The organism is Streptomyces sp. NPDC045431 (assembly GCF_040646655.1).
GTDB lineage: Bacteria > Actinomycetota > Actinomycetes > Streptomycetales > Streptomycetaceae > Streptomyces.
In genome coordinates this window covers 54,547-108,788 of sequence record NZ_JBEZAQ010000003.1, presented here as the reverse complement: position 1 = coordinate 108,788, position 54,242 = coordinate 54,547, and the positions used below count along the sequence as shown (strand labels likewise).

Genomic DNA, 54,242 nt, shown 5'->3' with positions numbered 1-54,242 from the left:
CCCCCGGCCCACGCCCGCAGCGCGGCGCCCTCGCCCGCGCTCTCCTCGTCCAGCAGCTGCAGCTTCAGCGCCGCCCGCGCCCCGGCCGCCGTGACCACCGGCACCACCAGCGCGACCAGCCCGTGCATCACCGGCCCCGCCTGCCGCAGCCCCCATTCCCCCAGGAACCGCTCCACCAGCCCCGGCAGCGCGGCGACGAACGCCCGCCCCTCCGCGCCGTTGAACTCCTCCTGCGTACGCGCCAACTCGGCAGGTACCTCGATCACCGCGCCACGCCCCCATCCAGTAACGTCCACACCCACCCGACAGCAGCACCCAAGGAACCACATGGACACCGTCAACGGCGGCATATCGTTCTGGTACGCACAGGAGGGCACGCCGGCCCCCCGGGAACCACTCCCCGGCGACACCACGGCAGACGTCTGCATCGTCGGCGGCGGCTACACCGGCCTGTGGACCGCGTACTACCTCAAGAAGGCCGTCCCCTTCCTCAACATCACCGTCCTGGAAGGCAGGTTCTGCGGCTACGGCGCCTCCGGCCGCAACGGCGGCTGGCTCTACAACGGCATCGCCGGCCGCGCCCGCTACGCCAAGCGCCACGGCCACGAGGCGGCGGTACGCCTCCAGCGGGCGATGAACGACACCGTCGCGGAGGTCGTCAAGGTCGCCGGCGACGAGGGCATCGACGCCGACATCCACCAGGGCGGCGTCCTCGAAGTCGCCCACACCCCCGCCCAGCTGGCCCGCCTGAAGGACTTCCACTCCGTCGAGGTGGCCTTCGGCGAAACCGACCGCGAGCTCTACGGCGCCCGCGACACCGCCGCCCGCATCCGCGTCACCGGCGCGGTCGGCTCCAGCTGGACGCCGCACGGCGCCCGCATCCACCCGGTGAAACTGGTCAAGGGCCTGGCCGCCGCCGTCGAAGCCCTCGGCGTCACGATCCACGAATCGACACCCGTCACCGAGATCAAGCCGAAGCACGCCGTCACCCCGTACGGCACGGTCCGCGCGCCCTACGTCCTGCGCTGCACCGAGGGCTTCACCGCGAACCTCAAGGGCCACAAGCGCACCTGGCTCCCCATGAACTCCTCCATGATCGCCACAGAGCCGCTACCCCCCGAGCTGTGGGACGAACTCGGCTGGAGCAACCGCGAAACCCTCGGCGACATGGCCCACGCCTACATGTACGCCCAGCGCACCGCCGACGACCGCATCGCCCTCGGCGGCCGCGGCATCCCGTACCGCTACGGCTCACGCACCGACAACGACGGCCGCACCCAGCCCGCCACCATCGAGGCCCTGCGCGACATCCTGATCCGCTTCTTCCCCGCCCTCGCCGGCACCCGCATCGCCCACGCCTGGTCCGGCGTCCTCGGCGTCCCCCGCGACTGGTGCGCCACCGTCACCCTCGACCGCTCCACCGGCCTCGGCTGGGCCGGCGGCTACGTCGGCTCGGGCGTCGCCACCGCCAACCTCGCCGCCCGCACCCTGCGCGACCTGATCCAGCAGGACTCCGGCCAGTCCGGCCCCACGGACCTCACCACCCTCCCCTGGGTCAACCACAAGGTCCGCCCCTGGGAACCGGAACCCCTGCGCTGGCTCGGTGTCCACACCCTCTACGCCGCCTACCGCACCGCGGACCACCAGGAGTCCACCACCCACACCCCCACAACCCCCCGCCTCGCCACCTTGGCGGACCGCCTCTCGGGCAGGCACTGACGGGCAGGCACGGCCTACTCCACACCTCGTTCTACGGGTCGTTCTACGGGCGCCATTTCGCGGTGGAAAGCAAGGTCTCCACATACGCCGGGCATATCGCGTGGCCGGTTGTAATCGGCAGCTCTGTGGAACCGAGCGCTACAGCTCGCACAAGAAAGTGTCCCGGACCTGAGCGGTCCGGGACACGGTTTCTTGGAGCCCCCTGTCGGATTCGAACCGACGACCTACGCATTACAAGTTGTCCGATCTTGGTCCGGGGGTGTCCATATTCGTCCGCGCAGCTCCTATACGCCCTGATCAGCGCAGGGGCCAAAGGCTGGTGGACCTCCACGGACAGTGGCGGACGGGGCGCCATATGAGACCGGAACTGAGACCGCGACAGCGACGATCGATCCCAGCATCACATAGCCGTGATCGGGTTCTGCTCCTCCTGTCGAGAACCGCTCGCGAGGACGTCGAGCGCGTTTTGAACGCCGTGGCCTTCGCCACCCACCGCCGTGCGATAGGCGTAGGAGATCACAGTTAGGTCCTCATCCCTGATTTCCCAGGGCGAGGTGCAGTGGAGTACCCCGCCGGAAGCAACAGGCTCCGTCCCGGTGCGGTCGAGAGCGATGGAGTGGACGACCACCAGCGCGTTGGCCGGGTAGTACCGTCTCTGCTTCTCCACCTCGGCGCGGGTCAGGATAACGTCGCGTCCAGCCGAGGTTGTCCCCTTGACCTCAACGTGCAGGCGCTCCTCACCCCGCTTCAGCAGCAGGTCGAAGGCCTCGCGATCTCCAACGTCCTTGACTGACCATCCCTGCGCCTCGAAGTACGCAGTCGCCATGGCCACGCTGTGCCGTTCGATCGCGCGTCGCTCTTGAGGGGTGAGGCGGAAACCCTGACCGGACCGCGCTGGACGCGCAGCCCTGCAGTGGCGTCGCCCTGCCACGAGGGCCGCGCTTTGTTCAGCCTCCAGCACTTCGGGAGCCGGGTCACCCGGGATGTGTGGAGCCAAGCGCTCGGCCTCGTAGACCGTTTGCAGAAGGCCAAGCATGTACAGCAGATCGGTGATGAGGATGTGCTGTGAGGGCAGAGCTTCACGGGAGTACTCGATGGCGACAACATTCCCCGGCCCATAGCCACGACCGAGCGGGGTGCGCGCATCCAGCCGTATGTCTTCATGGAGATCCGTCCGGCCCGCTACCTGCCGGGCAAGAAAGGGACGAGCCCACCCCACTCGGGCCCTCAGGTCCTCGACCTTGCGCGCCTTGAACTCGCCCCCGTTCCATACGGTCGTCCCCTGGTTGAGAGACAGATAGACGCGATCACCAGCAGCGCTGAAGAGGTACACCACGTACCAGCCGGTCGTGGCGCTCGGCGACTGCTCGCGGCCGAAGACGCGAACCCACGGGATCTCGGTCTTGAGCCCCGTACCGTCCCGGCCCTCAACGCCCAGCTCGTCCAGGGTTACGCCCAGCGCGTCGGCCAGTTCGGAGGAACGCTCCCTGAGCAGAGCGGGGAGATCCTGCCGAATGTAGATCCCCCGTCTCCGCATTTCATCCGTGTTGGAGGCCGTCCATGCGCCCTGCAGATCAAGAACCTTGCCTAGAAGATCGTCCACGCCCGCAGCGTAGACCGCCGCACTGACATGGCCGCGAACGGTTTCAAGAGCGTTACGCATGACGGCCGAGCAGCGCTGCGACCTGCATCGGGTCGGCCGAGCCCCCACCGCTGTGCGCGCTGGCCCGCACATGGCCCATAGCCGCTCCCCGTCGCTCCGCTGAGCGGCCGTTGGCGGGATCCAGCCTGGGCTAGTTAGACCGTCTTTGCGGTCACTCGGTGGGCCGATCCTTTCGACGTCCGTCGTTGCGGCGACTGCCTGCCAGGAGACCGGCCCACGTCGAGTACAGGCTGCTTGCGGCTACCAGGACGCTGATCCCTGAGTCGATGTGGCCCCCCACGTACGTGAACCCGGCGCTCAAAGAGGCCACCACTCCAAGGGCGACTAGGTGCATTCGCTGCAAGTGCGGACGCATGGCGTTGTACCTTTCTGCTCACCGCAAGGTCGCGGAACGCCAGACTGGTGGAGTTCGCAGGTGTTGCGACAGGCGCAACGGTGTTGCCGATGAAGCGGCAACACCTTCAATGGGTTCGGAGGTTGGCATGGGGGAGCTGCTACCCCTACCAGAGGGTCTATCTGAGGAGGAACGGCGACTGTCTGAAGCTCTACGAACTCTTTTTTCGGGACTGCAGGTATCCGTGCGGCGTTACGCGGCACGTCGGCATCGAGATCCAGGATCGATTTCTCGATTTCTTAGCGGGGCCAGAATTCCTCCTTGGGAGTTCGTGGTAGACCTACTGACCGACGTATCGGAACAGATGGGGAAAACGCCTACGCCAGATGCAATCAGCACACTTAGGAACGTCCACCGTGCAGCCCTGCATGCCAGCAGTGCACCTAGGCATAAAGTGCAGGCACTGCAAGACCAATTAGCCGAGGCTGATCGCAACTCTCGGGCGACTGCGATGCAACAGCAAGTCTTGCTCCAAGCGCTCAGCGATCGACGCCATCAGATCGCAGACTTGCAAATACAGCTTAATCAGACCGAGGTCGCGAGAATGCATGAGGCGGCCGAGGCGGACAGGCAACTGGCGCTTAGGGAGGAGGATTTGGCCCAACTACGCGCAGAGAAGGAAGCTCTTCAAGCTGCGGTATTACAGCTTGAAGAGCAACTTGTCCAAGCACAGAAGCGATACATCCAGGCCGAGGAGAGATGCGCCGCTATTGAGCAGCAGCTAGAGGCGGTGGAGAGGTCGAAGCCCGCCCACATGCTGGAAATTGATAATTACAAACAGGCATCTTTGCCGAAAAAGGCAACAATCTTGATTGTTGATTCTGATGAAAGCAGAGCCAACCGAGTTCGCGACGTAATCCGGGCACTAGACCAGAATGTCATTCTATGTTCGACGGGAGAAAGATCTTTGGTTGCCCTTAGGAGGGCGCGGGATGTTGCGGTCGTGTTGGTTGAAAGCTCTCTGGGAGGTGGGGGCAGCCTGGATGCGTACGATCTGGCCGCGCGCATCAAAAGTAGCGAGTCGAATAACATTCCGGTCATTTTTCTAGGGGCTCCCCGGGAAGCCCACGCAGCGTTTCGCGCCTATGCGTCGGGTGCAGCGGACTCCGTAACCACGCCGGTGGATCCTTGGGTGCTGCGAGCGAAAGTAGCGATCTTTGTCGAGCTGTACTGGAAGACGGTGCTGACGCGCGAAGCTGTCGCTCTGATTGAGTCCATAAATCGGAGCGATGAGGATTGAATAATCCATGCCTGGGGTCGCGGCCTAAGCATTAGGGATGCTGCATCTTGCTCCCCACGCCGCATCTAGCGGCTCAGGCGGCCCAGTCGGCCGCCATCGCCTCCCTGACTCCGCCGCCTCCACCCGAGAACCGCTCAGGTGGAGGATCGGTCACCGACAAGGCGGCTGGTGAACCCAGCAGAGCACAGCCGCTCGTACGCCGCCGTGACGGCCGCCGGGACCTTTTGCCGGATCGTGAATCCTTGGTCGGGGTAGACCAGAAGCCGTTGGTGGGCGCCAACAAGCATGTCGATCACGAGGTGAGCGTCTCCTATGGCCTTTACGTACTCGTTCAACGTCATCGGCGTGGACGCGCTCACGACATCCACCTCGGGCCACAGCTTGCGGGCCGTGGCGTACGCCCGGCGCTCCTCGTATGGCTTACTGACCAGCAGTACCGAAGTCACGTACACCCCCCGCTCTTCGAGCAGGGAGCGGGAGAACCGGATGTTCTCGCCCGTGTTGCGGGCGTTCGGCTCCACGAGCACAGCCGCGTCGGGGACGCCCAGCTCCAAGGCGCGCTCACGGTAGTGCACAGCCTCACCGCGCGGCATGCGGTCGCGTGTCGTACGGCTCGTGGAGCCTGTGAAGACGATTAGCGGCATCATGCCCCGCCGGTACAGGTTCACCGCGGTGTCCGCCACGCCAAGGTCGTGGCTGCCGAGGCCGATACCGACCGAGCACGGGCGCGGCTCGTGGTGCATCTGCTGGTAGTCCCACAGCCGTTGGGCGTCAGACCACGCTTGTGCCGAGATCACTGGCCCTCCTGCTCCTTTGCCGAATCGGGCACCTTGAAGTCGTACGCCCACGCGAAGCGAGTTGCGGCGTGAATGCCGATGGCGAACTCAACCACGGCCCCATCGGCGGTGTAGGTGGTGCGGTGCAGCTCCACGACCCACTCGCCGGGTGCCAGCTGGAGGAGCGCGGCCTCTTCGGGCTTGGGCACGCGCGCGAACAGCTCTTCCCGCATGTGGTCGATCTCGTAGCCCGCGTCGTAGAGCACGCGGAAACCGCCACCGCGGCCGGCCGGGCCCGGGGTGGGGTCAACAAGTCGCGTGCCTTCGACATGCTCCGGTCGGTAGTAGCTCGTCAGGGTGTGCGTCGGCTGCTCGCCCTCCTTCACGAGGCGTGCGCGCGCATACACCTCGGCACCCTCGGGCAGGCCATGCGCGGCGGCAACCACGGCTGGCGCCGGTACGCGACTGACGGTCTGCGTCTGCTCGCCCCTCCGGTACGCCCGGCCGGAAGCGACGCGGTCGGCAATGAACGCCACTTCGTCGCCGTCCCGCCACTTGGCCTTGTCGTACCGCGCAATGCCGAGCCGCTTCAGCGGAGCCTGCTGTCGTACGACGGTGCCATGACCACGAGATGAAGTGACCAGGCCTTCAGCCTCCAGCGCCTTGTAGGCGGCGTGGACGGTGGATTTGGAGCCCTCGCCGGCCTCCACCAGGTCTCGGATGTGCGGAAGCTGCTGGCCAGGGGCGTACTGACCGCTCCTGATCTGCTCGGCCAGCTTGTCTGCCAGTTCCCGCCACTTGGGTGCCACGTGGAACTCCTCTCGACGAGTCCAGTCAAACACAGTCCCAGGACTGTTGACAGTCCTGGGACTGTGTGCCAACGTCTTCTCAAGCGCTCCGCAGTCCTAGGACAGCGAGCGTGGGAGGGCCTTCTTTGGGCTGCTCCCGAGGCCCGGAGAGCTCCGTGTATGCGGGTCGGCTCTAAGGAAGCGCCGGTTCCTTGACAACTGAATGGGGATAACGCCGCCTCTCCTCGGCCAAGTAGGCGGCCACGCGGACTCCGCGTGACGTACAGCGCGACCCCGACCACTCCGCAGCGCTGGTGCGCTGCGGCCGGTTGCCTCCTCTGCCCGTCCGGGGCCCTTCGCGGGGTGCCGTACGGGCGGGGCTGAGGGGAGCCGGATTGCTGGTTCCAACGGCGCGCGCCCCCGGTGCGGGAACACCGGGGGCGCTGTTCGGGCCGTTCGCCCTTGGAGAGGAGCACGACCCAATGGACCACATCGTCACTGTTCAGGACGCTGTTACCGCGTTCGCCGACTTCATGGAGCCGACGAACGCGGAGCTGAACGCGATCGAGCGGGAGATGCCCGTGATCCTCGCGGACGTCGACCTGCTCGACTCGTACATCGTCACCCTCGACCGCACGCCGACCGAGCTGGACGAGCGGCGTATCCGCCGGGCCCGCCGCCGCGCGCTGGCCGCCCGGGTCGCGCTGGTCAACCGCACGGCCGGTACGAGCCTTTACGGCGGTGCCGCGTGAGTGCCACCGACCGGAACCTGATCGCCGCGCACGCCGAGGTCAAGGCGGAGATCGCGCGGACCGACACCAAGACGGCGCTGCTGCTGGCGTTCGTCGGCGCGGTGCTCGCCGGTACCTGGACCGTCGCGCGGGACCTGCCGCTGAACTGGCCCGCCATCGTCACGGGCGGGATCGGTCTGGGGCTGCTGGTGGCGGCGGCCGGGCTGCTGCTGCGCTCGGTCCGCCCGAACCTGGGCGGCCGACACGGTTTCCCCCTGTGGGCCACGCTGACCGCCGAGGAGATCAGCGCCGCCGTCGCGGGCGACCTGGCCGCCGACATCGCCGGCCTGTCCCGGCTGGCGGTCGCCAAGTTCACCTGCCTGCGCCGCGCGGTCGACCTCACCATGACCGGCGGCGCCCTGCTCATCCTCGCCGCCCTGCTCACCGCCGGAGGTGCGGTATGACCGCTCGGAGCACCGCCTGGCCCGAGGGCGTCATCGCCCGCTACATCACCATCGCCGGGTCGTCCCTGGCCCGTGAAGACCTCGCCGTCGACGTCGAGATCCTGACCACCGTCGACTACGGCGACCCGTACTCCACCCGCAGCACCTGCCGCGGCTGCGCGGAATGGGACGACTGGGACTACGACCGATACCGCAACTACCGCGAGCCGTCGTCTCGGGCGCGTGCCTCCCAGGACGAGGCCCGCGCGTGGGCGCAGGCCCACGCGGAGAAGTGCCGCGCCCTGCCAAGGCCGGAGGGTGCGCGATGACCGGCGCGAAGCTGACCCGCGTACAGATCGGGGTGCTGACGGCCGCGTTCGTGCCGATGCTGGCCACGGGCGTGTTCGGAGGGATCGGCACCTACAGCAACATCGGACACGCCTACGGCAAGGGCACCGCGCTCGGCGCACTCGCCGCCGGTGAGGGCGCCACCGCCGTACTGGCTCTGGTCCTGCTGGGGCTGACCATGCTGGGGCAGTCCTCCCCGCGCATCGTGCGGGTCGGGCTGTGGGCGCTGCCGGCCGCCGCCGCCGTCATGGGCGCGATGGCCGCCCCCGACCCGGGCCGCACCGTCATCTACGCCCTGACCCCGATGGGCATGTCCGTCTCGGCCGAGGGCATGGCGTTCCTGGCCCGGCGGATCGTGGTGCACACCGACGGCCACGACGCGGAGAACGAACGCCGCACCGCCGATCTGGTGCAAGCGCTCGCCTACCACCGCGCCCGCGCCACCCAGCACCCCAGCGACCGGGTCAGGAAGCGATCGGATCGGGCGTCGTGGCGGCTGGCCCGCAAGGTCGGTGTCGGTGATGTGGCCCTCGGATCGAGGCTGCTGGAAGTGCAGCGCGCCCGCGTCACCGCTGGTGCGGATGCCGCCCTCGCCTCGATGTTCGGCGGCACAGTCCCCTCCACCGCCCTCGATGCCACCCCGGAAGCGAATGCGGAGGAATCCACCCGGTTCAGCATGAAACGGTCTATGGCTGACCTGCCGGAATCGACCCCGGACCCCGTGGTCACCCTGACACGGCTGACCGTGCCCGATCCGGTCGCAGTCGACCTGGGTAAGTCGGCCCCGGACCTCAAGCCGCTCACCCCGGCCGGTCCCGCTCCGGTGGCCTCGATCGAGCGGCGCGCGGTGGCGGCGGAGTCGACCCGCCCGCGTCGCGCCACCGGCCGCCTCCCGGCGGTGGCGAAGTCGCCCCGACCGAAGCGCACACCGGAGCAGCTTCTCGCCGAAGCGCGGGCGGCGACGGCGGACTGGCCGGACGCGAAGGTGACCGGCGAAGGCATCCGCCGCGCCATCCACACGTCACCGGCGAACGCCCGGACGCTGCGGGACACCCTGCTCGCCGAACGCGCCGCCGCATCGGCTGAGGCGGCGTGATGGGGGCGCTGCCGGTGTTCCGGTGGCGCCTGGCCCCGGACGGCTACGCCACCCGCCGCCAACTTCGCGCACGCGGTCTGCGGCCCGGCGGCCAGGACGTCGCCGCGCAGCTCGAACGCCCCCGTCGCCGCCGGGGCCCGCTGGTCGCCTACCTCTACCGGGTCGATCTGGCCAAGCCGGTCCGGCCCATGACCCCGGCCCGGTGGGCGGCCCTGGCCAAGGCCAACGCCGCCCGCCGCATCTGCCCTCAGTGCCAGCGCGATGCCGGGTACGTCATCCCGCCCTCGCTCGGCATGTGCAGCCCGTGCGCCTACCGCGGCACCTCCCTCGCCGCCTGACCCTGCCCAAGGAGGCAGTCAGTCATGACCAACCTTCCCGAACCGCTCCGGGTAGTGCAGCTCCCGGACGGCACCTACACCTACGCCGACCAGCTGCCCGCCATACAGTCCACCGCCGTGCCGCAGGTGGTGCACCAGCACATCCACCAGGCCCCGTCCGACCGCACGGTGCAGCGCATCGCGCTCGGCTCCGGGATCGGTGCCGGCGCGGTCGCGGCCGGGGTCTACTTCGGCCCGCTGCTCGTCGGCGCGCTGACCGCCATCGCCGCCAACCTCGCCATCCTCGCGTTCCTCGCCGTCGCCATGGCCTGGGGTGTCGTGAGCGTGGTCCGGTCGGTCGGCGGTGCGGAGGGCAAGGCCGCCGCCAACACCCTCACCCGTGCTCGCCGGAAGGGGAAGTGATGTTCAACGCCGGAGACAAGGTGCTGATCGTCGCGTGCGAGGACGACCCCCGCGCGGTCGGCAAGACCGGCCGGGTGCTGGACGAGGTCCCGCCCGGCCCGCTCACGGACGGCCGCTGGACCGTCGACCGAATCAGTTTCTGGATCGCCCCGGTCCTGGTCCACAGCCACGAGATCCGCAAGGTCAGCGACTGACGGTTGCCTGTCCGCCCCGGCTCGTTCCGGGGCGGGTGGGGAGCCGGACAGACCGGCCCCAGGAAGGCATCCGCCATGGGCAAGCACGAGTCGGAACCCAAGCTCAGCACCGCCGAAAAGGCCAAGGTCGCCTACTACGTGGCCCGCATGTGCAAGCGCGGTCTGGCGGGCGAGACCGTCCACCAGACCGACCTGGAGCGCAAGGTCGAGCGCGTCATCGACGGCGCCCGTCAGCGCGAGGAACGCGCCGCGAAGAAGTAGCTACGCCCCGGGGGCGGCCGTCCCGGCCAAGGAACCAGGCCGCCCCCGGGCCCAACCCGTCCAGCACCAGGCCAGACAGGAGAGTCCCAGCATGACGCACAACGTCGTCCCGCTGTTCAAAGACCCGCCCCCGGCGACCCCGGAGACCGTTGCGGAGACCACCCCGGTCCCGTCGGCGGACGCCGTACGGCCGGTGCGGGTGCGGAAGCGCACCGGCCGGGCGATGGCGGACGCGGTGACCCACGAACGCACCCGGGCTGTGGGCCGGTTCGCCGTCCGGCACACCTCCTACGTCCTCGGCGGTACGCGCATCACGGCCCGCCGGGCGTGGGACGGCCGCACGGGTGCCCGCTACGAGCGGATGCTCCGCGCGGCTGAAGCTGCGGGGAACTACGAGGCGGCGGGCGAGTGGGAGGAGCGGCTGCACCGTTTCCGCGCCGACCGGCACAAGCGCCGCATGGACCTGCTCACCGCCCCCGAGCGCCTGGTGAAAGGCGCTGCCGTGGGAACCGCGGGCGGGATAGGGCTGCTGATCGCGATCGGGGTCGCGCTGGCCATCGCCAACGAGGACGTCACCGACGTCGTCACCCCGCTCATGGCCCTGGTCGAGCTCATCCGGCTGCTCGTGGTGATCGTTCAGGTGGTGTGGGGCCCGCTGGTCGCCCTCGGCCCGTGGCTCGCCCTCGCGGGCCTGTGGGCGGTGGGGCGTCACCGTGGCGCCGCCCCGAGCTGGTCCCTCCCCGCCGGGAAGCGTACGGATGACGCGGGGGCGCCGATCACGCCGTCGATCGTGGTCACCGCCCTGCGCGATCTCGGGATCGCACCTCTGCGCAACGCCATCAAGGAGATGGGCGACGCCGGCGCCGCGATGCTCGGCCCCATCCGGATCGCCGGATGCGGCGTGGAAGTCGACGTCACCCTCCCCTCCGGGGTGTCGACCGACCAGGTGCAGGGGCGGCGGCGCAAGCTCGCGGAGAACCTCAACCGGCACGAGCACGAGGTGTTCATCACCATCCCGACCGCCGCCCGCACCGTCCGGCTGTGGATCGCGGACTCCGGCGCGCTGGACGAGCCGATCGGCCCCTCCCCGCTCGTCACCGACCAGACACTGACCGCCGACTACACCAAGGGACGGGCCCCCTGGGGCCAGGACCTGCGCGGGGATGCCGCCGCGATGAGCCTGTATCAGCGGCATCTGCTCATCACGGGCCTGTCCAACCAGGGCAAGACCGCCGCGCTGCGGGCGCTCGCCCTGTGGGCCTGCCTGGACCGCCGGGTGGAATTCCGTATCGCCGACCTCAAGGGCGCCGGCGACTGGGCCATGTTCGACGGCCTTGCCACCGTGCTGATTCAGGGCCCGGCCGATGAGCAGGTGATCGAGGCCACCGAGATGGTCGAGAGCCTGGTCGAAGAGATGAACCGCCGGATCGAGATCCGCCGCCGCGACCCGGGCGCGGTCTTCAACCCCCTGATCGGCATCGTGGACGAAGCACAGGTGGCGTTCATGTGCCCGGTCAAGGACGAGGAGGGACGCCCCTACGGCGGCTCCAAGGCCGTCTCCCGCTACTTCATGGGCGTCCGCAAGGTCCACAACCAGGGCCGCGTGGTCGACGTGCTGCTGTGGGAGGGCACGCAGGACCCCACCGACCAGAACCTTCCCAAACTCGTGCGCGAGGGCGCCCACACGCGCGCCTCCCTCGCCCTGGGCACCGAATCCCAGGCCCGCATGGCGCTGGGCGACAAGGCCGTCGACGGCGGCGCCGCCCCGCACCTGCTGCGCCAGGGCCTGGACAAGGGAACGCTGGTCGTCGCATCCGACGGGATCGAGATCCCCGCCGGGCAGGCGTCCATCACGGTCCGGACGCACTACATCGACGACGAGCAGGCCACCGCCATCACCGACCGGGCCAAGGCCCTGCGCGACGGCGTCACCACCCTGCACGCCATCGAGCACAACGAGGATCACGACCCGCTCGCTGACATCGCCTCCGTCATCGGCGACGCGCCCCGCGTGCGGACCAAGGACGTGCTGGCACGGCTCGCCGCGCTCAACACGGCCGCCTACGGCGACTGGTCGTTCATCGACCTCAAGCGCGTTCTGGACCACGCAGGCGCCGAGCCCTACAAGTCCGACGGCGTCATGGTCGTCTCCCGCGACCGCGTCGCCCGCGCCCTCGCCAACCGCGACACGGACGGTTCCGCTTCCGCCACCCAGTAGAGGGAGTCGCACCCCTCCCGGGCCAGGGAGGCAGGGAGAACTCCCTCACCCACTCCCTGACCCGCATCCCTGGGCCTGACCAGCGCAAACACCCCTTCAGGGAGGCAGGGAGGCACCCCGCAACGAGGGCCGAAACGGCCCGGAAAGACGCCTCCGGGGTGCCTGCTCCCGCCTCCCTCCGGACGAGCGAGGAGAGCCGTGATCCGCCTCCGCATCCAACACACGCACTGGCCCCGCCGGGCCCTGATCCTCACCGACACCCCGCGCCCCGACTGCTGGGCGTGCGGTGGGGAGGGCGGCCACCACCGCGACTACGGCGACTACGAGACCGGTGAGTACGCGGGCACCGAGTGGGAGCCCTGCCCCTGCTGGCAGGAAGACCGCCGGTGGGTCCTGCTGCCCCTCCCGCGCCTCCCCCAGCCCTGGCGCCGTCGCCGCCCCGCCCCCGACCCGTGGGGCCCCAGCGGCTACAGCAACGAACCGCCGTTCTAGCAACGCCGAAGGCGGCCCCCTCACGCCAATGACCGGGGCCGCCCTCGTGATCCAGCACAGTCGAGAGAACTGGAGACACCCAGCATGACCCATGCCACCCCGATCCGGCGAGACGCCGACCGGCCGCTACTACTCGACCTGTTCTGCTGCGCTGGCGGCGCCGCCATGGGCTACCAGCGGGCCGGGTTCGATGTCGTCGGCGTTGACATCCGCCCCCGCCCCAACTACCCCTTCACCTTCGTCCAGGCCGACGCCCTGAAGTACCTGGCCGCCCTGATCGCGTCCGGGGAGATCACCCGGTACGCGTTCGTCCACTCCTCGCCGCCGTGCCAGGCCGGCTGCGCCCTCACCGTGGGGACCAACCGGGCCATGGGTTGGGGCGGCACGCACGTCGACCTCGTGCCGCCGACACGTGAGCTGTTGGAGGCGTCCGCCCTGCCGTACGTCATCGAGCAGCCCAACGGCCGGGCGGAGATCCGCAAGGACCTCACCCTGTGCGGCGAACAGTTCGGCCTCGGGGTGATCCGGCACCGCAACTTCGAGCTGGGCCGCTGGACGGCCGCCCAGCCCGCACACAAGCCGCACAGGGGCAGGGTGCGCGGGTGGCGGCACGGCGAGTTCTTCGACGGCCCGTACGTCGCTGCCTACGGCAACGGCGGCGGCAAACCGTCCGTTCCGGAGCTTCAGACGGCCATGGGCATCACGTGGACCGACGTCCGCGAGGAACTGACCGAAGCCATCCCCCCGGCCTACAGCCAGTGGATCGGCGCCCGGTTCCTCACCCAGGCCCGGCTGGAGGCAGCGGCATGACCCCCGTATCCGACACCCTCACGCCCGCGCTTACGTTGGCCGCGGGCGGCCTGCCGGTTCTTCCGTTGCGCGCCGACAAGCGTCCGTTCGGCAACTGCCCGGACTGCCGTGACAACGCGTGCGGCGGGCGGCCGAACATGAAGACCCCCGGACCGTGCCAGTGCCCGCGTCCGTGCCACGGATGGGCCGCCGCCACCACCGACCCCGCCGTGTTGTCCTCCGCCTCCTGGGCGGCTGCCTGGCGCCGTGCCGGGGCCGTCGCCTACCACCCCGGCGCCGCCGCGGTCACCGTGGTGGACCTGGACGACGCGGACGCGATCACGTGGGCCCGCGAAACTCTGCCCCCGACCCGTACCGTCGCCACGACGCGTGGAGAGCACTGGCTCTACCGGGGAACGATGCAGTCGGCCAACGGTGTGCGGGCGGGCGTGGACATCAAGTCGTCCATGTCCTACGCCCGCTGGCTCGGCCCCGGCACCGGCGTCATGGCGGCCCTGCCGCCGGTCGTCCGCGCCCTGGTCGAGAAGAAGCCGTCCACGGTCCGGCCGGGGGCATCCACCGTGACCGTGCCCGCGCCCGGCGGGGGCAGGCAGTGCCGTCACCGATCCCCCGCGTATCTGGAGCGGGGAATCGCCATGGCCGAGCAGCGCATCACCGACGCCACCAGCGCGATCCACAACACCGTGTACCGCACGTTCCTCGCGGTGCTGTCCACGCACGGCCGGTGCGGCTGCCTCGCTGACGCCCACATCGAGCGGCTGTTCGCCGCCGCGCAGGCCAAGGGGGAATCCCCGCGGCACTGTACGGACGCGTGGGCCAACGCCACCACGGCTTTGGGGATGTGACCGTGTCCGAGGACGAGAAGAACCCGGCCCGCGAGGTCATCACCGACTACGCACAGCAGCACTTCCGGTACTTCCGCACGGTCGACGGCACCGTCTACGCCCAGCGCAACGGCCACCCCGTCGCCCGCCCGATCCGCTCCCAGGGCACGACCGGCAGCCACCGTCAAGAACTCATGGTCGGCCTGTTCCGCGACGGCCTGGGCGTCTTCAACGGAACCGCCTTGAAGGAGGCACTCGACTTGATCGAAGCACTCGCGCTCACCGAGGACGTCCAGCCCGTCCACATCCGCGTCGCCCCCGGCTTCGACGGCGCTACCTGGCTCGACCTGGGCCGCGACGACGGGCTGTCCGTCCGCATCCACCCCACCGGCTGGGACATCCTCACCCCCGACCCGCGCGAGGTCTGCTGGCGCCGCACCCAGCTCACCGGCGAACTCCCGCTACCGGTCAAGGACACCGACGGCAAAGGCATCGACCTACTGATGCGGCTGTGCAACTTCTCCGACGCCCGCGCCGAGTCCCTGGCCCTGGCCTGGCTGATCGGCTGCCTCGGCCCCGACGTCCCCGTCCCCGCCCCGTTCCTCACCGGCCCCCAGGGCGCGGGCAAGTCCACCGCCGGGAAGATGCTCGTGCGGATCATCGAGGGCATGAGCGGCGACCTGCGCCGCGCGCCGAAGGACGAGGAGAACCTCATCACGGCCGTCGCGGCCGGATGGGTCACCGGCCTGGACAACCTCTCCCACCTCGGCCCGGACCTGTCCGACCTGATGTGCTGCATCGTCACCGGCGCCGAGAACATCAAGCGGGCCCTGTTCACCGACGGCGACGTCGTCCGCTCCCGCTACCGCCGTCCCATGCTGCTGACCGGCATCGACGTCGGCGTCATCCGCCCCGACCTCGCCGAGCGCCTCCTCCCCCTCCGTCTGGAACGCCCACGGGTGCGGCGGACCGAGGCGGAGCTGTGGGCGGAGTTCGCACGCGACTTGCCCACCATCCTCGGGTCCGTGCTCGACCTGGCCGTCGAGGTCCGTGCGACCCAGGCCGACATCCCCACCGACCTGCGGATGGCCGACTTCGCCCACCTGTGCGCGCAGCTGGACGCCGCCAAGAACTTCGGGGCCTTGGACGCCTACCGGGCCAGCCTGGACGACCTCAACGACGACGTCATCGAGGGCGACCTCCTCGCCCAGACCGTCCTCAAGCGCGCCGCCGACATCGAGCCCGGCACCGAGGTCCGGATGACGTCCGCCGAGTGGCTGCACGGCCTGACCCAGCTCTACACCGGCGAGGGAGAGTTCCGGCCCCTGCCCAAGGGCTGGCCCACCACCGGCAAAGTCCTCTCCGACCGCCTCAAGCGCCTCCAGCCCGTCCTCGCCGCCCGCGGCGTCCTCATCGACTGGGGCCGCACCCGCTCCGCCCGCTACATCGAAATGGCCCGCCCCAAGCCCCCACAGGGCGAGCCGCAGCAGATGTTCTAGATCTCGCGCCACACGGCGTCCGCACAAGCAAGAGGAGCACCCCGCCCGGCGCCGCCCGGTGCTCCTCTTGCTCTTCGGCGGCTCGCCGCCGCTCAAAGGCGTGCCGCTCTGCGGCTCCTTCTTCACGCCCGAACGCGCGCACAACAACAGGCACAGAGCCCTCTTTTTCCTAAGTAGGAAGACGCTGCGTCACCCGCGTCACCACGAGCCCCAAAACGGCCCTGGCCTGCAGCAACGGGGGTGACGCAGAACCCGAATCTCTGCGTCACCCTTCGTCACCTGCGTCACCCCATGACGGACGGCTCCGTCACCCGTGACACAGCCCCCACCGCCCTGCGTCACCCAAACCCGCAGGTCAAAGGCCCAAATGACGCTGATGACGCCGTGACGCAGAAATCCCCACCTCGGACAGGTGCCGCTCGCCCAGACGTCACCCTCCAACGCCACAACTCCCGGACACGAGCCCCGGAACTCCGCCATGAAGGAGCACCCAGTGACTACCGCGATGGAGCCCACCGTCAGTCGCGCGTTGTTCACCGTCAAGGACGCCGCCGACTACCTCTCCCTCGGCCGCTCGACCCTCTACGAGCTGATGGCCGCCGGCGTCCTGCCGTACGTGAAGGTCGGCCGCGCCCGGCGCGTCCGGCGGACCGACCTGGACGCGTTCGCCGCCGGACTCCCGCAGCAGACCGTCTGACCCCCGAACCACCCGAGGCGGCCCCCGGCCTTCACCGGGGCCGCCTCGCTCATGAGAGGAAGCGATGAGCCCCCGCAAGCCGAACATGGAGTCATCCATCTACCTGGGCACCGACGGCCGGTGGCACGGCCGCGTGACCATGGGCGTGAAGTCCGACGGAAGCCCAGACCGCCGCCACCGGACGGGCAGGACGGAAGCCGAGGTGACCCGTAAGGTTCGCGCGCTGGAGAAGCTGCGCGACGAGCAGCGGGCGCCGAAGGCGGGCCGGGTGCCGACCGTACAGCAGTGGATGGAGACGTACCTGACGACGATCGCGAGCCTGAAGCTCAAGCCGCGGTCGCTGGACGACTACTGGTCCAAGACCCGCAACGACATCATCCCGGGCATCGGTCAGCATCGGCTGAACAAGCTGGAGCCGGAGCATCTGGAGGCCATGTACGCGGCGATGCTGGAAGAGGGGCACGCGCCCTCCCACGTGCTGAAAGTGCACCGCATCCTGTCCCGGGCGCTGAAGATCGCCCATCGGCGGCGGATGATCGTGGAAAACGTGGCAACGCTAGTCGACCCGCCGACGCTGGAGGAGACGGAGGCGAATCCGTTCACACAGGAAGAAGCGCGCGCGTTTCTGGAGGCAGCGTCAAGACGCCCCACCTTCGTGCGCTGGCTCGTCGGTGTCGGGATGGGATTCCGGCAGGGCGAGGCGCTCGGCTTCCGGTGGCCGTACGTCGACCTGGACGCGGGGCTCTTCCACCCCCGCTGGCAGCTCCAACGGCTCACTTGGAAGCACGGCTGCGCCGACCCGCGTGCGTGTGGTGAGCGGCTGCACCGATTCGAGCCGTGCCCGCCGGACTGCACCGTCCACAAGGCGTACAAGCGTGGCTGCCCCAAGCCGTGCGCGCAGGGGTGCACCAAGCACGCCAGTGCCTGCCCGGAGCGGAAAGGCGGTGGCCTGGTCTTCACGCGCCCCAAGACGAAGAAGAGCCAGAACCCGGTCCCGATCCCACCACCGTTCATCCCGCCCCTGCGGGAGCTCCGGGCCCTGCAGCAGGAGATGCGGGTGGCCGCTGGTGACCTTTGGCAGGAGCACGACGTCGTGTTCGCGCGCCCGGATGGCCGACCACTCGACCCGCGGCAGGACTACGAGGAGTTCAAGGAACTGCTCGAAGAGGCGGGGATCGATGATCGGAGGCTCTACGACGGGAGCCGCCACACGGCCGGCACGATCCTGAACGAACTCGGCGTGGACATCGTGACCATCATGGAGATCCTCCGGCATACCCAGATCAGCCAGACGAGACGGTACGTCAAGGGACGCTCCGAGCTGTCGCGAGCCGCCATGCGGCAGATGGGTAGCGTCTTCCTGCCCCAGCCCCAGCAGCCCATTCCGGCCCCTACTGAGACCACAACTGAGACCACGGACACCCGCGCAGCCCGTGCGCGCCGCCGACGGCGTATCCGCTGAACGAGAAAACCCGACGTAGGAACGTTCCTAGGTCGGGTTTTCAGTGGAGCCCCCTGTCGGATTCGAACCGACGACCTACGCATTACAAGTGCGTTGCTCTAAACCGGACTGAGCTAAGGAGGCAACGCTCACGCGCGAGTGAGCGCGAGGCCTCCCCACTGTACACAGCGCCGGATGCCGAAGCCACGAGGTTCCTCCCCTCGCAACCTCCCGCCCACCTGTTCGTTGAGCGAACTGAAGTGCAGTGCAGAAGACCGGATCCTGGGGGTGGGGCGGTGACCGAGGGGGCACCTGATCGCGTGCGGATCACCGGCGCGGAGGCCAAGCGCGTCAAGCGCGAGACGCTGGGCATCGGCGACCGGCGCAAGCACCGGACACGCGCCGCCGCTCCGATGCGCAGCCGCGCGAAAGAGGCCGATACGCAGCAGCGTGTCTACCGCTTCCGCTTCTATCCGACCCCCGAGCAGGCTCAGCAGCTTGAGCGAACCTTCGGCGCGTGCCGGTGGGTCTACAACCAAGGCCTCACACTCCGCTCGGAGGCGTGGGAGAAGTACCGGGTGTCCGTGGGCTTCGCCGAGACGGGTTCCAGCGGTTCTTCCGGAAGACGGAGAAGTATCCGACGTTCAAGCGAAAGCGGGTGTCACGGGACTCGGCGACGTACGTCCGCACCGGCTTCCGGTGGGTGGAGGATCCGGAGCGCCCGGGAACCGGCCTGGTCACACTGGCCAAGCAGACGACTCCGCTGGATGTCCGGTGGTCGCGCTCCCTGCCCGTCGGGGTGGTGCCGGTGAAGCTGACGGTGACGCAGGACAGGGCAGGACGGTACTTCGTCGCCCTGCTGGTGGAGGAGCGGATCACTCCCCGGCTGCGTGAGCCTCAATGCAGTACGGACCGATGGGCCGTCGGCCGTCATGCCTGTGGAGCCCACGTAAGACCGTCCGGGCGTGGCCCTCGAGGGTCATGGCCGGGCGGCAAGGGGTGAGGAAGCAGGAAGGGGTGTCCGCGAGGGCGCCTACGCACCGCGTGCGACGGGGCGCGGCCACAAGAGAGGTGCTCTGCCACCACCCGCACGAGACCAAAGTCGCCCGCCTCCACCTACTGACAGACGCCATCCGGCCAGGTACCGTCACCCGGAGTTCACCCACGTGGACTAGACCCATCACTTCCTTCCACTCGGATCGTCCGGCACGTTCCTGCCGGTGAAGGGATCACATCACCATGGCTTCCGTCACGTTCGACAAAGCGACCCGGATCTACCCCGGGGGCACCAAGCCCGCCGTCGACCAGCTCGAGATCGAGATCGCCGACGGCGAGTTCCTCGTCCTCGTCGGCCCGTCCGGCTGTGGCAAGTCCACCTCCCTGCGCATGCTCGCCGGCCTGGAGGACGTCAACGGCGGCGCGATCCGCATCGGGGACCGCGACGTCACGCACCTGCCGCCGAAGGACCGGGACATCGCCATGGTGTTCCAGAACTACGCGCTGTACCCGCACATGACCGTCGCCGACAACATGGGCTTCGCGCTCAAGATCGCCGGCGTGAACAAGGCGGAGATCCGCAAGAAGGTCGAGGAGGCGGCGAAGATCCTCGACCTCACCGAGTACCTGGACCGCAAGCCGAAGGCGCTCTCCGGCGGTCAGCGGCAGCGCGTCGCGATGGGGCGGGCCATCGTGCGGGAGCCGCAGGTGTTCCTCATGGACGAGCCGCTGTCGAACCTCGACGCCAAGCTCCGTGTCTCCACGCGTACACAGATCGCGAGCCTGCAGCGCCGCCTCGGCATCACCACCGTGTACGTCACCCACGACCAGGTCGAGGCGCTGACGATGGGCGACCGCGTCGCGGTGCTCAAGGACGGGCTGCTGCAGCAGGTCGACACGCCGCGCAACATGTACGACCGGCCGGCGAACCTCTTCGTCGCCGGGTTCATCGGCTCCCCCGCCATGAACCTGGTCGAGGTCCCGATCACCGACGGCGGCGTGAAGTTCGGCAACAGCGTCGTCCCCGTGTCGCGCGAGGCGCTGGCCGCCGCGACCGACAAGGGCGACAAGACCGTGACGGTCGGTGTCCGCCCGGAGCACTTCGACGTCGCGGGCGCCGAGAGCGACCAGGGCGTGGCGGTCCTGGTCAACGTCGTCGAGGAGCTCGGCGCCGACGGGTACGTGTACGGCTCCGCCCGCGTCGGCGGCGAGGACGACAAGGACCTGGTGGTCCGCGTCGGCGGCCGCTCCATCCCGGAGAAGGGCTCCGTGCTGCACGTCGTGCCGCGCCCGGAGGAGATCCACGTCTTCTCGACCTCCACGGGCGAGCGCCTCAGCGGCTGACGCCCTCATCACCCCGGCACGGCCCCGCACTTCGGTGCGGGGCCGTTCCCGTAGGTCCGTCCGTCCGCCCGGATGTCGACAAATACCCCGGCACATGGGTCATTTCGGACCCCGTTCGTCAACACCCGATTCGAAAAGGCGCGTCGAACCATCCCCCGTGGGGGTGACTAAATGTCTCCAAATCATCACTGGCCGCTACGCTCACGTCCGTGACCCACACAGCACGCCGAATCGGCCGCACTCTCGCCCTCGTCCTGCCCGTCGTCCTGGTGCTCTCCGGAACTCTCGCGGTCACCAGTGTCCCGTGGGCCGGCAGCCGCTCCGAGTCGCAGTTGCTCACCGCGTCGTCGGAGAACGTCTCCGTACGGGCCAAGTCCCGTGCACCGCAGGATATTCTCCGCGACCGCCTCCTCGCACAGCTTCAGGAGGAGAACCCCGGTGTCGCGCTGACCAGCCTGCAGCGCGAGGTGGAGGAGCGGCCGTCGCTCGCCAAGCACTGCATGTCGATCGCCCGCGCCCTCGGCCGCGCCGCCGTCCTCCACTACGGGCCCGTGCGCGCCCAGTCGTACTCCCGCCCCGTGTGCGACACGTCGTACGCCTCCGGCGTCGCGAACGAGAGCTGAGCCACCCTGTCGAGGTATGCACACCTCTCCGACGCAGGCCGTGATCCTGGCGGGCGGCCAGGGTTCGCGTCTGCGCCCGTACACCGACGACCGCCCCAAGCCGATGGTCGAGATCCCGGGAACCGGGACCCCGATCATCGGCCATCAGCTTTCCTGGCTCGCCGCTGAGGGCGTCACGGACGCCGTCGTCTCCTGCGGCCACCTCGCGGACGTCCTCCAACGCTGGCTGGAGACCGCCGAACTGCCGCTGCGCGTCACCACCGTCGTCGAGTCCGAGCCGCTCGGCCGGGGCGGCGGCCTGAAGTACGCGGCCGCGCGCCTGCCGCGCCCCGACCAGCCCTGGTACGCCACGAACGGCGACATCTGGACGCGCTTCTCGCTGCGCGAGATGGCCGCCTTCCACGCCGAGCGGGACGCCCTCGCCACTCTCGCGCTGGCCCGGCCCCGCATCCCCTGGGGCGCCGTCGAGACCGACACCTTCGGGAACGTCACCGACTTCGTCGAGGCGCCGCCGTCGCCGTACCTCATCAACGCCGGCGTGTACGTCCTCTCCCCCGCCTTCACACCGCTGCTGCCGGACGTGGGCGACCACGAGCGCACCACCTTCCCCCGCCTCGCCCGCGAGCGGCGCCTGGCGGGCTTCCCGCTGCCGCAGGGCGCCTACTGGCGGGCCATCGACACGGCGAAGGACCTGGAACGGGCGGCGGAGGAGCTCGCCGCGTACCAGTTCTGAGCTTGTCGTCGAACCCCGCGGCCTACCGGTCACGCGATGCTGATCTGGATCGATTGATCCAGGTGTCGCCCCTCTCTTCCCGCACGGAGCCGTGGAGGGCGTTGGCCAGAGCCTGGGCGTGCTCCGGGGAGATACCGAGGGCGAGCGGTACCCGTCGAGGGCTGTACGGGGACGAGCACACGGCGATCGGACTGTCGTCGGTCACGGTCCACCGGGGCCCGCCGGTCGGGTCCTGCTCGCCCACCAGGGTCGCGGCCAGCTCGTCGGCCGCGTCCGTACGTATCCCACAGCACGCGAGCGCTTGCGCCACGGTGTCACGCGCGTCGACGGGCATGTCGGCATCGCCGAGCATCGGCAGGAGCAGCAGGAGGCGCTGGGACGGATCGGACAGACCTTCGTCGCCGTCCTGCGCGCTCGCGGCGAGAGTGATGAGTTCGGCCCAGGACAGGCCCGGGCCGGCCTCGTCGGCGCCGCACTGCCCGAGGTGACCGAGTCGCCCCCATGCGGGGTGGCGGACGAAGAAGTCGACGTTGTTCTCGTCCTCGAAGGAGGCGTAGACGACGTAGGCCGTATGCCCACCGGCGAAGCGGACCCGCACGACGGGCCAGGGCTGCTCGGGGTCGCCGAGGCGATCCACCATCGCTTCGTAAGCCGATGCGTCCACCCCGTACCGCTCTGGCTCCCCACCCGGGTCACCCATCGTCAACAGGAGATGGGCGAGCCAGAAGGCGGGGTCTCGCACGAGATCCTCGCCCTCGACCAGGTCGCAGTCCTCGACGTACTCCGGGATGTGCACGGCGGCGCTCATAGCGGGAGGGTACGGAAGACCGGGGCCGAGCCTTCGGCCGGGTGGTGTCGCCGAGGGGCCGTCACCGTGGGGAACACGGTGACGGTCCCTCTCGCTCGTGTGTCGTGCGGTCAGCCGAGCAGGCCGCCGATCGGGTTCCGGTTGCCGCCGCTGGAACCGCCGTCCTCGGAGCCGCCCGAGCCGCTGTCGTCGGAGCCACCGCCGCCACCGCCCGAGGTGCCGGTGGAGCCGCTGGAGGACGGGCCCGAGCTGCTGCTGGCCGGCGGCTCCGGGTCCACGGGCCGGGACTGCTGCGGGGGCCGCTGGCCGGTGCCCTGCGTGGCGGTCGGCCGCTGCTCCTGCGCGCGCTCGCTCTCCCGGACGGTCCCGGCCGGGGTCGACTCGTCGGCGGTCGGCGACGTGGAGGTGGACGCGGACGGCTTGGGCGGCCGGTGGGAGGACTCGCCACGCGAGGACGGGGACTGCGAGCCGGGCTCCTGCGGCAGGGGCCGGCCGGGCAGGTGGTTCGTCGGGTCGTCGTTCGGCCCGGGCACGGTGACCATCTCGGTGGAGCGTACGGCTCCGCCGAGCACCGACCCGATGAGCAGCGTCAGGCCCACCACGACGGTCGCGACGAGCGCCCCGCGCCGCAGGACGCGGCGGCGCAGGTCCCACAGGGCGGAACGGGGGCCGAGCGTGCGCCAGGCCTCGCCGGCGAGGCGGCCGTCGATGGAGTAGACGGGGGCGCCCGCGATGATCAGCGGGGACCAGGCGGCGAGGTAGACGATGTCGGGCGCGTCGTACGCGGGGACGGTGCGCCAGCTGACGGTGAGGATGAGCGCGGCGGAGAGCAGCGCGCCGAAGACGGCCGCCACCCGCTGCCAGAGGCCGAGGACAGTGAGCACGCCGACGATGACCTGAGCGAAGGCGACGGTGAGTCCGGCGCCTACGGGGTGGGCGAGGGCGAAGTCCCGCAGCGGTTCGGCGGCGGGCCAGGGGTGGAGGGAGGTGAGCCACTTGACCATGGAGCCGCGCTCGCCGCCGTCGAAGTAGACGGGGTCGCAGAGCTTGCCCATGCCGGCGTAGATGGAGATGAAGCCGAGGAAGACGCGCAGGGGCAGCAGGACGACGCCGAGGTTCATGCGGCGGCCGGGGTAGTAGGCGTGCCGCTGGGCGGCGGCGTCGGCGTAGGCCGCGCGGCGGTCGCCGCTGCCGCGCGTGGGGGTGTCGTCCGCGGCGTAGTCGTCCTGGTCGGTGGTGTCGGCGTGGGCGGCGGGGCCGTGCCGGTCGCGCCCCCCGTAGGCGCTCCCCTCGTAGCCGCTGTCCCCGTAACCGCTCTCCTCATAGGCGCTTTCGGCGCGCCGCATGGGCGGCAGGAGGGGCGTCGGCATGGTGTCGTCGGAGAGGGTGACGCGAGGGATGACCTGGGTGGCGCCGGCGTCGCGCGACGGGTCGAGGGTGTCCACGGCGGCGGAGTCCCGTACGGCCTGCAGGAGGCCGGTCGCTCCGGGGTCGCCGGGTGACGACTTCCCGCTCCATACGACGGTCGCCCGCCGCCGTCCTCCCGCTCCCGCCGCGCCCGCGCTCACGGCGGGTACACGGGTGGTGGTTTCGGCGTACCGAGGCTTCTTGACCGGGGCGAGCTGCACCCGGAAGCTGGCGTGGTTCACGATGACCTGCGCGGGATCGCAATCCACCTTGACCATGCTCAACGCAGGCTGATCGTCGAACCCGGGCCGGGGCGTTCTGGTGTCCACACTCATCTAACCGAGTGACGCGGGGTTAGGACACTGCCTTGACGGCGGGGAAATGTCCGAGACCCGTCAAGATCATGACGGGTCTCGGATGGGTGTCCGCGTCAGGCGCGGCGGCGCGCCGCCTCGTACAGGACGACACCGGCCGCGACACCGGCGTTGAGCGACTCGGCGCCGCCCGGCATCGGGATGCGGACGAGGAAGTCGCAGGTCTCGCCGACCAGGCGGGAGAGGCCCTTGCCCTCGCTGCCCACGACGATGACGACCGGGCCGCCGAGGGCGTCCAGCTCGTGCACCTCGGTGTCACCGTCGGCGTCCAGGCCGACGACGGTGATGCCGGCCTTCTGGTACGCCTCCAGGGCGCGGGTCAGGTTGGTGGCGCGGGCGACCGGGGTGCGGGCGGCGGTGCCGGCCGCGGTCTTCCAGGCGCCTGCGGTCATGCCGGCCGCGCGGCGCTCGGGCACGACGACGCCGTGGCCGCCGAAGGCGGAGACGGAGCGGACGACGGCGCCGAGGTTGCGCGGGTCGGTGACGCCGTCGAGGGCGACGATCAGCGGGTCCTCGCCGTCGTCGAAGGCGGCCGCGGCGAGGTCCTCGGGGTGGGCGTACTCGTACGGCGGGACCTGGAGGACGAGGCCCTGGTGGTTGAGGCCGTTCGTCATGCGGTCGAGCTCGGCGCGCGGGGCCTCCATGAGGTTGATGCCGCCGCGGTCGGCCGCGAGCTTCAGCGCGTCGCGCACCCGCTCGTCGTTGTCGATGAACTGCTGGACGTACAGCGTCGTCGCGGGTACGCCGTCGCGCAGCGCCTCGAAGACGGGGTTGCGGCCGACGACCATCTCGGAGAGGCCCTTGCCGCCGCGGCGGGCGACCTGGCGGCGGTGCGCCTGCTTGGCCTTGGCGTTGGCGACGCGGTTCTTCACATGTCCCTTGCGGGCGGACGCGGGCGGCGTCGGGCCCTTGCCTTCCAGGCCCCGGCGCCGCTGGCCACCGCTGCCGACCGTCGCGCCCTTCTTGTTGGACGTGCGGCGGTTCCTGCGCTGGCTGTTCCCGGCCATGACTTACCTGCTCTGGTCGATGCGTGTCGTACGTACGTCTATATGAAGCGTCTATATGAAGTGTGCCAGCGCGGGGGCTACCGCGCGCCGAGCGTCCAACGCGGGCCGTCGGGGCTGTCCTCGATGACCAGGCCGGACTGGCCGAGCTGGTCGCGGATCGCGTCCGCCGTCGCCCAGTCCTTGCGGGCCCGCGCCGACTGGCGCTGGTCCAGGACCATGCGGACGAGGCTGTCGACGACGCCGTGGAGGTCCTCGCCCCGGTCGGCCTCGCCCGCCCAGTGCGGGTCGAGCGGGTCCAGGCCGAGGACGCCGAGCATGGCGCGGACCTCGGCGAGGCGGGCCACTGCGGCGTCCTTGTCGTCGGCGGCGAGCGCGCTGTTGCCCTGGCGCACGGTGGTGTGAATGATCGCGAGCGCCTGCGGGACGCCCAGGTCGTCGTCCATCGCCTCGGCGAAGGCGGGCGGCACCTCGGCGGCCGGCTCGACGGCCTTGCCGGCCTTCTCGACGACCCGCTGGATGAAGCCCTCGATGCGCGCGAAGGCGGACTCGGCCTCGCGCAGCGCCTCTTCGCTGTACTCGATCGTCGACCGGTAGTGCGGGGTGCCCAGGTAGTAGCGCAAGACGATGGGCCGCCACTGCCGGACCATCTCGGAGACGAGCACGGAGTTGCCCAGTGACTTGGACATCTTCTCGCCGCTCATGGTCACCCAGGCGTTGTGCACCCAGTACTGGGCGAAGTCGTCGCCGTACGCCTTGGCCTGCGCGATCTCGTTCTCGTGGTGCGGGAAGACCAGGTCGAGGCCGCCGCCGTGGATGTCGAAGGCGGTCCCCAGGTACTTGTGCGCCATCGCCGAGCACTCCAGGTGCCAGCCGGGGCGGCCGCGGCCCCACGGCGTCTCCCAGTCGGGCTCGCCCGGCTTGGTCGCCTTCCACATGGCGAAGTCGCGCGGGTCGCGCTTGCCGGTGATGCCCTCCTCGGCGGGCTGGCGCAGATCGTCGATGTCCTGGTTCGACAGCGACAGGTACTCCGGGAAAGAGCGCACGTCGAAGTAGACGCTGCCGTCCGCCACGTACGCGTGACCGCGCTCGATGAGGCCGCGCATCATCTCGACCATCTCGGTCACGTGCCCGGTGGCGCGCGGCTCGTAGGTGGGCGGGAGGCAACCGAGGGCCTCGTAGCCGTCGTTGAACGCGCGCTCGTTCTCGTACCCGATGGCCCACCAGGGGCGGCCCTGGTCCGCGGACTTGGCGATGATCTTGTCGTCGATGTCCGTGACGTTGCGGACGAACGTCACGTCGTAGCCGCGGTAGGCGAACCAGCGGCGCATGATGTCGAAGTTCAGTCCGGACCGGATGTGCCCGATGTGCGGGGCGGCCTGCACCGTGGCGCCGCACAGGTAGATCGAGACACAGCCCGGCCTGAGCGGGGTGAAGTCACGGATCTGCCGGGCGCTGGTGTCGTACAGGCGAATAGTCACCACTCCAGAGTAGTGGGCCGGTGCCAGTGCCCCGTGCCTCAGGTGGTACGGACGAGCAGAGCCGTCGCGATGGCGGCGAGGCCCTCGGCGCGGCCGGTGAGGCCGAGGCCGTCCGTCGTCGTGCCGGACACGGACACCGGGGCGCCGGCCGCCGCGCTGAGCGCCTTCTGCGCCTCGTCGCGCCGCTTGCCGATCTTCGGGCGTACGCCGATGACCTGGACGGCGATGTTGCCGATCTCGAAGCCCTCGGCGCGGACGATCCGGGCGGCCTCGGCGAGCAGGGTGACACCGGAGGCGCCGGACCACTCGGGGCGGGAGGTGCCGAAGTGAGCGCCGAGGTCGCCGACACCGGCGGCGGAGAAGAGCGCGTCACAGGCGGCGTGGGCGGCGACGTCGCCGTCGGAGTGGCCGGCGAGGCCGTAGCCGTCGGAGTCCTCCCAGAGGAGGCCCGCGCACCACAGCTCGCGGCCCTTCTCGAAGGCGTGGACGTCGGTGCCGATGCCGATGGTCGGCAGGCTAGAAGCCATCGTTGGCCCTCCTGCGGGCGAGGACCGCCTCCGCGAGGAGGAGGTCGAGGGGGCGGGTCACCTTGAACGCCTCCTCGTGGCCGGGGACGGCCACGACCGGCTCGCCGAGCTGCTCGACCATGCCGGCGTCGTCGGTGACGCTGCCGGTGACGGTCGTGTGCGCGCGCACGAGGGTGTCGCGGTCGAAGCCCTGCGGGGTCTGTACGGCGCGGAGCGTGGCCCGGTCGGGCGTGGCGACGACCGGCTCGGGTTCGCCCTTCTCGGCGTCCTGGCGCGGCTCGACCTGCTTGACGGTGTCGGCGAGCGGCAGTGCGGGCACGACGGCGACGGCCCCGTCCCGTACGGCCTCGATGACCGCGTCGACGGTGTCGACGGGCACCAGCGGGCGGGCCGCGTCGTGGACGAGGACGGTGGTGATGCCGTCGGGCAGGGCGTCCAGGCCGAGGCGGACGGACTCCTGGCGCGTCTCGCCGCCGGGCACGACGAGGTAGTCGGTGCGCTCGGGGAGCGCGTGCGCGTCGAGGAGGTTCTTGACCTCGGCGGCGCCCTCGGGCGGGGCGACCACGACGACGAGCGAGACCGCTCGGGAGGCCGCCATGGCGCGTACCGCGTGGATGAGGATGGGGGTGCCGTTCAGCGCGCGGAGCGCTTTGGGGGCGCCCGGGCCGAGCCGTACGCCCCGGCCCGCTGCGGGGATCACCGCGGCGGTGCGGGCCGCGCGTGCGGGGGGTGCTTCGTCAGACATGGGTTGCACTCCGGCAGGTTTGTTGACTCGGCCGATTTGGGTATGGCCTTGGAGGCACGCCCGGACCGGAGGACGGTCGGGGTAGTGTCGGCGCGGCGCCTTGACCGGACCCTTGCCCCTTCCGTGACGACGGTCGAGCGGGCCGCACCGGCCGGGGTGCGGACATGCCGCAGCGCCCGGCGACGTGCTGTTGATCCGTACGTTCCGTACGAGTGGATCACAGCATGTCAGCGGGCACTGCGGTAACGCTTCGCGTCAGAACCGCTTGCGCGTCAAGACGTGCGCGTCAAGACGTGCGTGTCAGGACGCGAGGACCTCGTCGAGCAGGGCCTCGGCCTTGTCCTCGTTGGTGTTCTCGGCGAGCGCGAGCTCGCTCACCAGGATCTGGCGCGCCTTCGCGAGCATGCGCTTCTCTCCGGCGGAGAGACCGCGCTCACGCTCACGGCGCCACAGGTCACGCACCACTTCGGCGACCTTGATGACATCGCCGGAGGCGAGCTTCTCGAGATTTGCCTTGTAGCGACGGGACCAGTTCGTCGGCTCCTCGGCGTACGGTGCGCGCAGCACCTCGAAGACCCGGTCCAGCCCGTCCTGACCGACCACATCGCGCACGCCGACGAACTCCGCATTGTCCGCTGGCACACGAACCGTCAAGTCGCCCTGGGCGACCTTGAGCACCAAGTAGGTCTTGTCCACGCCTTTGATCTGGCGAGTTTCGATGGCCTCGATCAGCGCGGCCCCGTGATGGGGATAGACCACGGTGTCGCCAACCTTGAACGTCATGTGACAGGTACCCCTTCCGTGGCTATCCAGGGTAACACGAGAACAGCTTCTTCTGAATGGCGTTTTCGCAGGTCAGGGCATATCTCGGGGCTTGACAACACCGACGGGAACGTGCTGCGGAGGGCTTGCGGAAGGGGGTATTCGCAGGTCGGAGCGGCTGCACGGGCAGGCGGAAACGGGCCCGATACACGCATCCGGCTGCGGCGCGGCGAGGATGAACGTCCTGTTTTGTCGGGTTCGAAGCGGTGAAGATCACGTACTCCGTTCGGATGTCGGTCACCCGCTCGGACGATGGCGGCCATGATTCCCGAATTGGCGCGCGAGTGATCACCGAGGCTTTTCGGTTAACGAATGCGGAATTGATCAAGGAGGGTTATGTGAACGCCGTACGAGTGGGGTGAGGGGGTGGGGTGAGAGGGCCGGGTGAGAGGGCCGGGTGGCGGAGGCCGACACGGACCGGGGACGGACGGGGGATGGACCGGGAACGGGTCGGGGGCGGGTCGGGTGCGGGAGCGGGGAGAGGGGTCGGTAACCTGAGCCCGCTGAGTGATCCTTAGCTCAGGCTTACCCGTCCGTCTTCGGTCGCCGTCATCCGTCCGTCCGTACGTCCTAGGAGTTGCCGCCGCCGTGAGCCGCAGCCTTCGACGCGGCGCCCTCGCCGCCACCGCCATCGTGTTCTCGATCGCCTCGCTCTCCGCCTGCGGCGCCGGCAATGACGCCCAGACGCTCCAGATCAGGCCGGACAACGCCGCCACCACCGTGGGCGACATCAAGGTGCAGAACGCCACGGTGCTCACGCAGGCGGGAGGGGGGAAGGACGGCGCCGCCGTCGTCTCCGCCACCGTCTTCAACGGCGGCGACAAGCCCGAGACGCTGGAGGGCATCCAGCTGCCGGGCTCCGACGCCACGGTGAAGCTCTCGCCCGCCGAGGGCTCGGGCGCCGTCACCGTCCCGGCGAACGGCTCGATCGTCATCGGCGGCCAGGGCAACGCCTCCGCGGTCATCGAGAACGTCGGGGACGCCGCCACCAACGGCGAGGCCCGCGAGGTCGTCTTCAAGCTCAGCGAGACCGGTGACGTGAAGCTGGACGCGTTCGTCGTGCCGGCGACCGGCTACTACGCGGACTTCGGCCCGTCGCAGGCCCCGAAGTCCCCGGAGTCCCCGGAGGCGACGAAGTCGCCCGAGGCCACGCCGACCGGTTCGCCCACCGGTTCGCCGACCGGCTCCCCCACGGGTTCGCCCGCGCAGGGCGAGACGCAGGGCCAGGCCAGCCCCGGCGCCCCGGCGGGCGGCGAGCAGTCGCACGCGGCCGACCACTGAGGTACCACTGACGTACCGCTGACGTAGCAGCGCGCGAGGGGCGCCCCACCGGACCTTTCCGGTGGGGCGCCCCTCGTACGCGTACGCCGGGCGGGCGGGCCTACGGCTCGAACTTGTAGCCCAGCCCCCGGACCGTGACCAGGTAGCGCGGCGCGCCCGGGTCCGGCTCGATCTTGGCGCGGAGCCGCTTGACGTGGACGTCGAGGGTCTTGGTGTCACCGACGTAGTCCGCGCCCCACACCCGGTCGATCAGCTGCATGCGCGTGAGGACGCGGCCCGCGTTGCGCAGCAGCATCTCCAGCAGGTCGAACTCCTTCAGCGGCAGGTCGACCTTGGCGCCGGAGACCGTGACGACGTGGCGGTCCACGTCCATCCGTACCGGCCCCGCCTCCAGGGCGGCCGGGGCGACCTCCTCCGGCTCGCCGCGGCGGCGGAGCACCGCGCGGATGCGGGCGACCAGCTCCCGGGAGGAGAAGGGCTTGGTGACGTAGTCGTCCGCCCCTATCTCCAGGCCCACGACCTTGTCGATCTCGCTGTCCTTGGCCGTGACCATGATGACGGGCACGTTCGAGCGGCCGCGCAGCTGGCGGCAGACCTCCGTGCCCGGCAGGCCGGGCAGCATGAGGTCGAGCAGGACGAGGTCGGCGCCGTTGCGCTCGAACTCGTCGAGCCCCTCGGGCCCGGTCGTCGCGACGGCGACTTCGAAGCCCTCCTTGCGGAGCATGTAGGACAGGGCGTCGCTGAAGGATTCCTCATCCTCGACGACAAGGACTCGGGTCACGGAAGGACCTCCGGGGCGGTGAGCGGTTCTGAGGTGGTCGCTGAGTCGTGATGCGGACGGCCGTGGGGCCGCCCGTTCTGCCGTACGGCGCCGGCCTCGGGGAGGCGCAGCGTGAAGGTGGAGCCCTGTCCTTCGGTGCTCCAGACCGTGACCTCCCCGCCGTGCGAGGCGGCCACGTGCTTGACGATCGCCAGGCCCAGGCCCGTACCACCGGTGGCACGGGAGCGGGCGGGGTCGACGCGGTAGAAGCGCTCGAAGATGCGCTCCTTGTCCTTGTCGGGGATGCCGATGCCCTGGTCCGTGACGGCGATCTCTATCAGATCGCCCCCGGGGGCGGCGACGCGGCGGGCGGCGATGCCGACGCGTGTGTGGGCCGGGGAGTAGTTGACGGCGTTCTCGACGAGGTTGCCGAGGGCGGCGGCGAGCTGGCCGCGGTGGCCCCAGACGAAGAGGTCCTGGGTGCCGCCGGCGGCCATGGTGATCTGCTTGGTGGTGGCCGTGTGCCGGGAGCGGTCGACGGCCTCGGCGACGAGCTCGTCCACCCGGACGGGCTCGGCGTCCTCCAGCGGGTCGTCGTTCTGCACCCGGGAGAGGTCGATGAGCTCCTGGACGAGGTTGGTGAGGCGGGTCGCCTCGATCTGCATGCGCCCGGCGAAGCGCATGACCGCCTCGGGGTCGTCGGAGGCGTCCATGACGGCCTCCGAGAGCAGGGAGAGCGCCCCGACGGGGGTCTTGAGCTCGTGGCTGACGTTGGCGACGAAGTCGCGGCGTACGGCCTCGATGCGGCGGGCCTCGGTGAGGTCCTCGACCAGGAGCAGGACCAGCCGGGAGCCGAGGGGCGCGACGCGGGCGGAGACGGCGAGGGCCTCGCCGCGGCCGGTGCCGCGCCGGGGCAGGTCCAGCTCGACCTGGCGTATCTCGCCGTCGCGGCGGGTGTCGCGCGCCATGTGGAGCATCGGCTCGACGGCCAGCTTGCCGCCGCGGACCAGGCCGAGCGCGTACGCCGCGGAGCTGGCCTTGACGACGGAGTCGCTCTCGTCGAGCACGACCGCGGAGGAGCGGAGCACCGACAGCACGGTGTCCACGCCGGGCGGGAGCACCGCGTCGGTGTGCAGGGAGGTACGGGTGGGCCTGGCCTGGTCGCGCTCGCTCCAGCGGAACGCCAGCATGGCGATCACGCCGGTGCACGCCCCGGCGATCGCGGCCAATGCGGCAACCGCCGCGTTCACGTCCATGCGTCCAGGTTATGCGGGTGCTCGGACATGCTCCCAGCCATCCGTGTGGGTGCTCGAACAGTCGTCGCTCAGAGTTCACCGAGGGGAAAGTGACGGTTCACTTGGGAGGGAGGCCCCGGTCTTTTTCGGCTCGGACCGTGGGAGCGTAGGGGCCCGAGCCCACCCCGGACCCCTGAGGTTCGCACTGAGAGAGGGACATCCATGCGGGACGCGTACCACGAGGAACTGGACTCGATCGGCGAGGGCCTGGTCGAAATGGCCCGGCTGGTCGGGTCGGCGATCGGGCGCGCCACGACGGCGATGCTCGACGCGGACCTGAAGCTGGCGGAGGCCGTGATCGCGGCCGACCAGAAGGTCGACGACCTCCAGCACGACCTGGAGGCGCGGGCCATAGCCCTGCTGGCGCGCCAGCAGCCCGTCGCGACGGACCTGCGCATCGTGGTGACCTCGCTGCGGATGAGCGCGGACCTGGAGCGCTCCGGCGACCTCGCCCAGCACGTCGCCAAGCTGGCCCGCCTGCGCTTCCCGAACCGCGCGGTGCCGCGGGACCTGCACGCCACCATCCTGGAGATGGGCCAGCTGGCGCAGCGCCTGATGGCGAAGGCGGCGGAGGTCATCATCACCAAGGACGTCGACCTGGCGCTCCAACTGGAGCACGACGACGACGAGATGGACCGCCTGCACCGCACGCTCTTCCAGCACCTGATGGACGACCGCTGGAAGCACGGCATCGAGACGGCGGTCGACGTGACGCTGCTGGGCCGCTACTACGAGCGCTTCGCCGACCACGCGGTGTCGGTGGCCAAGCGCGTGGTGTACCTGGTGACGGGCGAGCACGCGGACGAGCTCCAGCAGGCGGAGGCCCCGGTCGAGGGGGCCTGACGGTCGCCTCCCCGTCGGGGACGGGCCTCTGTGCGCCGTTGATGCGCCCTGGCGGGTGGGCATGCAATGGGGAGAGGTGACGTACGCCTTCGAACGTACGCCTTTGAGGAGGGACCCCATGGCAGATTCCCCCGTGAGCGGCACCCAGCAGGAAGCAGCACCGGTCGAAGTGGTCCACCTGCCCGTCCTCGGCGCCTGCGGCTGCGGCTCGGGCTGCGGCTGCGGCTGCCAGTCGGGCGCGCCGTGCCAGTGCGGCGGCTGCTGCGGCTGAGCGGCCGGGCGTAGGCGCGGGCCCCGTCCGGGCGACCGGGCGGGGCTCAGCGCTGCCGGCCGTCGTCCTCGACCTCCAGCGTGTGGCGGGCGAGGCCGATGAAGGCGAGGTGCGCGTCCCGCAGTTCGACGAACGCGGCGTCGTAGGCGTGCCTGCGCTCGGGGCTGTCGTCGCCGATGAGCGCCTTGAGCAGCGGCTGCAGGCGGCGGCTCAGCTGCCGTACGTGCTCCGCGGCCTCGGAGACCTCGGCGGGGCCGTCGAGGCGCACCTCGTGGTTGGCCCGGTTCATGGCCGCGATGGCGGGCGCAGTGCGCTCGTACATCCGCGTCAGCAGGCGGTCCTTCGTCTCGCGGTCGCTCGCGGCGTGACGTCGTCGATCTGCCAGGTGATCTCGAAGAAGGCGTGCGCGCAGCCCATCATCTCCCGGTAGGTGGCGCGGCGCCGCTCCCGCTGTTCGCGCAGTGCCTCCGCCACCGCGACCGTCCGGGCCTGCCCCAGCGCGGCGCGCGAGGTCGCCCGCGCGGTGATGTAGCCGGCCGCGAGCGCGGTCAGCGCGGTGAGGACGCCGACCCACAGTCCGCTGTTCGCCATGGTGCGGAAGTCTGCCAGCGCCGCGGGGAGGTGGACAATGACAAGTCCCTTGCCGCCCCGGGGTCTTCAGGCCCCGGCCGTCGCCGCTTTCCGCGCTGTCGGAGGACGGGCCCGGGCGGCCCCCGCATAGCGACGAGCCCCCTGCCCACGGAGAAACCGCAGCAGGGGGCTCGTTCGCGGGCGCTTGTTACTTCTTGCCCTGGTTCTTGACCGCCTCGATGGCCGCCTTCGCCGCCTCCGGGTCGAGGTACGTGCCGCCCTTCGTGACCGGCTTGAAGTCGGCGTCGAGCTCGTACACGAGCGGGATGCCCGTCGGGATGTTCAGGCCCGCGATGTCGGTGTCCGAGATGCCGTCCAGGTGCTTGACCAGGGCGCGCAGGCTGTTGCCGTGGGCGGCGACGAGGACCGTGCGGCCGGCGAGGAGGTCCGGGACGATGCCGTCGTACCAGTACGGCAGCATGCGGACGACGACGTCCTTCAGGCACTCGGTGCGGGGGCGCAGCTCCGGCGGGATGGTGGCGTAGCGCGCGTCGCCCGCCTGCGAGAACTCGTTGTCGTCGGCGAGGACCGGCGGCGGGGTGTCGTACGAGCGGCGCCACAGCATGAACTGCTCCTCGCCGAACTCGGCGAGCGTCTGCGCCTTGTCCTTGCCCTGCAGCGCGCCGTAGTGCCGCTCGTTCAGGCGCCAGGAGCGGTGGACCGGGATCCAGTGGCGGTCGGCGGACTCCAGCGCCAGCTGCGCGGTGCGGATGGCGCGCTTCTGGAGGGAGGTGTGCACGACGTCGGGGAGCAGACCGGCGTCCTTGAGCAGCTCACCGCCGCGGACGGCCTCCTTCTCGCCCTTCTCGGTGAGGTTGACGTCCACCCAGCCGGTGAACAGGTTCTTCGCGTTCCATTCGCTCTCGCCGTGGCGGAGGAGGATCAGCTTGTACGGTGCGTCGGCCATGCGTACGAGATTAATGGACGCCGCTGACGGTTGACGGCTGGCGTCAATTCAGTGGCTCGGCGGAGCGACCCGCTTGTAAGTTGCGCTCAGTATCTCGGGCGTTTACAGGGGAGTACACGTGTCCACAGCCTCACTCCGGCAGTCCCTCCGCGGAACCGTGTCGGGGCTACCCCCCGGCTTCTGGTGGCTGTGGACCTCGACGCTGGTGAACCGCACCGGTGCCTTCGTCCTCACCTTCCTCTCCCTCTACCTCACCCAGGAGCTGGGCTTCTCCGCCTGGTACGCGGGCCTCGTCGTCGCCCTCCACGGGCTCGGCGGCATCGCCGGGGCCCCGCTCGGCGGCATGCTCAGCGACCGGTGGGGGCGACGGCCGACCATGGTCACCGGCCACCTCGCCGCCGCCGCGGGCGCCGCGGCGCTGGCCTTCGTCACCAGCACCTGGGGCGTCGCCGTCGTGGTGCTCCTGATGGGCGTGGCCATGCAGTCCGTACGGCCCGCCATCGGCGCGACCATCGCCGACCAGGTGCCCGAGCACGACCGCCGGCGCGCGTACGCCCTCAACTACTGGGCGCTGAACCTCGGCTTCGCCATCGCCGCGATCGGCGGCGGCGCCGCGATCTTCCTCGGCTACCGGACCCTGTTCCTGGTCGACGCGGCCGCGACCGCACTGTGTGCGCTCATCGTCTTCCTGCGGCTGCCGGAGACGCGGCCGACGGCGCCGGCGGCCGGCAGTGCCTCCGCGAAGGAGGGCGCCGCCGACGAGCAGCGGATCTCCATGCTGGACGTGCTGCGCGACGGACCCTTCCGGACGCTGGTGCTGCTCAACCTGCTCGTCTGCACCGTCTTCTCCGTCCCGTGGGTCGGCCTGCCGCTCACCATGGCCCAGGAGGGCTTGGAGCCGGACGCGTACGGTGTGGTCATCGCCGTCAACGGTGTCGTCATCGTCGGTTTCCAGCTGCTCGTCAACAAGGTCACCGAGAAGCGGTCGCCGGTCGCCCTCCTCACCGTCTCGTCGCTCCTCTTCGCGGTGGGTACGGGCGCGACCGCGCTGGCCGGTACGCCGCTGCTCTTCGCCGCGACCGTGGTGGTGTGGACGATCGGCGAGATGGTGCACGTGCCGACCAACGCCGCCGCGACCGCCCGGCTCGCCCCGGCGCACGCCCGTGGCCGGTACCAGGGCGTCATGGGCATGTCCTGGTCGCTGGGCGGGTTCATCGCGCCGATCGTGGCCGGCTGGGTCATCAGCGGCCCCGGCCCGGACGTCCTGTGGCTGGGCTGCGCAGTGGTCGGCACCACGGCCGCCGCCGGGTACGCGCTGCTGCTGCGGCGGGCGCTGGCGGCGGAAGCGGCCGCGGTCGAGGCGGCGGAAGCCGCCGCCGTCGAGGCCGCCGAAGCGGCTGCGGTCGAAGCGGCTGCCGCCACCGAGGCGGCTCGGGTGGCGGAGGCCGCGGGCCCCGCGCGGGACCGGAAGCCCGAAGTGAGCGCCTAGGGACGGCCGGTGGGACATCGGACGCGGGCTACGACCCCGACCGAGGGGTCGTCAGGTGCGTGAACGCCGCCAGGTTCCGCGTCGACTCGCCGCGCGCGACGCGCCACTCGTACTCCTTGCGGATGGCCGTCGCGAACCCCTTCTCCAGCAGCGTGTTGAACGCCCCGTCCGCCGCCTCCAGCACCGAGCCCAGCAGCCGGTCCAGCTCCTCCGGAGTGACGGCGGCGAGCGGCAGCTTGCCGGTCAGGTAGATGTCGCCGAGGCCGTCCACCGCGTAACTCACGCCGTACAGCTTGAGGTTGCGCTCCAGCAGCCAGCGGTGGACGGCCGCCTCGTTCTCGTCGGGGTGGCGGATCACGAAGGCGTTGAGGGAGAGGGAGTGGTTGCCGACCCGCAGGGAGACGGTCGTGGAGAGCTTCTTCGTGCCGGGGAGCGTGACGACGTACGTGCCGGTGGCCGGGGACTCCCAGGTCAGCCCGGCGTCGTCCAGCGCGGTCTCGATCGTGTGCCGTGCGTCTGCGTGCGCTGCGTCAGCCATGGTGGGAGCGTACGTGACGCCGGTGCTCGTGCAGGGCGGCCGTGTACACGTCGGCCGTCGCCGCCGCCGCCGTGTCCCAGCCGAAGGAGCTCGCGTGGCGCGCCGCCGCCTCGCCCAGGCGGGCGGTGAGCGCCGGGTCGTCGGCGAGGCGGTGCAGGACGTGCGCGTACGCCGCCGGGTCGTGGCCCCGCACCAGGAAGCCGGTCTCGCCGTCCCGCACGGCCACCGGCAGGCCGCCGACGGCCGCCGCGACGACCGGGGTGCCGGCCGCCTGCGCCTCGATGGCGACGAGCCCGAAGGACTCGCTGTACGAGGGCATGACCAGCACGGACGCCGCCCGGAACCAGTCGGCGAGCCGCTCCTGCCCGACCGGCGGGTGGAAGCGGACGACGTCGGCGATGCCGAGCCGCGCGGCGAGCTTCTGCAGGCCCTCGGGCTTGGCCAGGCCGCTGCCGCTGGGCCCGCCGACCACCGGGATGATCATGCGGGCGCGCAGGGAGGGGTCCCGCTCCAGCATCCGGGCCGCCGCGCGCAGCAGGATGTCCGGCGCCTTGAGCGGCTGTATGCGCCCGGCGAAGACGGGGACGAAGGCGTCGGCGGGCAGCCCGAGCCGGGCGCGGGCGGCGGCGCGGCCGTCGGCGGGCCGGAAGCGGTCGAGGTTCACGCCGGGGTGGACGACGGCGACCTTGGCGGGGTCGGCCTCGTAGAAGCGGCTGAGCTCGTCGGCCTCGCCCGCGGTGTTGGCTATCAGCCGGTCGGCGGCGCGCACGATCTGCGTCTCGCCGATCACGCGGGCGGCGGGCTCGGGGGTGTCGCCCTCGGCGAGTGAGGCGTTCTTGACCTTGGCCATGGTGTGCATGGCGTGGACGAGCGGGACGCCCCAGCGTTGGGCGGCGAGCCAGCCGACATGGCCGGAGAGCCAGTAGTGGGAGTGGACGAGGTCGTAGTGGCCGGGCCGGTGCCGGGCCCAGGCCTGCATCACGCCGTGTGTGAAGGCGCACAGCTGGGCCGGCAGCTCCTCCTTGGCGAGCCCCTCGTACGGACCGGCGTCCACGTGCCGGACGAGGACGCCGGGGGTGAGCTCGACGGCCGGGGGCAGGCCGCCGGCGGTGGCGCGCGTGAAGATCTCGACCTCGATGTTGATCGCGGCGAGGCGCCTGGCGAGCTCGACGATGTAGACGTTCATGCCGCCCGCGTCGCCGGTGCCGGGCTGGTGCAGCGGTGAGGTGTGGACGCTGAGCATGGCGATCCGGCGAGGCGTCCGGGGCCGGCCGGGCAGCCGGAGCCGGGACGGCGTGGCGGCCGCCAGGGTGCCGGCGAACCGGGACACGTACTGGCTCACGTCGGCGTCCTTCCGCAGTCCTTCAGACATGACAAAAGGAGGATGCGCGGGTCGATCCTCTCTCCCGCGCTCAACAGCGGAATACGCCCTTTCATTTCCGGTTTGCCAAATCATTTACCCTCGATCGCATGGCCCCGCGCATCACCCGCCCCGTGGGCACCACCACACGCGGGACCACCCACCCGAACCGCCTGCGCCGCATGGACCGCTGGATCGCGGCCGTCCACGGCCCCGCGCTGCTGCGCGCCGCCGCCGCCCCGGTCGCGGTGGACCTCGGGTACGGGGCCGCGCCGTGGACCGCCGTCGAGCTGCTGGCCCGGCTGCGCACCGCCGACCCCCGCGCCCGGGTCGTCGGCGTCGAGATCGAGCCCGCGCGGGTCGCGGCCGCCCAGCCGTACGCGCGCGAGGGCCTCACCTTCGTCCACGGCGGCTTCGAGGTCCCGGTGGACGGCGCCCCGGCGCTGATCCGGGCCGCGAACGTGCTGCGCCAGTACGACGAGGGCGAGGTCGCCGCCGTGTGGGAGCGGCTGTGCGCGCGGCTGGCGCCCGGGGGGCTGCTGGTGGAGGGGACCTGCGACGAGATCGGGCGGCGGCACGTGTGGGTGGCGCTCGGGCCCGAGGGGCCGCGCACCGTGACGTTCGCCACGCGGCTGGGGTCCCTGGAGCGCCCGTCGGACCTGGCCGAACGGCTGCCGAAGGCGCTGATCCACCGCAATGTGCCGGGCGAGCGGGTGCACGCCTTCCTGCGGGACTTCGACCGGGCGTGGGCGGCGGCGTCGCCGTACGCCTCGCTGGGGGCCCGGCAGCGGTGGATCGCGACGGCGCGGGCGCTGGCGGAGGACTGGCCGCTGGCGGACGGGCGGCGGCGGTGGCGGCAGGGGGAGCTCACGGTGGAGTGGTCGGCGCTGGCGCCCGGGGGCGGCTCGTAGCCGTGTGGGGCCGGGGGGCAAACCCCCTGTTACTTTGCCGTACGGCATGGCACCATCGCGGAGTCCGCGAAAAGTTACTGACGGTAAATCAGGTGCCGGGCCAGAGGGGGATTCCGTGAACCGACGCCGTTGCGTCACCGCCGCGATCACGTTGGTCTGCGCCCTGACGGTGCTCGCCTCACCCTCGTACACCTCATCCGCGTACGCCGCGCCCACCCCGCCGCCGGAGCCGCGCCGGAGCCTCGAAGAGGTACGCGCGGAGATCGACGGCCTCTACCGGCAGGCCGCCTCCGCCACCGACGCGTACAACCTCGCCGAGGAGCGGGCGCGGAAGCAGTCGGCCGAGGTCGTACGGCTCGCGCAGGCGATCGTCGACGGCCAGGCCCGGATCGACGACCTGAAGAGGCGGGCCGGCGCGGCCGCCCGCGCCCAGTACCGCAACGGCGGCATACCGGACGAGGCGAGGTTCGTCCTCGCCAACGACCCGCGGCGCTTCCTCGACGGCGCCGGGCGCCTCCAGCAGGGCCAGAAGGCCACGCAGGACCTCCTCGGCGAACTGAGCCGCGCCCAGACCGACTTGGAGACGTACACCGCCGACGCCAGCACCGAGTGGACCCGGCTGGAGAGCCACCGCACCCAGCAGGCGAAGGCCAAGAAGGACATCGAGTCCAAGATCGCCGCGGCCGAGAAACTGGAGTCGCAGCTGGAGGCCGAGGAGCGCGAGCGGCTGCTGCTGCTGGAGCAGCAGGAGCAGTCGCGGGCGCAGACGGCGTGGCTGGGCTCCGGCGTGCTGAAGGGGGTCGACGGCAGCGCGAGCGCGCAGGGCAGGAAGGCGATCGAGTTCGCCACCGCCCAGATCGGCAAGCCGTACGTGTGGGGCGCGGAGGGCCCGGGGTCGTACGACTGCTCGGGCCTGACGCAGCGGGCGTGGGGCGCGGCCGGGAAGGCCATCCCGCGCACCTCCCAGGAGCAGTGGCGGCTGCTGCCGCGCATCGACATCAGGGACATGCGGGCGGGCGACCTGATCATCTACCACGCCGACGCGAGCCATGTGGGCATGTACGTCGGCGACGGGATGATCGTGCACGCGCCGCGCCCGGGGCGGAACGTGACGCTGGCCGGGGCGGGCTCGATGCGGATCCTCGGCGTCGTACGCCCGGACAAATAGCCTTTGTCGGATGTGACCCGCCCAACATCGGGCGCGTGATGTTCGTCATGGGCCGATGCCCAACTACCTCCCTCCGTACGGCATATGCCACCCGCTCTTCGCCGATCACCATTCCGTTCGGCCGTCGCGTACCGCTATGGTCCCGGCTGGTGGTGTGTCGACCGGCGCGCCACCGCGCCCTCGGGGGGAGGGAAGGAAACAGACCGATGCCCGTACCCGTACCGCGACAGAGGGTGGACTCAGGCCAGGCCGCGTCCGCCGCCGTCGCGGAAACCGCCGGGACCACGGACCTCAGCCTCACGCTCACGCTCCTGGTGATCGAGGACGACCCGGCGGGCGCCTTCACCGTCCCGGAGCTGGTGGACGCCTCCGGCACCCGGGTCCGCATACGCACCGCCCGCAACCTCACCGAGGCCGAACGGCTGCTCACCGACGACGTCCACTGCGTCCTCGTCGACCTCACGCTGCCGGCACCCCGGCAGGACGAGGCGGCCGACCGGCTCGCGGCGCTCCGCCACGTGCTGCGCCTCGCGCCGCGCCACGCCGTGCTGGCGCTGGCCACGTCCGGCGAGCCCGAGCTCGCCGCCGAGGCCGTACGCGCCGGGGCGCAGGACCACCTCTTCCGCGAGGAGCTCGACGGGCCGCTGCTCAGCCGGGCCATCCGGTACGCCGTCGAGCGCAAGCGCGCCGACTCGGCGCAGGTGAAGCTGGCCGAGTCGCGGCTGCGCGCGCAGGAGAACGCCCGCCTGGAGCGGGGCCTGCTGCCGACGCCGCTGCTGGAGGGCTCGGACCTGCGGTTCGCGGCCCGCTACCGGCCGGGGCGCTCGCGCGCGCTGCTCGGCGGCGACTTCTACGACACCGTGCGCACGCCCGACGGCACCGTGCACGCCATGATCGGTGACGTGTGCGGGCACGGGCCCGACGAGGCGGCGCTCGGCGTGGAGCTGCGGATCGCGTGGCGGGCGCTGACCTTCGCGGGGCTCTGCGGGGACGAGCTGCTGTCGACGCTCCAGCGGGTGCTGGAGCACGAGCGGGAGAACGACGAGATCTTCGCGACCCTGTGCACCGTGGACATCGCGCCCGACGGCCGCCGTGCCGGGCTGTGCCTGGCTGGTCACCCGTCGCCGCTGATCGCCCGCCGGGGCCGCGCGGCGCGGCTGCTGCCGTACGAGGACGGGGGCCCGGCCCTCGGCCTGCTGCCGCGCGCCCGCTGGCCGCGCCGGCAGGTGGAGCTGGGCGGCTCGTGGAGCCTGATGATGTACACCGACGGCCTGATCGAGGGCCGCTCGGCGGGGCCGGGCTCGCCCCGGCTGGGCCAGGACGGCATGCTCGCGATGATCAACGAGCAGCTGTCGTCGGGCCTGACGGGCGAGGCGCTGCTGGACGCCGCCGTGACGCGGGTCCGCGACCTGAACGGCGGCGAGCTGACGGACGACGTGGCGGTCCTGCTGCTGGCCCGCGACGCGCGCGTCGCGGACCACTAGTCGGGAGCCGGCGCTACCGGCCGCCGTTGTACGGCCCGTACGGCCCGTCGCTGCTGGAGCCGCCGCCGCGCCGGCCACCGCCCGACACCTGCTGGAGGGCGGGCCGTACGTCGACCATGAAGACGATCGACGCGACGAGCCCCGCCAGTTGGAGGAAGAGCCACGGCACGAGCAGGTTCACCGCGACCGTCACGCCGAGGAGGATCAGCCAGAAGGGCTTGGTCTGCTTGTCGGCGGCGCGGTAGGCGTCCTCGCGGGCCGTCGCCGCGAGGAAGAACGCGACGACCGCGATCACCAGGATCGCCAGGTAGATCAAGGAGAGGAACGACGTGAATCCCTCAATCAACATGCTGAGCACCGCCTCACCAGTGATGTAAGCCCCTCGGTCGTGTCCGCGACGTCCCGTCTGCCCGCCAGGTGGGCGGACGACACTCCTGTGCGGGCACTCCCTCGCCGCCAAGGTACTCCCACGAGCCCCGCCCCGCCGCGTGTGGCGGCGGGGCGGTGAGGGTCACTTCTCGGCCGGTGCCGTGGGCTTCTTCGCCGCGGGCTTGCGGGCGGCGGGGGCCTTCCTGGCGGGAGCGGTCCGCTGGGCGGCGGGCTTCTCCGCCGTGGCGGTCTTCGCCTCGGCCTTCGGCTCGGCCTTCGGCTCGCTCTTCGGTGCGGCGTCCGGCTCGACGGCCACGGCGATCTCGGTCAGCTCCTCGGCGGCCTCGCCGCGCCACTGCCGGACGGCCTGCTCGCCCTGCTCGGCGACCTTCTCGTACGCCTCCCTCGCCTTGATGGCGTACTCGGCGGCCACGCCGACGCTCCGCAGCGCCAGGTCCTGGGCGGTCTCGCCCAGCTTCTTCAGGTCCGGCTCGAGGGAGCCGAGCACCTCGCCCACCTTGGCCTGCACGGTGGCCTGCGCCTCCTTGGCCTGGGCGGCCACCTTCTCCTGTACGGCCTTGGGGTCGGTGTTGCGCACCGCGTCGATCCGCGCCGGCGCCTCGGCCTTGAGCTGCTCGATCAGACCGGGCACCTTCTTGGCCTGCTGCACGGCCAGGTTCGCCGTACCGGCGGCGAAGTAGAGGGGCGTACGGAGTTCTTCGATGATGGCCACTATGGATCCTCCGGGAACGCGGGTGGGTCAGACTTCGGGTGAGGCGCCGTCCTCGCTGGTGTCCGTATCGAGCCCGTTCTCCTTGCGGAACGAGTCGTAGATCTGGAGCAGCACCTGCTTCTGCCGCTCGTTGATCGACGGATCGGCGAGGATGACGGCGCGCGTCTCCAACTCCTCGCGCTCCCGCTCCTCCAGGATCCCGGCGCGTACGTACAGCGTCTCCGCGGAGATCCGCAGCGCCTTGGCGACCTGCTGGAGCACCTCCGCGCTCGGCTTGCGCAGCCCGCGCTCGATCTGGCTCAGATACGGATTGGACACCCCGGCGGCATCGGCGAGCTGCCGCAACGACAGCTGCGCGTTGCGCCGCTGCTCGCGCAGGTACTCACCGAGATTGCCGACGTTGAGCGATGCCATGGGTCGATGGTGCACCACCCCCGCTAACTTTTGCAAGCGAATGCTTGCAGGTGTGTCGCTCCCGGGGGGTAACCAGCTGTGACTGCCCGCGATAGTCGTCGCTTCGCAGTGCTGGTTGACAGAGAGCGGCAGGCGCCCAGCCTGCGCGGTGCTGGAGACACCAGTCGGGACTTGGGAATCGGGCTCGTGGCCTGGGTGAAGGCCGGTGGTTGACCTTCACCTTGGGGGAAGCCACAGCATCAGTGGGGCCGGGCAATGTGCTCGGCATGAGGAGGAACGAGCATGGGGTTGCTGACCATCGGGGCGTTCGCGAAGGCGTCCAGGCTGTCACCGAAGGCGCTGCGTCTTTACGACGAGCTCGGCCTGCTGACCCCCGCTCGCGTCGACCCGGTGACCGGCTACCGCCTCTACGGCCCGGAACAACTGGACCAGGCCCGACTGGTCGCCTGGCTCCGGCGCCTGGGGATGCCCCTCGCGCGGATCCAGCACGTCTGCACGCTGGAGGCGGGTCCGGCGGCCCTGGAGATCCGCGCGTTCTGGGCCCAGGTCGAGGCCGACACCGCCGCACGGCGGAACCTGGCCACCTTCCTCATCGACCACCTGTCCTGGAAGGACCCTGCCATGTCCCCGACCGCCAAGCCCCTGGGAATCCGTTACGCCGCCCGTTCCGACGCGGGCCTTGTCCGTCAAAGCAACCAGGACACCGCCTACGCCGGCTCCCGTCTACTCGCCGTCGCCGACGGCTACGGCGCCCAAGGGGCCCCTGCCAGCGCGGCCGCCGTCGACGCGCTCAAGCACCTGGAAACCGACAGCATCCCGGCGGGCAATCTCCTCGACGTCCTTGAAGACGCCGTCGAACAGGCCAAGCAGGCCGTTCAAGGCATCGCAGGAACCGGCTCTTCCCTCGAAGAGGCCGGCACGACGCTCACCGCGATGCTCTGGACCGGTTCACAGCTGGCCCTCGTCCACATCGGCGACTCCCGCGTCTACCTCCTGCGCGACGCGGAGCTGTTCCAGATCACCCACGACCACACCATGGTGCAGTCGATGGTCGACGAAGGACGCCTGAGCCCGGAAGAAGCCGCCTCCCACCCCCAGCGCTCGCTGCTAATACGAGCCCTGGGCCAAGGAGCCGACGCCACCCCCGACATGCGCCTCCACGACGCCCGACGGGGAGACCGGTACCTGCTCTGCTCCGACGGTCTGTCCACCATCGTGCCGACCGAAGAGATCCACCGGGTGCTCTCCGAGATCACCGAGCCCGAGCAGGCCGTCCGGAAGCTCATAGCCCTCGCCAAAAGCTCTGGTGGTCCTGACAACGTCAGCTGCGTGGTCGCCGACGTCCTGGAGCTCGAGCAGTAGGAGGGGCAGCATGCACCTCACCCTGCACCAGCTCCGTTCTCAAGAACTGATACGTGCGGCGGATGAGCACCGCCTCGCCCGCGAAACTCGGAAACGCGACACGACTTCCCGCACCGCTCCAACCGGCAGATCGTGGCCTACCCGCCTGCGACTCCTGGCCTGGATCCGGGGATGAAAGGAAAGGGGTTCTCGATCAGGCAACGGAGTATCGGCGCTCAGGTCCAAGCCGCTGCAGATCAGTGCATGGGTGCACGAGCGGCGGTGGTCGATCCGTGGCGAGGAGCCGTTCGAGGGGGCGGCCCTCATCGACGGAACGACGGACGACCTGGCGCAGCTCGCCACAGCCGCCCGGGCCTGGCACGACGGGGCATCGTTGGCCGGCATCCGCCGGGCAGCACCCTTCGTGCACCTCACCGGACGGTTCGAAGTACCCGACCGTTCACGAGCCACTGGGCGCTGCGCTTCTCGACCACCACACGCCCGGGCCTGAGCGTCGTGGGGCCCTGCCTGATGGCGAACGGCGACGGCACGTACGGAGTGAGCAGGGGTTTCGCCACGGCGGGCCTCGGCCGGTTCGCCACAGCGGACGAGGCCGTGGCGCTGGCGGTGCTCCACCTCCCCTCCGGTCTCGGGCCCGTCACGCTCGGCGCGTGACCCTGCCCCGAGGGGCTACCAGCCGGTGAGGTCGACCAGGCGGGAGCAGTGCGGGTCGTCGGCGTCCCCCGGGACCGCCCGCTCCCTCTCGTCGATCAGGGAGGGCAGGGCGGCGAGCAGCGCGGTCAGGGCGCCGGACGGACGTACGTCGGCGGCGACCACGTCGGTGTCGTCCTCGCGGTCCAGGTACAAGCGCATCCGGTCGGAGCCCTGGAGGAGGAAGCCGCGCAGGCGCGGGTCGGGCTGTTCTTCGGTCCAGGGGTAGGTGACGGTGCGCAGGACGGTGAAGGCGTCGTCGTACTCCCCCGGGCCGACGGGAGCGACCTGCGCCGGATCCACCCGGATGAGCGTCATGCCCATCACCGTGCCGACGCGGCTGCTGGAGAAGACCTGAGTGCCGGTGCTCAAGGCCCGGACGATGCCGAGGACGTCGTTCGGGCTCGCCGGCTCCTCAGGGCCGTCGCTGGCAGGCAGAGGGATCTCCCAGACCATCACGTCACCCGGGGGAGGTCACGCGTTGAGGGCCGGTGGCGATCCGGACCGCCGCGGTAGGGGGCGGCGCGGGGAGGACGCCGCGGATGAAGCAGCCGTCGGGCAAGGGGGCGTGGATGTGGTGGAGCAGCAGGCGGGCGATGTCCGCCTGCTGGGCCGCGATGTCCTCGTACGGGGGAGTCACGTCTCCAACGATGGCACCCACAGCGGGCATCGCGGCCGGGGGCGCGGCTGTCGGACCCCTGCGGTTGGATGGGCACGTGACCGTTCACGACGTCGTTCGCCGACTGCCCGAGATCGCCGCGCTTCGCGACCACTGCCGTGCCCTGGCGATGCTGGAAGCGATACTCAACCCCCGACGGGACGACCGGCACTACGCGTTCGACGCGCGCTGGTCGGCCGATGAGGAGACGGCCTCGATGCGCGACGGGTCCGGCGACGAGTTCTCCGTCGTCTTCTCGCCCGTCGGCGCCTGCATCCGCGGCTTCGCGCACGAATCGCGCATGAGCCCGTACGTCGAGGACAGGCCGTGGCCCGGCGTGCTGGATGACGTTCCGGACGTCTTCCGCCCCTGGGTCGAAGGGGCCGCTTTCACCGACGAGTACGGCATGCCCGTCGTCACCGTCTGCGCGTGGCGGAAGGCGGACGACAGGGCTTGGCAGGCGGGGGACATCGAATTCCCGCAGGACGGCCCGGATGATCCGGATGGCTCCGGCCGCCTGTTCCGGCTGCTTGTGGACCGGTCCCCGGAGGCGTTCCGGGACTTCGCCGAGGACTACTACGGGGTGCCCGTGCCGCTCCCGTCCGTCCGGCACGTGTTCGCCCTGCGGCCGCTCACCGGCGCGGTCGTCGCGGCCCTGAACCCCGGGGTCACCTTGTCCGACCTGGCCGGTGACATCGCGGAGATCGGCTACCCGGCGGCGGGGGACGGGGCTGTGGAGGCGCCGGAGAACGGCGACATCACCATCAGACTCAGCCCGGATGAGGCGCTGGTCCTCTCCGACTGGCTCGAGCGGGTGCAGATGACGGAGCTCAGCCGCCTCGTCGACGACACGGCGGTCTGGGCGCCGATCCACAGCATCGCCGGCACGCTCGACAAGGCGGTGCCCGAGATCTTCGCCTCGGACTACGTCGAGCGCCTGGAGGCGGCCCGCAGCAGGCTCCGCCGGCGCTGGGTGGGCGACGACACCGGTGACGACCTCCCGGAGGGGTGACCTGGACGCTCCAGCCGCTCCGGCGGTGTCAGTGGCGTGCGGCAGGATCTCCGGTATGACGACGACCGCTGCCGACTACGCCTGGTTCGAGGACCGTTTCCCCGATCTCGCGGAGGCCTACTGCTTCACCCTCGTGGAGAACCTCGCGCCCGCCGACGTACTCCACCGCCTGGACGGCCGGGAGGAGGCGCCCCTCACGGGAGCGGAGGCGGTCGGTGACGCGGCTTTCGCGTTGTTCAGCCGCACGGACGGCACACGGCAGCTCGTCGCCATGACGGCCCTCGGGTCGTGGACCCTGCTCATAGAACCGAACGGCTACCTCGGCGTCACCGAGGCGAGGGCGCTGCCCGCCTCCGCGGGGACCCGCTGGGTGTCGCACTTCGTCAACGTCAACGCGGTCGACGCGTTCCTGTGGGCCGAGGACGGCGTACGGCGCCTGTGGTTCGAGCCCCTGTTCCCCGACGAGCGGTGGGGCACCACGCCCGACGACCTCCTGGACGCCATGCACCGCATCGGCTTCCACTTCGGCGACGGCGACGCCCCGGAGCCCGACCTCTCCGGCCCGGCCGCGTTCGCCCTCGCCGAGCACCTGACCGGCGTCGCCCTCACGGCGGAGCTGCTGGAGGGGACGACGTTCACGTGCGGCAGCGTCGAGGTGCGGTGAGGCCGTCGCGCGTGCCGTGCGCCTCCGTCACGGCACCGCCTTCGCCATCCGCCTGACCGCCTCCGTCAGCAGGTCCGGGGACGTGGCCAGGTTCAGGCGGACGTGGCCCGCGCCGCCGGTGCCGAAGGGGAGGCCCGAGTTCAGGGCCACCCTGCCGCGGTCGAGGAACGCGGCGGCCGGGTCGTCGCCGAGGGGCAGGGCGCGGCAGTCGAGCCAGGCGAGGTAGGTGGCCTCGGCGGGGCGGTAGGTGACGGCGGGCAGGTGTTCGGCGAGCAGGTCCGCGAGCAGGCGGCGGTTGGCGGCGAGGCCCGTGTTGAGGGCGTCGAGCCAGTCGGTGGCCGAGCGCAACGCGGCGGTGTGGGACAGGACGCCGAGGTGACTCGGGCCGTGGCTCACCTCCTCCGGGAGGCGCGCGAGGTCGGCCGCGGCCGCCGGGCCGAAGAGGGCGATCGCCGCCTTGAGGCCCGCGAGGTTCCACGCCTTGGACGCCGACGTCAGGGCCATGGCGTTCTCGGCGCCCGGCACGCTCAGGTACGGCACGAAGGCGGCCCCCGGCTCCACCACCGGGGCGTGGATCTCGTCGACGACGACGCGCACGCCGTGGCGGTCGGCGAGCGCGGCGACCGTCGCGAGCTCGTCGGCGGTGTGCAGGGTGCCGGTCGGGTTGTGCGGGCTGCACAGCAGGTACGCGGCCCGCCTCCCGCCCGCCACCGCGCCCCGGAACGCCTCCTCCAGGGCGGCGAAGTCGATGCGCAGGTCCTCGCCCAGCGGCGCCTCCGCCACCCGTCGGCCCATGTGCTCGGCGAACGCGTAGAAGGGCGGGTACACGGGGCTGTTGACCACCACGGTGTCACCGGGCCCGGTGATCACCTTCAGCAGCTCGACCGCGCCCTGCATGACGTTGGCGACCAGCGCCGTACGCTCCACGGCGACGCCGTCCCAGCCCCATCGCCGCTCGGCGAAGTCCGCCAGCGCCTCGGCGTACCCCGTACCGGAGGCGTACCCGGTGTCGCCGAGCGCGACCGCGTCGCTGAGCGCCCGCGCGACCGGTTCGGCCAGCGGTACGTCCATCTCGGCCACCCACAACGGCAGCACGTCCTCGGGGTAGGTGCGCCATTTGGCGCTCGTGCGGCGGCGGAGCTGGTCGAGGGTGAGCCGGGTCAGGGGGTTGGGTGTGTCGGCCATGACACCACGGTAGGACGGCCCGCGCCGATCGGCCCCCGGTGAGAGCACATTGGGCCCGCCGGGCCGCCGGACGCGGTCGTGTTCGGCCGGACGCGGTCGTGCCCGGCCGGAATTCGGCGGCGGCGTACGGGTGTTGGGATCCACGGAGAAACCGCCGGACCCCGAAGGAGCATCCGAACGTGACAGCCAGCCTCTCGGACGAGCTGAAGACGTACATCGACGAGCAGAAGGTCTTCGCGACCGTCGCGACCATACTCCCCAACGGGCAGCCGCACCTGACGGTCGTCTGGATCAAGCGGGACGGCGAGGACCTCGTCTTCTCCACCACGGCGCAGCGCACGCAGGGCAGGAACCTCGCCCGTGACCCGCGGGTCACCGTGATGATCCACCCGCCCGAGAACCCGTACACCTACGCCGCCGTGCGCGGCACCGCCACCCTCACCCCGGACACCACGGGTGAGCTGGCGGACGAGCTGTCGCTCAAGTTCACGGGCCAGGACTTCGCCACGTTCATGGGCGGGAGCGCCCCCGACGGCGACCGGCTCACCGTGCGCGTGACGCCCGACAAGGTCACCGGCCACTTCTGAACCAGCCGGGCACCACGAGACGTTCGGTTTCGGAGCGAGCCGGGCACCACGAGACGTCCGGTTTCGGAGCGAGCCGGCCACCACGAGACGTCCGGTTTCGGATTATCCGGTACGGACCGAGTTGTACGCTGGCGGCATGACCGCCATGTCGCCAGCACGCACCGAACCCGACCTCTCCTACCTCCTCGACCACACCAGTCACGTCCTGCGCACCCGCATGTCGGCCGCCCTCGCCGAGATCGGCCTGACGGCCCGCATGCACTGCGTCCTGGTCCACGCCCTGGAGGAGGAGCGCACCCAGATCCAGCTGGCCGAGATCGGCGACATGGACAAGACGACGATGGTCGTGACGGTGGACGCCCTGGAGAAGGCCGGCCTCGCCGAGCGCCGGCCCTCCAGCCGCGACCGGCGCGCGCGGATCATCGCCGTCACCGAGGAGGGCGCGAAGGTCGCCCGGCAGAGCCAGGCCATCGTCGACCGCGTCCACGCGGAAGCCCTCACGTCGATCCCCGACGGGGACCGCGAGGTCCTGCTGCGCGCCCTGAACGGCCTGGTCAGCGGCCACCTGGCCGAACCGGTGGAGAGCCCGCGCCCGGCCCGGCGGGCCCGTCAGGCCTGACACGTCACCACACCCCCTCAAAAGCCGATCCCGAAACAGATCGTCTGTAACGAAACTATCTGCTACGGTCACTCCTGTCGTCCTCACCGCGCCCTCGCCGCATCGACAGGAGAGACCGTCATGTCCATGACTTCTCGGGCATCCTCACGCCACCTCGCCCTCGGCGTCATCGCCACCGGCATGCTGATGACCGTCCTGGACGGCAGCATCGTCACCGTCGCGATGCCCGCCATCCAGAGCGACCTCGGCTTCTCACCGGCCGGCCTCAGCTGGGTCGTCAACGCCTACCTCATCGCCTTCGGCAGCCTGCTCCTGCTCGCCGGGCGGCTCGGCGACCTCATCGGCCGCAAGCGGATGTTCCTGGCGGGCACGGCGGTCTTCACCGCGGCGTCGCTGCTCGCCGGGCTCGCCACCAGCCCCGCCGTACTGATCGCCGCCCGGTTCCTCCAGGGCGCCGGCAGCGCGATGGCCTCCGCCGTCAGCCTCGGCATCCTCGTCACGCTCTTCACCGAGCCACGCGAACGCGCCAAGGCCATCGCCGTGTTCAGCTTCACCGGCGCGGCGGGCGCGTCGCTCGGCCAGGTCCTCGGCGGGATCCTGACCGATGCGCTCGACTGGCACTGGATCTTCTACATCAACCTGCCCATCGGCCTCGCCGCCCTCGCCGCCGCCGTCCCCGCCCTCCCCCGCGACCGCGGCCTCGGCCTCGCCGCCGGGGCCGACGTGATCGGCGCCCTGCTCGTCACCGGCGGCCTGATGCTGGGCATCTACACGGTCGTCAAGGTCGAGGAGTACGGCTGGACTTCGACGCCCACCCTCGGCCTCGGCGCCCTCTCCCTCGCGCTGCTCGCCGGGTTCGTCGTACGGCAGGCCACGGCGGCGCAGCCGCTGATGCCGCTGCGCGTCCTGCGCTCGCGCAGCGTCGCCGGCGCCAACCTCGTCCAGGTCCTCATGGTGGCCGCGCTGTTCTCCTTCCAGATCCTCGTGGCGCTCTACCTCCAGAAGGTGCTCGGGTACGGCGCCGCCGCGACCGGTCTCGCCATGCTGCCCGCCGCCGCGGTCATCGGCGCGGTGTCGCTGGGCGTCTCCGCCCGCCTCAACGCCCGCTTCGGCGAGCGCACGGTCCTGCTGGTGGGCCTGGGCCTGCTGCTCGGCGTCCTCGGGCTGCTGGCCCGCGTCCCCGTACACGCCGACTACGTGACCGACCTGCTGCCCGTGATGCTGCTGGCGGCCGGGTTCGGGCTCGCGCTGCCCGCGCTCACCACGCTCGGCATGTCGGACGCGGGCGAGGACGACGCGGGTCTCGCCTCCGGGCTGTTCAACACCACCCAGCAGATCGGCATGGCGCTCGGCGTCGCCGTCCTGTCCACCCTGGCCGCCTCCCGCACCGAGGGCCTGCTCACGGCGGGCACGCCCCAGGCCGAGGCGCTGACCAGCGGCTACCGGCTGGCCTTCACCGTCGGCGCGGGGCTGATCATCGCCGCCTTCGCCGTCGCGGTCCTGGTGCTGCGCGCAGCGCCGCGCGCGCCTCAGGACCGCAGCGCGGCCGGCAGCTCGCCGCAGTACAGGACGTCGAGCCGGGAGACCGCGCGCGTGAGCGCCACGTAGAGCCGGTGGGCCCCGCGGGGTTCGGCCGCCACGATCTCGGCGGGTTCGGCCACGACGGCGTGGTCGAACTCCAGGCCCTTCACGAGCGCCGCGGCCAGCACCGTCACCCGCGGGACCTCCGCCCCCGCGTCCGCGGCCTCCGCGTCCACGACCCCCGCATCCACCGCCCCCGCGTCCGCGGCCCCCGCCACCCCCGCGCTCGCCAGCGCGCCCCGCAGCAGCTCGACCGTCGGCCCGGTGGCGATCACGCCGACCGAGCCCTCGCGGCCGAGCGCCGCCCGTACGGCCTCGACCACCGCGGCCGCGAGGGACCCCCGCTCCACCCGGCGTACCGCCACCTCGCCCCCCGGCCGCATGGCCCGGGGGCGCGGTACGTCGACGTCCAAGGCGCCCAGCAGCCGGTTCGCGAGCTCCACGACGGCCTCCGGAACGCGGTAGCCGGCCGTGAGCGGGACCACCTCGGCGTTCGGCCGGCCCAGGTGCGCGAGTTGCTCCGGCCACCTGCGGGCGGCCCACGGCGTGGTGCCCTGCGCCAGGTCGCCGAGCACCGTCAGGGAGCCGAAGCCGGCGCGGCGCGCGATGGCGCGGCACTGCATCGGCGAGAGGTCCTGCGCCTCGTCGACGACGATGTGGCCGTAGCCTTCGGGGCGTTCGACGAGCCCGGCGAGCTCGTCCAGGAGCACCAGGTCCGCCGCCGTCCAGCGCGCCGAGCGGTACGAACGCGGCGCCCGCGGCCACCGGATCGCCGCCCGCTCCGCCACCGACAGCGCCTCGTCGCGCGGATCGGCCAGCAGCCCGGCCAGCACCTCCTCCGGCGTCACCTTCGGCCAGCAGGCGTCCACGAGCGCCGTCACCGCCCGCGCCCGCTCCACCTTCCGCACCCACGCACCGCCCCGCGGCCCGGCACGCCGCTCGGCCTGCTCCTGGATCGCCCGCACCACCCGGCTCCGCAACCTCTCACGCCCCACGGCGTAGGGGGGCTCCTCGGCGCGTACGCCGGCGACGAGCCGCTCCAGCTCGTCCAGCGGCACACGCCACCGGTACGAGCCGTCGGGAACCACCAACGGCTCGGCCGGCGCGCCGACCCTCGCGTACAGCGCCCGGCGCAGCACCCCCGCCATGCGCGCGTCGTGCTTGACGGCCTCCGCCTCCGGCGTGTCGTACGCCCGGACCTCGTGGCCCCGCGCGATCTCGCCCTCGACCGTCGACTGCCGTACGTCCCCCTCGCCGAGCGCGGGCAGCACCTCGGAGATGTACGTCAGGAACGTGCGGTTCGGCCCGAGGACCAGCAGGCCGCCGCGGTGGATGCGCCGCGGGTGGGTGTAGAGCAGGTACGCGGCCCGGTGCAGTCCGACGGCGGTCTTGCCGGTGCCCGGCGCGCCCTGCACGCAGAGGGAGAGGGCCGGGTCGGCCCGTACGAGATCGTCCTGTTCGGGCTGGATGGTGGCGGCGATGTCCCGCATGGGCCCGACGCGGGGCCGCTCGATCTCCCCGGCGAGGATCGCCCCGGCGAGAGCCTCCCCGTCCGGGGTCTCCCCGTCCGGGGTCTCTCCGGCGAAGGTCTCTCCGCCGGGGGTCGCCCCCGCGGCGCCCTCGCCCCCGGCCGTCAGGTACTCGTCCTCCAGGGCGGTGAGGTCCGCCGAGTCGCCGTCGCTGTACGGGGCCCAGCCGAACCGTCGCCGTACCCGTACGCCCTGGGGATCGCGGGCGCTCGCTTGGTAGAAGGCGCGCGCGACGGGGGCACGCCAGTCGATGACGAGCGGCGGGGAGGCGGGGTGCTCGGCGATGCGGCGGCGGCCTATGTGGTGGCACTGTCCGTCCGCGTGGTCGAGCCGGCCGAAGAAGAGCGGGCCCGGCCTCTCCTCACGCAACCGCTTTGTGTGGCTGCGGAGTTGGTAGCCGAGCGCTTCGGCGTCGGCGCCGGAGGCGGAGACGTCCTCGCCGGTGACGACGTGGTGTTCGGCGCCTTCGGCCATCCGGACGAGGGCGGCGCGGCAGGTGTCGTGGTGGGCCCGTTCCTTGCCCAGTTCAGCGTCGAGTGTGGTCATTCCCCCAAGAATAACGTAACCGAGTAAAGAAGATTACTGACTCTCAAGATGGCGGAACGATGAATTCCAGCCGACCTCGAATCAACGCCTCCGGGTGCTCGTTGACACTCTCCGTATC

60 protein-coding genes and 1 tRNA gene (1 of these 61 running past the window's edge) are annotated in these 54,242 nt (G+C 71.1%); 35 read left to right on the top strand and 26 right to left on the bottom strand.

Going from position 1 to position 54,242, the window contains the following annotated elements; translation table 11 throughout:
* A protein-coding gene (locus tag AB0A69_RS08970) for an aminoglycoside phosphotransferase family protein (protein WP_361417203.1) crosses the window boundary here: on the bottom strand, window positions 1-266 show its 5' portion. Its footprint begins 619 nt before the window's first position; only the first 266 of its 885 coding nucleotides appear in the window; its start codon is at window positions 264-266; the stop codon falls past the left edge of the window.
* Window positions 267-327: 61 nt separating this feature from the next.
* On the opposite strand from AB0A69_RS08970, the gene AB0A69_RS08965 reads away from it, so the two are divergent.
* On the top strand, window positions 328-1,719 hold the full coding sequence (locus AB0A69_RS08965; RefSeq protein ID WP_361417200.1) for an FAD-dependent oxidoreductase: 1,392 nt from the start codon (window positions 328-330) through the stop codon (window positions 1,717-1,719).
* 400 nt (window positions 1,720-2,119) lie between these two features.
* Here AB0A69_RS08965 and AB0A69_RS08960 read toward each other — a convergent pair whose 3' ends face one another.
* Entirely contained in the window at window positions 2,120-3,322 is a 1,203-nt protein-coding gene (locus AB0A69_RS08960) for a DUF3578 domain-containing protein (RefSeq protein ID WP_361417197.1), read from the bottom strand.
* Window positions 3,323-4,227: 905 nt separating this feature from the next.
* Between AB0A69_RS08960 and AB0A69_RS08955 the strand changes: the two genes are divergently transcribed.
* Window positions 4,228-5,016 (top strand): response regulator, encoded by a 789-nt coding sequence (locus AB0A69_RS08955; protein ID WP_361417194.1) that lies wholly within the window; start codon window positions 4,228-4,230, stop codon window positions 5,014-5,016.
* 134 nt (window positions 5,017-5,150) lie between these two features.
* Here the strand turns inward: AB0A69_RS08955 and AB0A69_RS08950 are convergent, their stop codons facing one another.
* Window positions 5,151-5,813 carry a YdcF family protein gene (locus AB0A69_RS08950; protein WP_361417191.1) on the bottom strand — a complete coding sequence of 221 codons (663 nt, stop codon included), beginning with the start codon at window positions 5,811-5,813 and terminating at the stop codon, window positions 5,151-5,153.
* Window positions 5,810-6,601 carry a GntR family transcriptional regulator gene (locus AB0A69_RS08945; protein ID WP_361417188.1) on the bottom strand — a complete coding sequence of 264 codons (792 nt, stop codon included), beginning with the start codon at window positions 6,599-6,601 and terminating at the stop codon, window positions 5,810-5,812. The genes AB0A69_RS08950 and AB0A69_RS08945 overlap by 4 nt, the downstream gene beginning before the upstream one ends.
* A 461-nt stretch (window positions 6,602-7,062) precedes the next feature.
* Here AB0A69_RS08945 and AB0A69_RS08940 point away from each other — a divergent pair, with 461 nt between their 5' ends.
* From AB0A69_RS08940 to AB0A69_RS08870, 15 genes are all read left to right on the top strand, one after another.
* Complete coding sequence (locus AB0A69_RS08940) at window positions 7,063-7,332, top strand: DUF6284 family protein (RefSeq protein WP_361417185.1); 270 nt, start codon at window positions 7,063-7,065, stop codon at window positions 7,330-7,332.
* The gene (locus AB0A69_RS08935; protein WP_361417182.1) at window positions 7,329-7,775 is read left to right on the top strand and encodes a Pycsar system effector family protein; all 447 of its coding nucleotides are present in this window, start codon (window positions 7,329-7,331) and stop codon (window positions 7,773-7,775) included. The genes AB0A69_RS08940 and AB0A69_RS08935 overlap by 4 nt, the downstream gene beginning before the upstream one ends.
* The gene (locus AB0A69_RS08930; RefSeq protein ID WP_361417179.1) at window positions 7,772-8,083 is read left to right on the top strand and encodes a hypothetical protein; all 312 of its coding nucleotides are present in this window, start codon (window positions 7,772-7,774) and stop codon (window positions 8,081-8,083) included. The genes AB0A69_RS08935 and AB0A69_RS08930 overlap by 4 nt, the downstream gene beginning before the upstream one ends.
* On the top strand, window positions 8,080-9,198 hold the full coding sequence (locus tag AB0A69_RS08925; protein ID WP_361417176.1) for a conjugal transfer protein: 1,119 nt from the start codon (window positions 8,080-8,082) through the stop codon (window positions 9,196-9,198). Before AB0A69_RS08930 ends, AB0A69_RS08925 begins: the two co-directional genes overlap by 4 nt.
* A complete protein-coding gene (locus tag AB0A69_RS08920; RefSeq protein WP_361417173.1) occupies window positions 9,198-9,536 on the top strand; it encodes an RRQRL motif-containing zinc-binding protein in 339 nt (112 codons plus the stop codon). The genes AB0A69_RS08925 and AB0A69_RS08920 overlap by 1 nt, the downstream gene beginning before the upstream one ends.
* A 24-nt stretch (window positions 9,537-9,560) precedes the next feature.
* Window positions 9,561-9,938, top strand: coding sequence for a DUF6251 family protein (locus AB0A69_RS08915; RefSeq protein ID WP_361417170.1), 378 nt, complete (start codon window positions 9,561-9,563; stop codon window positions 9,936-9,938).
* A complete protein-coding gene (locus tag AB0A69_RS08910) occupies window positions 9,938-10,132 on the top strand; it encodes a hypothetical protein (RefSeq protein WP_361417167.1) in 195 nt (64 codons plus the stop codon). Before AB0A69_RS08915 ends, AB0A69_RS08910 begins: the two co-directional genes overlap by 1 nt.
* 75 nt (window positions 10,133-10,207) lie before the next feature.
* Window positions 10,208-10,393 (top strand): DUF6257 family protein, encoded by a 186-nt coding sequence (locus AB0A69_RS08905; RefSeq protein WP_361417164.1) that lies wholly within the window; start codon window positions 10,208-10,210, stop codon window positions 10,391-10,393.
* A 91-nt stretch (window positions 10,394-10,484) separates the two neighbouring features.
* Complete coding sequence (locus AB0A69_RS08900) at window positions 10,485-12,611, top strand: FtsK/SpoIIIE domain-containing protein (RefSeq protein ID WP_361417161.1); 2,127 nt, start codon at window positions 10,485-10,487, stop codon at window positions 12,609-12,611.
* A 198-nt stretch (window positions 12,612-12,809) separates the two neighbouring features.
* A complete protein-coding gene (locus AB0A69_RS08895; RefSeq protein WP_361417158.1) occupies window positions 12,810-13,103 on the top strand; it encodes a hypothetical protein in 294 nt (97 codons plus the stop codon).
* Between the two features lie 84 nt (window positions 13,104-13,187).
* Entirely contained in the window at window positions 13,188-13,913 is a 726-nt protein-coding gene (locus AB0A69_RS08890; RefSeq protein ID WP_361417155.1) for a DNA methylase, read from the top strand.
* Window positions 13,910-14,758 (top strand): DNA primase, encoded by an 849-nt coding sequence (locus AB0A69_RS08885; RefSeq protein WP_361417152.1) that lies wholly within the window; start codon window positions 13,910-13,912, stop codon window positions 14,756-14,758. Before AB0A69_RS08890 ends, AB0A69_RS08885 begins: the two co-directional genes overlap by 4 nt.
* Before the next feature lie 2 nt (window positions 14,759-14,760).
* A complete protein-coding gene (locus AB0A69_RS08880) occupies window positions 14,761-16,236 on the top strand; it encodes an ATP-binding protein (protein WP_361417149.1) in 1,476 nt (491 codons plus the stop codon).
* Window positions 16,237-16,729: 493 nt separating this feature from the next.
* On the top strand, window positions 16,730-16,933 hold the full coding sequence (locus tag AB0A69_RS08875) for a helix-turn-helix domain-containing protein (RefSeq protein ID WP_361417146.1): 204 nt from the start codon (window positions 16,730-16,732) through the stop codon (window positions 16,931-16,933).
* A 64-nt stretch (window positions 16,934-16,997) separates the two neighbouring features.
* Window positions 16,998-18,395, top strand: a complete 1,398-nt coding sequence (locus tag AB0A69_RS08870; RefSeq protein WP_361417143.1) for a tyrosine-type recombinase/integrase — start codon at window positions 16,998-17,000, stop codon at window positions 18,393-18,395.
* Between the two features lie 44 nt (window positions 18,396-18,439).
* Here the strand turns inward: AB0A69_RS08870 and AB0A69_RS08865 are convergent.
* Window positions 18,440-18,518 (bottom strand) — tRNA-Thr (locus tag AB0A69_RS08865).
* Between the two features lie 269 nt (window positions 18,519-18,787).
* Here AB0A69_RS08865 and AB0A69_RS08860 point away from each other — a divergent pair.
* The 4 genes from AB0A69_RS08860 to AB0A69_RS08845 all read left to right on the top strand — a co-directional run bounded on the left by AB0A69_RS08860 (window position 18,788) and on the right by AB0A69_RS08845 (window position 22,070).
* Window positions 18,788-19,186, top strand: a complete 399-nt coding sequence (locus AB0A69_RS08860; protein WP_361418397.1) for a helix-turn-helix domain-containing protein — start codon at window positions 18,788-18,790, stop codon at window positions 19,184-19,186.
* A gap of 427 nt (window positions 19,187-19,613) precedes the next feature.
* Window positions 19,614-20,714 carry a sn-glycerol-3-phosphate ABC transporter ATP-binding protein UgpC gene (gene ugpC, locus AB0A69_RS08855; RefSeq protein WP_361417140.1) on the top strand — a complete coding sequence of 367 codons (1,101 nt, stop codon included), beginning with the start codon at window positions 19,614-19,616 and terminating at the stop codon, window positions 20,712-20,714.
* 209 nt (window positions 20,715-20,923) lie between these two features.
* Window positions 20,924-21,337 carry a hypothetical protein gene (locus AB0A69_RS08850; protein ID WP_361417138.1) on the top strand — a complete coding sequence of 138 codons (414 nt, stop codon included), beginning with the start codon at window positions 20,924-20,926 and terminating at the stop codon, window positions 21,335-21,337.
* A 16-nt stretch (window positions 21,338-21,353) separates the two neighbouring features.
* A complete protein-coding gene (locus tag AB0A69_RS08845; RefSeq protein WP_361417135.1) occupies window positions 21,354-22,070 on the top strand; it encodes a nucleotidyltransferase family protein in 717 nt (238 codons plus the stop codon).
* 22 nt (window positions 22,071-22,092) lie between these two features.
* Here the strand turns inward: AB0A69_RS08845 and AB0A69_RS08840 are convergent, their stop codons facing one another.
* From AB0A69_RS08840 to AB0A69_RS08810, 7 genes are all read right to left on the bottom strand, one after another.
* Window positions 22,093-22,878, bottom strand: coding sequence for a hypothetical protein (locus AB0A69_RS08840; protein ID WP_361417132.1), 786 nt, complete (start codon window positions 22,876-22,878; stop codon window positions 22,093-22,095).
* A 110-nt stretch (window positions 22,879-22,988) separates the two neighbouring features.
* Entirely contained in the window at window positions 22,989-24,620 is a 1,632-nt protein-coding gene (locus AB0A69_RS08835) for a DoxX family protein (RefSeq protein WP_361417129.1), read from the bottom strand.
* Window positions 24,621-24,715: 95 nt separating this feature from the next.
* Window positions 24,716-25,666 (bottom strand): 23S rRNA (guanosine(2251)-2'-O)-methyltransferase RlmB, encoded by a 951-nt coding sequence (gene rlmB / locus AB0A69_RS08830; RefSeq protein ID WP_355355641.1) that lies wholly within the window; start codon window positions 25,664-25,666, stop codon window positions 24,716-24,718.
* A 77-nt stretch (window positions 25,667-25,743) separates the two neighbouring features.
* Entirely contained in the window at window positions 25,744-27,144 is a 1,401-nt protein-coding gene (gene cysS, locus AB0A69_RS08825; RefSeq protein ID WP_361417126.1) for a cysteine--tRNA ligase, read from the bottom strand.
* 38 nt (window positions 27,145-27,182) lie between these two features.
* Complete coding sequence (gene ispF, locus AB0A69_RS08820) at window positions 27,183-27,671, bottom strand: 2-C-methyl-D-erythritol 2,4-cyclodiphosphate synthase (protein ID WP_361417123.1); 489 nt, start codon at window positions 27,669-27,671, stop codon at window positions 27,183-27,185.
* Entirely contained in the window at window positions 27,661-28,416 is a 756-nt protein-coding gene (gene ispD, locus AB0A69_RS08815; protein ID WP_361417120.1) for a 2-C-methyl-D-erythritol 4-phosphate cytidylyltransferase, read from the bottom strand. The genes ispF and ispD overlap by 11 nt, the downstream gene beginning before the upstream one ends.
* A 300-nt stretch (window positions 28,417-28,716) precedes the next feature.
* Entirely contained in the window at window positions 28,717-29,199 is a 483-nt protein-coding gene (locus tag AB0A69_RS08810) for a CarD family transcriptional regulator (protein ID WP_003953493.1), read from the bottom strand.
* Between the two features lie 627 nt (window positions 29,200-29,826).
* Between AB0A69_RS08810 and AB0A69_RS08805 the strand changes: the two genes are divergently transcribed.
* Window positions 29,827-30,519, top strand: coding sequence for a DUF461 domain-containing protein (locus AB0A69_RS08805; protein WP_361417117.1), 693 nt, complete (start codon window positions 29,827-29,829; stop codon window positions 30,517-30,519).
* A gap of 100 nt (window positions 30,520-30,619) precedes the next feature.
* Here AB0A69_RS08805 and AB0A69_RS08800 read toward each other — a convergent pair whose 3' ends face one another.
* Window positions 30,620-31,300, bottom strand: a complete 681-nt coding sequence (locus AB0A69_RS08800) for a response regulator transcription factor (protein WP_361417114.1) — start codon at window positions 31,298-31,300, stop codon at window positions 30,620-30,622.
* Entirely contained in the window at window positions 31,297-32,535 is a 1,239-nt protein-coding gene (locus AB0A69_RS08795) for an ATP-binding protein (protein ID WP_361417111.1), read from the bottom strand. The genes AB0A69_RS08800 and AB0A69_RS08795 overlap by 4 nt, the downstream gene beginning before the upstream one ends.
* A gap of 201 nt (window positions 32,536-32,736) precedes the next feature.
* Between AB0A69_RS08795 and phoU the strand changes: the two genes are divergently transcribed.
* Complete coding sequence (gene phoU, locus AB0A69_RS08790) at window positions 32,737-33,417, top strand: phosphate signaling complex protein PhoU (RefSeq protein WP_361417108.1); 681 nt, start codon at window positions 32,737-32,739, stop codon at window positions 33,415-33,417.
* Window positions 33,418-33,535: 118 nt separating this feature from the next.
* Complete coding sequence (locus AB0A69_RS08785) at window positions 33,536-33,688, top strand: hypothetical protein (RefSeq protein WP_355355655.1); 153 nt, start codon at window positions 33,536-33,538, stop codon at window positions 33,686-33,688.
* A 46-nt stretch (window positions 33,689-33,734) separates the two neighbouring features.
* Here AB0A69_RS08785 and AB0A69_RS08780 read toward each other — a convergent pair whose 3' ends face one another.
* The 3 genes from AB0A69_RS08780 to AB0A69_RS08770 all read right to left on the bottom strand — a co-directional run bounded on the left by AB0A69_RS08780 (window position 33,735) and on the right by AB0A69_RS08770 (window position 35,225).
* A complete protein-coding gene (locus AB0A69_RS08780; protein WP_361417105.1) occupies window positions 33,735-34,010 on the bottom strand; it encodes a hypothetical protein in 276 nt (91 codons plus the stop codon).
* A gap of 5 nt (window positions 34,011-34,015) precedes the next feature.
* Window positions 34,016-34,279 carry a hypothetical protein gene (locus AB0A69_RS08775; protein WP_361417102.1) on the bottom strand — a complete coding sequence of 88 codons (264 nt, stop codon included), beginning with the start codon at window positions 34,277-34,279 and terminating at the stop codon, window positions 34,016-34,018.
* Between the two features lie 187 nt (window positions 34,280-34,466).
* Complete coding sequence (locus AB0A69_RS08770) at window positions 34,467-35,225, bottom strand: phosphoglyceromutase (RefSeq protein WP_361417099.1); 759 nt, start codon at window positions 35,223-35,225, stop codon at window positions 34,467-34,469.
* A 157-nt stretch (window positions 35,226-35,382) separates the two neighbouring features.
* Between AB0A69_RS08770 and AB0A69_RS08765 the strand changes: the two genes are divergently transcribed.
* A complete protein-coding gene (locus tag AB0A69_RS08765; RefSeq protein WP_361417096.1) occupies window positions 35,383-36,714 on the top strand; it encodes an MFS transporter in 1,332 nt (443 codons plus the stop codon).
* Window positions 36,715-36,742: 28 nt separating this feature from the next.
* Here the strand turns inward: AB0A69_RS08765 and AB0A69_RS08760 are convergent, their stop codons facing one another.
* Window positions 36,743-37,252 (bottom strand): YbjN domain-containing protein, encoded by a 510-nt coding sequence (locus tag AB0A69_RS08760; protein WP_361417093.1) that lies wholly within the window; start codon window positions 37,250-37,252, stop codon window positions 36,743-36,745.
* Entirely contained in the window at window positions 37,245-38,594 is a 1,350-nt protein-coding gene (mshA, locus tag AB0A69_RS08755) for a D-inositol-3-phosphate glycosyltransferase (RefSeq protein WP_361417090.1), read from the bottom strand. The genes AB0A69_RS08760 and mshA overlap by 8 nt, the downstream gene beginning before the upstream one ends.
* A gap of 128 nt (window positions 38,595-38,722) precedes the next feature.
* Between mshA and AB0A69_RS08750 the strand changes: the two genes are divergently transcribed.
* The 3 genes from AB0A69_RS08750 to AB0A69_RS08740 all read left to right on the top strand — a co-directional run bounded on the left by AB0A69_RS08750 (window position 38,723) and on the right by AB0A69_RS08740 (window position 42,175).
* Window positions 38,723-39,523 carry a class I SAM-dependent methyltransferase gene (locus tag AB0A69_RS08750; RefSeq protein WP_361417087.1) on the top strand — a complete coding sequence of 267 codons (801 nt, stop codon included), beginning with the start codon at window positions 38,723-38,725 and terminating at the stop codon, window positions 39,521-39,523.
* Window positions 39,524-39,638: 115 nt separating this feature from the next.
* The gene (locus AB0A69_RS08745) at window positions 39,639-40,691 is read left to right on the top strand and encodes an NlpC/P60 family protein (RefSeq protein ID WP_361417084.1); all 1,053 of its coding nucleotides are present in this window, start codon (window positions 39,639-39,641) and stop codon (window positions 40,689-40,691) included.
* A gap of 206 nt (window positions 40,692-40,897) precedes the next feature.
* Window positions 40,898-42,175 carry a fused response regulator/phosphatase gene (locus AB0A69_RS08740; protein WP_361417081.1) on the top strand — a complete coding sequence of 426 codons (1,278 nt, stop codon included), beginning with the start codon at window positions 40,898-40,900 and terminating at the stop codon, window positions 42,173-42,175.
* A gap of 13 nt (window positions 42,176-42,188) precedes the next feature.
* Here the strand turns inward: AB0A69_RS08740 and AB0A69_RS08735 are convergent, their stop codons facing one another.
* The 3 genes from AB0A69_RS08735 to AB0A69_RS08725 form a co-directional block, all read right to left on the bottom strand.
* Window positions 42,189-42,524 (bottom strand): DUF2516 family protein, encoded by a 336-nt coding sequence (locus AB0A69_RS08735; protein ID WP_361417078.1) that lies wholly within the window; start codon window positions 42,522-42,524, stop codon window positions 42,189-42,191.
* Window positions 42,525-42,686: 162 nt separating this feature from the next.
* Window positions 42,687-43,277, bottom strand: coding sequence for a hypothetical protein (locus AB0A69_RS08730; RefSeq protein ID WP_361417075.1), 591 nt, complete (start codon window positions 43,275-43,277; stop codon window positions 42,687-42,689).
* Between the two features lie 27 nt (window positions 43,278-43,304).
* On the bottom strand, window positions 43,305-43,691 hold the full coding sequence (locus AB0A69_RS08725; RefSeq protein WP_361417072.1) for a helix-turn-helix transcriptional regulator: 387 nt from the start codon (window positions 43,689-43,691) through the stop codon (window positions 43,305-43,307).
* Window positions 43,692-43,973: 282 nt separating this feature from the next.
* Here AB0A69_RS08725 and AB0A69_RS08720 point away from each other — a divergent pair, with 282 nt between their 5' ends.
* Complete coding sequence (locus AB0A69_RS08720; RefSeq protein WP_361417069.1) at window positions 43,974-45,053, top strand: MerR family transcriptional regulator; 1,080 nt, start codon at window positions 43,974-43,976, stop codon at window positions 45,051-45,053.
* Window positions 45,054-45,224: 171 nt separating this feature from the next.
* Window positions 45,225-45,707, top strand: a complete 483-nt coding sequence (locus tag AB0A69_RS08715) for a DUF6193 family natural product biosynthesis protein (RefSeq protein ID WP_361417066.1) — start codon at window positions 45,225-45,227, stop codon at window positions 45,705-45,707.
* Between the two features lie 15 nt (window positions 45,708-45,722).
* Here the strand turns inward: AB0A69_RS08715 and AB0A69_RS08710 are convergent, their stop codons facing one another.
* Both AB0A69_RS08710 and AB0A69_RS08705 read right to left on the bottom strand, forming a co-directional pair.
* The gene (locus AB0A69_RS08710) at window positions 45,723-46,115 is read right to left on the bottom strand and encodes a hypothetical protein (RefSeq protein WP_361417063.1); all 393 of its coding nucleotides are present in this window, start codon (window positions 46,113-46,115) and stop codon (window positions 45,723-45,725) included.
* 88 nt (window positions 46,116-46,203) lie between these two features.
* Window positions 46,204-46,383, bottom strand: a complete 180-nt coding sequence (locus AB0A69_RS08705; protein WP_361417060.1) for a hypothetical protein — start codon at window positions 46,381-46,383, stop codon at window positions 46,204-46,206.
* Window positions 46,384-47,134: 751 nt separating this feature from the next.
* On the opposite strand from AB0A69_RS08705, the gene AB0A69_RS08700 reads away from it, so the two are divergent.
* Both AB0A69_RS08700 and AB0A69_RS08695 read left to right on the top strand, forming a co-directional pair.
* The gene (locus AB0A69_RS08700) at window positions 47,135-47,413 is read left to right on the top strand and encodes a hypothetical protein (RefSeq protein WP_361418394.1); all 279 of its coding nucleotides are present in this window, start codon (window positions 47,135-47,137) and stop codon (window positions 47,411-47,413) included.
* 55 nt (window positions 47,414-47,468) lie between these two features.
* Window positions 47,469-48,077 carry a DUF6461 domain-containing protein gene (locus AB0A69_RS08695; RefSeq protein WP_361417058.1) on the top strand — a complete coding sequence of 203 codons (609 nt, stop codon included), beginning with the start codon at window positions 47,469-47,471 and terminating at the stop codon, window positions 48,075-48,077.
* Between the two features lie 27 nt (window positions 48,078-48,104).
* Here AB0A69_RS08695 and AB0A69_RS08690 read toward each other — a convergent pair whose 3' ends face one another.
* The gene (locus AB0A69_RS08690) at window positions 48,105-49,262 is read right to left on the bottom strand and encodes a MalY/PatB family protein (protein WP_361417055.1); all 1,158 of its coding nucleotides are present in this window, start codon (window positions 49,260-49,262) and stop codon (window positions 48,105-48,107) included.
* Between the two features lie 179 nt (window positions 49,263-49,441).
* Between AB0A69_RS08690 and AB0A69_RS08685 the strand changes: the two genes are divergently transcribed.
* From AB0A69_RS08685 to AB0A69_RS08675, 3 genes are all read left to right on the top strand, one after another.
* Window positions 49,442-49,849 (top strand): PPOX class F420-dependent oxidoreductase, encoded by a 408-nt coding sequence (locus AB0A69_RS08685; RefSeq protein WP_361417052.1) that lies wholly within the window; start codon window positions 49,442-49,444, stop codon window positions 49,847-49,849.
* Window positions 49,850-49,985: 136 nt separating this feature from the next.
* A complete protein-coding gene (locus AB0A69_RS08680) occupies window positions 49,986-50,468 on the top strand; it encodes a MarR family winged helix-turn-helix transcriptional regulator (RefSeq protein ID WP_361417049.1) in 483 nt (160 codons plus the stop codon).
* Between the two features lie 126 nt (window positions 50,469-50,594).
* A complete protein-coding gene (locus tag AB0A69_RS08675; RefSeq protein ID WP_361417046.1) occupies window positions 50,595-52,076 on the top strand; it encodes an MFS transporter in 1,482 nt (493 codons plus the stop codon).
* Here AB0A69_RS08675 and AB0A69_RS08670 read toward each other — a convergent pair.
* Window positions 51,998-54,124 (bottom strand): AAA family ATPase, encoded by a 2,127-nt coding sequence (locus AB0A69_RS08670; protein ID WP_361417043.1) that lies wholly within the window; start codon window positions 54,122-54,124, stop codon window positions 51,998-52,000. The genes AB0A69_RS08675 and AB0A69_RS08670 overlap by 79 nt on opposite strands.
* Between the last annotated feature and the right edge of the window lie 118 nt (window positions 54,125-54,242).

What these genes read in the sequence shown, in the direction of transcription:
- AB0A69_RS08860 (WP_361418397.1), top strand. Translation starts at nt 18,788, where the DNA reads ATGCGCAGCCGCGCGAAAGAGGCCGATACGCAGCAGCGTGTCTACCGC.
- AB0A69_RS08780 (WP_361417105.1), bottom strand. Translation starts at nt 34,010, where the DNA reads ATGTACGAGCGCACTGCGCCCGCCATCGCGGCCATGAACCGGGCCAAC.
- AB0A69_RS08965 (WP_361417200.1), top strand. Translation starts at nt 328, where the DNA reads ATGGACACCGTCAACGGCGGCATATCGTTCTGGTACGCACAGGAGGGC.
- AB0A69_RS08725 (WP_361417072.1), bottom strand. Translation starts at nt 43,691, where the DNA reads ATGGCATCGCTCAACGTCGGCAATCTCGGTGAGTACCTGCGCGAGCAG.
- ugpC (WP_361417140.1), top strand. Translation starts at nt 19,614, where the DNA reads ATGGCTTCCGTCACGTTCGACAAAGCGACCCGGATCTACCCCGGGGGC.
- AB0A69_RS08955 (WP_361417194.1), top strand. Translation starts at nt 4,228, where the DNA reads ATGCAACAGCAAGTCTTGCTCCAAGCGCTCAGCGATCGACGCCATCAG.
- AB0A69_RS08720 (WP_361417069.1), top strand. Translation starts at nt 43,974, where the DNA reads ATGGGGTTGCTGACCATCGGGGCGTTCGCGAAGGCGTCCAGGCTGTCA.
- AB0A69_RS08940 (WP_361417185.1), top strand. Translation starts at nt 7,063, where the DNA reads ATGGACCACATCGTCACTGTTCAGGACGCTGTTACCGCGTTCGCCGAC.
- rlmB (WP_355355641.1), bottom strand. Translation starts at nt 25,666, where the DNA reads ATGGCCGGGAACAGCCAGCGCAGGAACCGCCGCACGTCCAACAAGAAG.
- AB0A69_RS08715 (WP_361417066.1), top strand. Translation starts at nt 45,225, where the DNA reads ATGAAAGGAAAGGGGTTCTCGATCAGGCAACGGAGTATCGGCGCTCAG.
- AB0A69_RS08750 (WP_361417087.1), top strand. Translation starts at nt 38,723, where the DNA reads ATGGCCCCGCGCATCACCCGCCCCGTGGGCACCACCACACGCGGGACC.
- AB0A69_RS08740 (WP_361417081.1), top strand. Translation starts at nt 40,898, where the DNA reads ATGCCCGTACCCGTACCGCGACAGAGGGTGGACTCAGGCCAGGCCGCG.
- AB0A69_RS08795 (WP_361417111.1), bottom strand. Translation starts at nt 32,535, where the DNA reads ATGGACGTGAACGCGGCGGTTGCCGCATTGGCCGCGATCGCCGGGGCG.
- AB0A69_RS08930 (WP_361417179.1), top strand. Translation starts at nt 7,772, where the DNA reads ATGACCGCTCGGAGCACCGCCTGGCCCGAGGGCGTCATCGCCCGCTAC.
- AB0A69_RS08900 (WP_361417161.1), top strand. Translation starts at nt 10,485, where the DNA reads ATGACGCACAACGTCGTCCCGCTGTTCAAAGACCCGCCCCCGGCGACC.
- AB0A69_RS08690 (WP_361417055.1), bottom strand. Translation starts at nt 49,262, where the DNA reads ATGGCCGACACACCCAACCCCCTGACCCGGCTCACCCTCGACCAGCTC.
- AB0A69_RS08670 (WP_361417043.1), bottom strand. Translation starts at nt 54,124, where the DNA reads ATGACCACACTCGACGCTGAACTGGGCAAGGAACGGGCCCACCACGAC.
- AB0A69_RS08675 (WP_361417046.1), top strand. Translation starts at nt 50,595, where the DNA reads ATGACTTCTCGGGCATCCTCACGCCACCTCGCCCTCGGCGTCATCGCC.
- AB0A69_RS08890 (WP_361417155.1), top strand. Translation starts at nt 13,188, where the DNA reads ATGACCCATGCCACCCCGATCCGGCGAGACGCCGACCGGCCGCTACTA.
- AB0A69_RS08810 (WP_003953493.1), bottom strand. Translation starts at nt 29,199, where the DNA reads ATGACGTTCAAGGTTGGCGACACCGTGGTCTATCCCCATCACGGGGCC.
- AB0A69_RS08785 (WP_355355655.1), top strand. Translation starts at nt 33,536, where the DNA reads ATGGCAGATTCCCCCGTGAGCGGCACCCAGCAGGAAGCAGCACCGGTC.
- AB0A69_RS08870 (WP_361417143.1), top strand. Translation starts at nt 16,998, where the DNA reads ATGAGCCCCCGCAAGCCGAACATGGAGTCATCCATCTACCTGGGCACC.
- AB0A69_RS08920 (WP_361417173.1), top strand. Translation starts at nt 9,198, where the DNA reads ATGGGGGCGCTGCCGGTGTTCCGGTGGCGCCTGGCCCCGGACGGCTAC.
- AB0A69_RS08680 (WP_361417049.1), top strand. Translation starts at nt 49,986, where the DNA reads ATGACCGCCATGTCGCCAGCACGCACCGAACCCGACCTCTCCTACCTC.
- AB0A69_RS08770 (WP_361417099.1), bottom strand. Translation starts at nt 35,225, where the DNA reads ATGGCCGACGCACCGTACAAGCTGATCCTCCTCCGCCACGGCGAGAGC.
- AB0A69_RS08910 (WP_361417167.1), top strand. Translation starts at nt 9,938, where the DNA reads ATGTTCAACGCCGGAGACAAGGTGCTGATCGTCGCGTGCGAGGACGAC.
- AB0A69_RS08925 (WP_361417176.1), top strand. Translation starts at nt 8,080, where the DNA reads ATGACCGGCGCGAAGCTGACCCGCGTACAGATCGGGGTGCTGACGGCC.
- ispD (WP_361417120.1), bottom strand. Translation starts at nt 28,416, where the DNA reads ATGTCTGACGAAGCACCCCCCGCACGCGCGGCCCGCACCGCCGCGGTG.
- AB0A69_RS08695 (WP_361417058.1), top strand. Translation starts at nt 47,469, where the DNA reads ATGACGACGACCGCTGCCGACTACGCCTGGTTCGAGGACCGTTTCCCC.
- AB0A69_RS08905 (WP_361417164.1), top strand. Translation starts at nt 10,208, where the DNA reads ATGGGCAAGCACGAGTCGGAACCCAAGCTCAGCACCGCCGAAAAGGCC.
- AB0A69_RS08835 (WP_361417129.1), bottom strand. Translation starts at nt 24,620, where the DNA reads ATGAGTGTGGACACCAGAACGCCCCGGCCCGGGTTCGACGATCAGCCT.
- AB0A69_RS08760 (WP_361417093.1), bottom strand. Translation starts at nt 37,252, where the DNA reads ATGGCTGACGCAGCGCACGCAGACGCACGGCACACGATCGAGACCGCG.
- ispF (WP_361417123.1), bottom strand. Translation starts at nt 27,671, where the DNA reads ATGGCTTCTAGCCTGCCGACCATCGGCATCGGCACCGACGTCCACGCC.
- AB0A69_RS08735 (WP_361417078.1), bottom strand. Translation starts at nt 42,524, where the DNA reads ATGTTGATTGAGGGATTCACGTCGTTCCTCTCCTTGATCTACCTGGCG.
- AB0A69_RS08840 (WP_361417132.1), bottom strand. Translation starts at nt 22,878, where the DNA reads ATGAGCGCCGCCGTGCACATCCCGGAGTACGTCGAGGACTGCGACCTG.
- AB0A69_RS08845 (WP_361417135.1), top strand. Translation starts at nt 21,354, where the DNA reads ATGCACACCTCTCCGACGCAGGCCGTGATCCTGGCGGGCGGCCAGGGT.
- AB0A69_RS08775 (WP_361417102.1), bottom strand. Translation starts at nt 34,279, where the DNA reads ATGGCGAACAGCGGACTGTGGGTCGGCGTCCTCACCGCGCTGACCGCG.
- phoU (WP_361417108.1), top strand. Translation starts at nt 32,737, where the DNA reads ATGCGGGACGCGTACCACGAGGAACTGGACTCGATCGGCGAGGGCCTG.
- AB0A69_RS08885 (WP_361417152.1), top strand. Translation starts at nt 13,910, where the DNA reads ATGACCCCCGTATCCGACACCCTCACGCCCGCGCTTACGTTGGCCGCG.
- AB0A69_RS08915 (WP_361417170.1), top strand. Translation starts at nt 9,561, where the DNA reads ATGACCAACCTTCCCGAACCGCTCCGGGTAGTGCAGCTCCCGGACGGC.